We start from the raw sequence: 56,982 nt of genomic DNA, 5'->3' as shown, positions 1-56,982 counted from the left end.
GGGGCGGGGTCGACGCCGCCGAGCCGCTCGCGCAGCGACGGCAGCCCGTACCGCCGCAGCTCGGCGGAGAGCAGGGTCAGGTCGAAGGCGGCGTTGTACGCGACGACGGGGACGCCCGTCTTCCAGTACGAGACGAGCACGTCCGCCATCGCGGCGGCCACCTCGTCGGCGGGCCGGCCCTCGGCGGCCGCCCGCTCATTGGTGATCCCGTGCACCGCCACCGCGTCGACCGGGATCTCCACGCCCGGATCGGCCAGCCACTCGCGGCGGCCCAGCGGCTCTCCGCCCCTGACCTCGATCACCGCGCCCGTGACGATGCGCGCCTCGCGCGGATCGGTCCCGGTCGTCTCCAGGTCGAAGCCGATCAGCAGCTCCCGGTGCCAGCCCATGGGCGGCCCCCCTTCTTCGTGGTGCTTTCCCCCAGTGGTCTCCACGATCCCATGAGCCACTGACAATCCGAGGACGGCCTTCCGCTTACCCGGGCCGGCGGGCTCCACGCGTCCGGACACCCGCCCTCAGGACACAGGACGCGAATCCGCCCAAGCCACCTCGAACTCCTCGCGATAGGTCGGGAAGAGTCCTTCCTCGCCGGTGTCGCCCGGTTTGACCACCCGTCCCCCGCCACGCAGGACGAGGACCGGCGCCTCCATGCCCCGGGTGCGGCGCAGATACGACTGGACGACGGCGACGCCGTCCGAGCCGTCGCCGTCCACCAGATAGGCGGTGAAGCGGGGCGTCTCGTCGAAGACCTGGATCTCGAAGGCGCCCGGATCGCGCAGTTTGGAGCGCACCCGGCGCATGTGCAGGATGTTCATCTCCACGCTGCGGCTCAACTCGCCTCGCTTGATGCCCAGTTCGCGCTCGCGGCGCTTGACCGCGCTGGACGCGGGGTTGAGGAACAGCAGCCGCACCCGGCAGCCGGACTCGGCCAGCCGCACCAGGCGCCGGCCGGAGAAGTTCTGCACCAGCAGGTTGAGGCCGATGCCGATGGCGTCGAGACGCCGGGCGCCGCCGAAGAGGTCCTCGGCGGGAAACTGGCGCAGCAGCCGCACCCGGTCCGGGTGCACCCCGACCACGTCCGCGTACCGGTCGCCGACCAGGTCCTCCACGGCGTCGACGGGGAGCCGGCGCGCGGAGGGCACGTCACTGCCGGCGCCGAGTATCTCCAGAAGCCTGGCCGCGGCCCGCTCGGCCTGGTTGAGGACCGCCTCCGACAGGGCGCGGTTGCGGGAGACGACGTTGCGGGTCACTTCCAGCTCGTCCAGGGCGAGTTCGACGTCCCGGCGCTCGTCGAAGTAGGGCTCGAAGCACGGCCAGTGCTGCACCATCAGCTCGCGCAGTTGCGGCAGCGTCAGGAAACTGAGCACATTGTCGTCGGCCGGGTCGAGCAAGTACCCCTTGCGGCGGCTGACTTCGCGTACGGCGACCGCGCGCTGCACCCACTCCTGCCCCGCGGGACCGGCGGCGGCGACGACCCAGTCGTCCCCGTGGACCGGTTCGTAGATGGGACGCAGAACAGCGGCCACGACCGCACGCAGCCGCTGTTCCACGAGGTTCAGCCAGATGTAGGCGCGTCCGGCCCGCTGGGCACGCGTCCGCACCTCGCGCCAGGCGTCGGCCCCCCAGTCCAGTTCCGGACCGATGGATCCCATCTCCATCGGCCGTGCCAGGGACACCGCGCCGGGTGGGACATCTGTGGAGTTTCCCTCGTGACCCTCGTCACCAGGAGGCAACTCCAGCCCTCCCGAGCCCACCCGCGCACCGCCTTCCGCTCCCCCGAGCTCTCCCCTAGTCAACGATCAAGGAAGGGTACTCCGGGAGCGGTGGGCGGTGCAGCCCGATGCGCAGGTCGTTTCTCAACGACCTTGTTCCACATGGCCGTTCTGGTCCGCGAGCTCCGGCGGAGTGAGCGGATTCATAGCGGTGACGTCGCGCGGCGCTATGGAGAAGCCCTGCCAGTGGACCGGCATGGGCTGCTGGTCCTCGTCGCGCGCGATGTGGTGGAATCCCACGTTGACCCAGACGACGGGGTGGGTGAGGGTCTGCCCGTCCACCCACTTGTCGACGGACTTGCCGTGCCCGGCACCGCAGTTGCGCAGGTTGTCGCTGGCGAACTGCTCGCACTTGTTGTACTCGGTGAAGTAGACGTCGTGCTTGGTGAAGTTACGCCCGAGGTACTTGGTGGTCGGGCCCGGCACGAGCTCGTACGAACGCGCGTGGTTGTCCTTGTTCTTGCCGCTGTTGCTGACGATGCGCCACCAGCGCGAGTTCTTCGCGTCGCCCGCGAGTTCCTTGGTGACCTTCGTGAGCGTGGTCTTCTTGCTCGGGGCCTCGGCGCCCTGCGCGGGCGGGCTGACCGCGGAGTCGTACTGCTCGACCTTGGTCTTGGAGGAGCCGTCGAGGCCGAAGTTCAGCCGCCAGAAGACGTTGTGGCTGTGACTGGTGGCGTAGTCCTTGGCGTTCTTGCCCAGCGGCCAGCCACGGCCGTCGCCCGCGTCGTAGTCACCGGGCGAGAGGCTGCCGGTGGCGCCGACGTTCATGTTGAGGGTGCCGTCGTCCTGGAAGCGCCACTCGGTGATGTACTCGTACCAGCCGACCTTGTTGACCGTGTAGACCAGCAGATCCTTGCCCTGCTTCTGGAAGACCTTGTTCCCCGTGTCGGCCTGCATGCGGTAGGCGTGGCCGCGCGAGCGGGTCGTGGTGCACAGGCCCTTGACGTCGGCGTGCTGCGGGTCCCAGGCATCGGGGACCTTGACCGTCTTGATGGTGCCGCCGGGGCACTCCGCGGGCGCCATGTCGACCAGGCCCTGCCCGAACCCGGCACCGGTGAGGTCGCTGTACTCGACCGAGCCGTCGTCGTAGGGGACGTCGATCTGGGCGAGCTTCGCCGTGCTGAGGACCTTGATCGGCTGGGCCTCGCCGGGCGGCTGGTACGAGATGTTCTCCAGGACGAGCCCGGCCTCGCTCTCGTAGTGCCAGCACATCCGCCATGTGGTGCCGGTGGAGAGCTTCTGTTCGATCCGGTAGGCCGCGCTGCAGTCGGCGGCCGCCGCGGCGGCCCTCCCGGGCTGGGCCACGGCCGGACCCGCCGCCGTCGTCGCGCCGGCGGCCAGGGCCAGTGCCGTCAGGCCCACCGCCGTCCGGCTGCGAGCACGGCTGTTTCTGTTGACGCGCATGAAGAAGTGACTCCTTGCGGAAAGCAGTAAGTGTGGGAAGTCGGAGAAGGCCGCGGTCAGCCGAGCTTGCCGACCTTGCGGGCGCTCAGGTCGATCACCAGGTCACGGCTGTCGATCCAGGGCCCGTTCTTGACCTTCGGGAAGAGCCGCACGCACCGGTGCTCGCCGCAGGCGCCCAGGGCGGCCGGCTGGGCGCCGGGCGTCGCGCGGTAGACCATGCTGTTCAGCACCAGCTGGCCGGGCGAGGTCAGTTCCTTGCCGGTGGCGTCCTTGAAGTCGGCCTTCAGACCCGCGCCGAGCGGGTCGGCGATCAGCAGTTCGGCGGCCTCGGTCATCTCGTCGCGGCTGATCGGCGGCTGGACGTCGTGCTGGGAGCCCGTCTTCTCGACCTTCCCCGTGTCGAGGTTGACGGTCCGGGTGACGAGCGTGTCGTTCTTGTAGTCGTAGAACGAGACGTCGGCGCGCCGGGGCGCGTTCGGGTCGTCCAGTTCGTCCGCCTCGGGCTCGGCGAGGTTCACGCTGAGCCGCTGCGGGCCGCGCTTGCCCTCGACGTTCTCCCCGGCGGTGAGCATCTGGCGGCTGAGCGCGATCCGCGTCACCCGCTCGGTCTCGTCGTCGGTCAGCGGGTCGCGGCCCTTGCCCTTCTCGCCCTCGTCCGGGGCCTGCTCGACCACGCCCGGCTGCACCGCTCCCTGTCCCTGCTGAGCCGCCTGCCGCGAGGTCCCGCCGCTTCCCTTGGCGCCTCCCGATTCCTCGGCCCCTGCCGAGCCCGGAAGGGTGATTCCGACCATCACGGCCGTCCCCGCCACCGCGATGGCCGCACCCGCCACCACCTTGCCCAGATGGCGGTGCACTATCTTGCGCACATTTCCCCCTACTCCCCCCATGTCATCAGGAGTCGTTCGAGCCCCACTGGTTCGGCATACGCCGTATGCCTGGTCAGTGGGTAAGAGGGACGTAAGTCACAGGAGGTTCCATCACTTTCAGGGAGACTCGGCCCGGACTCGCCCCCAGGGGCTCGGCACTACTGGAAGAGTCATATCCATGCAGGTCTGGCCTGGAGAGGCATATCCACTCGGCGCCACGTACGACGGCGCCGGCACCAACTTCGCGGTCTTCTCGGAGGCCGCCGACCGGATCGAGCTGTGTCTGCTGCACGACGACGGCTCGGAGACAGCGGTGGAGCTGCGCGAGACCGACGCCTTCGTCCGGCACGCGTACCTGCCGGGAATCATGCCCGGCCAGCGGTACGGCTTCCGGGTGCACGGGCGGTACGCGCCCGAGCGGGGTCGGCGGACCAACTCGGCGAAGCTGCTCCTCGATCCGTACGCGCGCGCCATCAGCGGTTCGATCAAGTGGGGCGAGGAGGTGTACGGCTACCCCTTCGGCTCGCCCGACAAGCGCAACGACCTGGACTCCGCGCCCCACACGATGTCCTCGGTCGTGGTCAATCCCTACTTCGACTGGGGCGACGACCGGCGGCCACGCACCGAGTACCACCACACGGTGATCTACGAGGCCCATGTGAAGGGTCTGACCATGCAGCACCCGGAGCTGCCCGACGAACTGCGCGGGACCTATGCGGCGCTGGCCCACCCCGCCATCATCGAACACCTGACCGAACTCGGCGTCACGGCACTGGAACTGATGCCCGTTCACCAGTTCGTGAACGACCACCGGCTGGTGGAGATGGGCCTCAACAACTACTGGGGCTACAACACGATCGGCTTCTTCGCCCCGCACAACGCGTACGCCTCCTGGGGCGACCGGGGCCAGCAGGTCCTGGAGTTCAAGTCGGCGGTCCGGGCCCTGCACGAGGCCGGGATCGAGGTCATCCTCGACGTGGTCTACAACCACACGGCCGAGGGCAACCACCTGGGCCCGACGCTGTCCTTCCGGGGCCTGGACAACGCGTCCTACTACCGCCTGACGGACGACCCCCGCTACTACATGGACACCACGGGGACCGGCAACTCGCTCCTCATGCGCTCCCCGCACGTGCTCCAGCTGATCATGGACTCGCTGCGCTACTGGGTCACGGACATGCACGTCGACGGGTTCCGCTTCGACCTGGCGGCCACGCTGGCCCGCCAGTTCCACGAGGTGGACCGGCTGTCGTCGTTCTTCGACCTGGTCCAGCAGGACCCCGTGGTCTCCCAGGTGAAGCTGATCGCCGAGCCGTGGGACGTCGGCGAGGGCGGCTATCAGGTGGGCAACTTCCCGCCCCTGTGGACCGAGTGGAACGGCAAGTACCGCGACACCGTACGGGACCTGTGGCGCGGGGAGCCACGCACCCTGGCGGAGTTCGCGTCCCGCCTGACGGGCTCCTCGGACCTCTACCAGGACGACGGACGCCGTCCGCTCGCCTCCATCAACTTCGTGACCTGCCACGACGGCTTCACGATGCACGACCTGGTCTCGTACGACAACAAGCGCAACCAGGCCAACGGGGAGGACAACCGCGACGGCGAGAGCCACAACCGGTCCTGGAACTGCGGAGCCGAGGGCGACACCGACGACGAGGACGTGCTGGCCCTCCGAGGACGTCAGATCCGCAACTTCATCGCCACGCTCATGCTCTCCCAGGGCGTGCCCATGCTCAGTCACGGCGACGAGTTCGCCCGCACCCAGGACGGCAACAACAACGCCTACTGCCAGGACAACGAACTGTCCTGGGTGCAGTGGCCGGAGGACGGCAGCGAGCTGCTGGACTTCACCCGGGCGATGGTGTGGCTGCGGCGGGACCACCCCGTCTTCCGGCGGCGCCGGTTCTTCCACGGCCGGCCCGTCCAGGGCACGCACGACGAGCTCTCCGACATCGCCTGGTTCACTCCGGAGGGCAAGGAGATGACACAGCGCGACTGGGACTCCGCCCAGGCCCAGGCCCTGTCGGTGTTCCTCAACGGCAACGCGATCTCCGAGCCCGGCCCGCGCGGGGAGCGCATCTCCGACGACTCCTTCCTGCTGATGTTCAACGCCTCGCCGCGACCGCTGGAGTTCGTGGTGCCGCTCGACCACGGACGGCAGTGGCAGGTGGTCGTCGACACCGCCGTGCCCGAGGGGGTGGCTCCCGGCACGGGCACCAAGGTGGCGGCCGGTGACCGGCTGTCGCTGGTCGACCGGAGCATGACGGTGCTCCAGCGGCCCGCCTAGGGGGCTTCGTTCGGATCGGCCCGGGCCCGCGACGCCCGGCACGCGCGCGTGCGCACCGTTCCCGGAGCGCACGCGCGTGAAGGGCCCGGGTGCGGGCGCCCGGCGTCCGGATGCGCGCGCCGATGACACGAAAGGCGACAAGAAGGGTACGTAGGTTCGCATGACACCTGAGCGCCCCGACCCGGAGATTTCGGACCCGACGGCTCCCGGCCCGGTGATCCCGGCCGTGCCGACGGCCACGTACCGGCTCCAGCTGCAGCCGGAGTTCCCGTTCGCCGGCGCCGAGGCGGCCGTGCCCTATCTGGCCTCGCTCGGCGTCTCGCATCTGCACCTGTCGCCCGTCCTGGAGGCCGTTCCCGGCTCGACGCACGGGTACGACGTGGTGGACCACTCACGCGTGCGGGCCGAACTGGGCGGCGAGGAGGGGCTGCGCGCGCTCTCCAGCACCGCGCGGGAGCACGGCCTGGGCCTCGTCGTGGACATCGTGCCGAACCACATGGCCATGGCCCCGCGCCACAACCGCGCCCTGTGGGACGTGCTGCGCGCGGGCCCCGAGTCGCCGTACGCGCGCTGGTTCGACATCGACTGGGAGGCGGGCGGCCGGTTGCTGCTGCCGGTGCTGGCCCGCAGGCTCGGCGCCGAGATCGACCACCTGAAGGTCGACGGCGACGTCCTGCGCTACTACGACCACGCCTTTCCGCTGCGCGCCGGCACCGAAGAACTGCCCCTGCTCCAGCTCCTCGACGCCCAGTGGTACCGCCCCGCCTGGTGGCGGCAGGCTCGCACCGAGCTCAACTACCGCCGTTTCTTCAGCATTTCGGAACTCATCGGCGTACGCGTGGAGGATCCGGAGGTCTTCGACGCCACCCACGCGAAGATCCTGGAGCTGCTCCACGAGGGCGTCGTCCACGGCCTGCGGGTCGACCACCCGGACGGCCTGGCCGACCCGGACGCCTATCTGCGCCGGCTGCACGAGGCGTCCGGGGGCCGCTGGACGGTGGTCGAGAAGATCCTCGCGGACGGCGAGCCGCTCCCGGCCGCGTGGCCCGTGGCGGGCACCACCGGCTACGACGCGCTGCGCCACGTGGACGGCCTCTTCACCGACCCGGCCGGCGCGGGCGAACTCCTCGGCCAGTACCGCAGGTTCACGGCACCGCAGCCCGACCGCGGCGGCCACTGGGAGGCGACGGTGCGCCGGGCCGCGTACAAGGTGGTCACGCACGAACTGGCCACCGAGGTCGACCGCCTCACCCGGGTGGTGAGCGGTCTGTGCGCCGCGTCCCCCGATCCGGCGCTGCGCGACCACGCGCCCTGGGCCCTGGGAACCGCGCTGCGCGAGCTCCTCGTACGCCTCGACGTGTACCGTCCCTACTCGTCCACGGACGCCTCCCTGGTGGTGACCGAGGAGGCCGCCGACGAGGCGCGGGCCGCGTTCACGGTGCCCGACGAGGCACACGCCGTCGACGTCGTGCGCGACCTGGTGCTCGGGCGGGCCGGGGACGGGCCCGTGCACCGGGAGTTCCGCGTCCGCTTCGCGCAGACCGCGTCGGCGCTGCGCGCCAAGTCCGTCGAGGACACCGCGTTCTACCGCTACGTGCCCCTCCTGTCGGCCAACGAGGTGGGCGGCAGTCCGGGCAGCCCGGCCCTGTCACCGGACACCTTCCACGCCTACTGCGCGCGCGTGCAGCGCGACTGGCCCGCGACCGGCACGGTCCTGTCGACGCATGACACCAAGCGCAGCGCCGACGTGCGCGCGGCCCTCGCCGTGCTCAGCGAGTGCCCGGACCGGTGGGCCGGGCTGCTCGCGGAGGTGACCCGTGACGGCACGGGCGTACCCGACCCGCAGCTGGCGTGGGCCGCGTGGCAGACCGTGCTCGGGCTGGGCCCCGACGCCGAGGCACGGCTGCGCGACGCGCTGCTCAAGCACGTCCGCGAGGCCGGGCTGCACACCGCCTGGACCGAGCGGAACCCCGCCTACGAGGACAGGGTCGCGGCGTTCGTCGCGGAGGGGCCGTGCGGAGCCCCGGGGCGGCGCGTGGCCGCCTTCCGTGCGTCCCTGGCCCCCCATGTGCGGGCCAACGTCCTGGGCGCCGCTCTGGTCCATCTGACGATGCCGGGGGTGCCCGATCTCTACCAGGGCACCGAGGACGAGTACCTGGCTCTGGTGGACCCCGACAACCGGCAGCCGTTCGCGCCGCCGAAGAGCCCGTCCGAGAAGACGGAACTGACCCGGGCCGCGCTGGGGCTGCGCGCACGGCGACCCACCGCCTTCGGCGAGTCGGCGACGTACGAGCGGCTGCCGGCGGAGGGTTCCGGGGCCGCGCACTGCGTGGCGTTCGTGCGCTCCGGCGAAGTGGTCACGGCCGTCACCCGGCTCTCGCTGAGGCTGGCCGACTCCGGGGGCTGGGGCGACACCCTGCTGGCTCTCCCGGAGGGGCGGTGGGCCGACGTGCTGTCCCCGGGGCGGGAGTTCACCGGCCACGCGCGCGTGGCGGACCTGTTCGAGCACTCGCCCGCCGCCCTCCTCGAACGGCTCGGCGCACCTCAGTGAAGCAGCACCCGCAGGGCCCGGGGCGAGGGGCTGACGGGCCCCTCCGGGACGGGACGGAAACCGGCCACCCAGCGCAGGCCCGGAGCCACGCTCAGCAGGGCGTGCAGACCGTGTTCCGCCGTGAGCGCGGCCAGCAGGGGGCCAGGACAGAAGTGCCTTCCGGAGCCGTACGCGAGGTCCCCCGGATCGGCGCGGAAGGCGTCGTAGCGGTCCGGGTCGGCGAACCGAGCCGGGTCGCGGCCCGCGGAGCCCAGCAGGCAGGCCACGGTGGCGCCCTCGGGGATCACGCCGACCGGTACGACGGCCCGCCGCTCGACGATGTGCAGCGGCGGGTCCCGGCGCAGCGACTCGGCCCAGGCGCCCTGGGTCAGCGTCGGGCGGGTCCGGATCACGGCCAGCTGGCCCGGGTGGTCGAGGAGGTTGGCGAGGAACGAGCCGAGTGCCCGCGCGGTGGTCTCGCCGCCCGCGCCGAGCAGGGTGCCGGCCAGGCCCGCCACGGCCTCGTCCGACAGCCGGCGCCCGTCGGTCCTGACCGTGCACAGGGCGGACAGCAGATCGGCGCCGGGGTGGGCACGGCGGCGCGCGATGTACGGGCGCAGGAACGCTTCGAGTTCGGGGTGGTGACCGCCGAGGTGGTCCAGGCCCGAACGGCACCAGGCGTGCACGCGCGCGGTGTCCTCGTACGGCAGCCCGAGCGCGCCGACGACGGCCGCGGTGGGCAGCCAGTGGCAGAACTCGGCGACGAGGTCGGCCTCCTCGCGGGCGGCGAGGCGCCGGGCCAGGAGGTAGGCCGTGCGTTCGACGCCGGCCGTCAGCGCGGCCAGCGCGGCACCGCGGAAGACCGGTGAGACGAGGGCGCGGTGCGCGCTGTGCGTGCCGCCCTCCCGATGGACCAGGGTGCGTCCGGACGGCGGCACGGCCAGTCGCGGGTCCGCGAGCGCGGCGCGCACGTCGGCGTACCTGCTGATCAGCCACGCGCCGGACGGCTCGTCGTGCACGAGCGGGAAGCGGGTCCGCAGGGTGCGGTAGAACGCGTGGGGATCGTGCTCGGTCCCGAGGTCGAGCAGACTCGGCGCTCGGCCCGGTCCCCCGCCGCCCCGCCCGGGCGCGACGGGGTCCCTCGCCGGCTGTCCGGAGGGCACCACCGGGGCGGTCGACGCGACCACCGGACCGGAGGACGCGGCCGGGGCGGAAGGCGTCACCGGACCTGGCGACGCCACCGGGCCGGAAGACGCCGACGGGGCGGGAGACGCCGACGGGGCGGGCGTCACCACCGGACCGGAGGACACCGCCGGGGTGGAAGGCGTCACCGGACCTGGCGACGCCACCGGGCCGGGAGACGCCGACGGGCCGGGAGACGCCGACGGGGCGGGCGTCACCACCGGACCGGAGGACACCGCCGGGGTGGAAGGCGTCACCGGACCTGGCGACGCCACCGGGCCGGAAGGCGTCCCCGACCCCTGCGACACCACCGGACCGGAGGAAGCCGACGGGACGCCAGGCGCCGGTGGACCGGCCGGTGGACCGGAGGGAGCCGAAGGGGCGGGCCGTACCACCGGGTCGGAATGCGTGGACGAGCCGGGCGACGCCGACGTGCCCCCGGGGACCGGTGGACCGGCCGAACGGCCGGAGGATGCCGACGGTCCGGTCGGCACCGACGGGCCGGAAACTCCCGCCGGCCCGGGCGACACGGACGGGCCGAACGGTGCTGGCAGGGTGGCAGCGGATCGGCCGGGCGACACCGCGGAGCCAGGAGGCGCCGCGGAGCCGGGCGACGACGACGCGGTCGCGCCCGTCAGGGCCGCCGGGTCGGGTGATCCGCCGTGCCCGGGCCGTTCCCCGTCCTCCGGCAGGCCCTCGTCGGACGGGCGTTCGCCGGGCGGGACCGGTGCCGTGGCCGCGCTGTCGCGGCACGCGGCCGGCCGTACGGACCGTGGTCCCGCGTGCAGGGGCACGGGCGCGCCTTCGCCGGGAAGGCCGTGAGAACACAGCACCGGGGCCTCCCGCCTCGGGTCTGCGCGCCGGACCCGCGCGCGGTTGGTATCAGCCGACCACCGCCGCCTCCGGACCGCAGTCCCCGTGCGCCCGGACGGGTGAATCGGCCGTCTCGCGGCGGGGCTCCGGAGCCTGCGGCCAGGACGCGCGCAGGAGGTTCACGAAGGCCTCCGCGGCGCCCGTCGGCGCCGCGCGCGTGAAGACGGTCAGGGGACGCTTCCACGGCGGGTCGGCGGAGAGCACCACGCAGTCCTCGCCGACGGCGCCGCGCACGATGTGCGAGGGCGCGACGGCGACGCCGACCCCCGCCGCGGCCATCCGTACCGCCGTCGACGTGTGCTCGGTGAACACGGCCGTACGCGGCCGGAATCCCGCCTGCCCGCACACCCGGTCGAGGAAGCGCTCCCCGTCGACCACGGGCTCCATCGCGCAGCGGATCCAGGGACGGTCGGACAGCTCCGCCGGTGTCACCGTCGTGCGGCCCGCCAGCCGGTCGTCGAAGGGCACCACGAGGACGGCCTCCTCCTCGCCGACCGGCAGGACGCTGCCGGGCCAGTCGACGGGCGCGGGCCCGACGGCGAGGTCGGCGACGCCCCGCTCGACCTGCTCCTGAAGCGCCTGCGAGGTGGCGTACTCGTGAAGGTGCAGCAGGACGCCGGGGTGGGCCGCCCGCCAGCGCGCGAAGACGTCGGGCAGGACGCCCACGGCCACCGAGTGCACGGCGGCGATGTGCAGTTCGCCGCCCTCCGCGCCGGCGGCGGCGCGAGCGGCCCTGCGGGCCTGGGCCGCGCTGCGGACGGCGAGTTCGGCGTGCGGCCGGAAGGCCCGGCCCATGGGCGTCAGCCGCACACCGCGCGGCATGCGCTCCAGGAGGGGCCCGCCGACGGTCTTCTCCAGGGCCTTGATCTGGTGGGACAGCGCGGGCTGGGTGACGTGGAGGGTCTCGGCGGCGCGGGTGAACGACGCCTCTTCGACGACGGTCAGGAAGTACTCCATCTGACGCAGGCTCATCCCGGGCACCTCCGTCCGGCGGAGGACCCATAAGTGTTCTGCATGAGTTCCACACAAACATTGCCTTGGACTCATGACAAGGAGCGGACGGAGGCTGAGGACATGGACACCTCCAGCGCATCCGGCATCTCCGGCGCATCCGTCGCCTCCAGGACTTCCGGCACCTCCAGCGCGTCCGGCACCTCCAGCGCGTCCGGCGCCTCCCACGGCGCAGCCGACGTCGTCGTCATCGGCGGCGGCACCGGCGGGTACAGCACCGCGCTGCGCGCCGCCGCCCTCGGCCTCGACGTCGTGCTCGCCGAGCGCGACAAGGTCGGCGGCACCTGCCTGCACCGCGGCTGCATCCCCAGCAAGGCGATGCTGCACGCCGCCGAACTCGTCGACGGCATCGCCGAGGCGCGCGAGCGCTGGGGCGTGAAGGCCACGCTGGACGAGGTCGACTGGGCCGCGCTGGTCGCCACCCGCGACGACATCGTGCAGCGCAACCACCGTGGCGTGGAGGGCCACCTCGCCCACGCGGGCGTGCGGGTGGTGCGGGGCAGCGCCCGGCTGACCGGCGTCCGTGCCGTACAGGTCGAGGGCGTGGGCACCTTCACCGCGCGCCGTGGCATCGTCCTCGCGACCGGATCACGCCCGCGCATGCTCCCCGGGCTCGTGGCGGACGGGCGGCGCGTGGTGACGAGCGACGACGCCCTGTTCGCCCCCGGCCTCCCCCGGTCCGTCCTGGTCCTCGGAGGCGGTGCCATCGGTGTCGAGTACGCCTCGTTCCACCGTTCCATGGGCGCCGAGGTGACGGTCGTCGAGGCCGCCGAACGACTCGTCCCGCTGGAGGACGCCGACGTGAGCCGGCACTTGACGCGCGGCCTGAAGAAGCGCGGCATCGATGTGCTGACGGGGGCGCGGCTGCTCGACGCGGAGGTCGTGGACGACGGCGTACGGGCCCGGGTGCGCACCGAGCGGGGCGGGACCCGCACGGTCGCGGCCGAACGGCTCCTGGTGGCCGTGGGACGGGTTCCGGTGACCGAGGGACTGGACCTGGCCGCGGCAGGCCTCACGGCGGACGGGCGGGGTTTCCTCGAACCCGCCGACTGGGACCGGCTGGAGACCGCTGTGCCGGGCATCCACGTGGTCGGGGATCTGCTGCCGCCGCCGTCGCCCGGACTCGCGCACGCCTCGTTCGCGGAGGGGCTGCTGGTGGCCGAGACGCTGGCCGGCGTGGAGTCCGCGCCGGTCGACTACGCGGCCGTGCCGCGGGTCACCTACTCGTCGCCGCAGACGGCGGCGGTGGGGCTGAGCGAGGCGGAGGCACGCGCGCGTGGGCACCGGGTCGACGTCGGCACGATGCCGCTCACCGCCGTCGCGAAGGGCATGGTGCACGGCCGGGGCGGCATGGTGAAGGTGGTGGCCGAGGCGGGCGGCGGACGGGTGCTCGGCGTCCATCTGGTGGGCCCGAACGTGTCCGAGATGATCGCGGAGAGCCAGCTGATCGTGGGCTGGGACGCCGAACCCTCGGACGTGGCGCGGCACATCCACGCACACCCGACGCTCTCCGAGGCGGTCGGGGAGACGTTCCTGACGCTCGCGGGGCGCGGTCTGCACCAGCGGTGACCGGCCTGGCGCTCCCCCTGCCGTCGGTACGTGCCACCTGGCGCCCCCTGGAGCCGCCCGGTCCGATCCTTGACAGTTCATCCAGACCGTGGACTACTGCCAAAAGCGACGCAGGGCGGACAAGTCGGGGGTGAGTCTCCTGCCGGAGTTGCGCTACCCCAGTGTGACCGAAATCGTTTCCTCCGCACGGGCATTGGCCGCTCATCGCCCCGGCCTGTGCACCCTCAGGCAAGTGGGTTCCTCACGCGCGGGAAGACCGCTGCACCTGCTCTCCGTGGGGCACGCCCGGCGCGCGGTCCTCGTCGTGGCGGGGGCCCACGCGAACGAGCCGACGGGTGGTTCGACCCTGCTGGCCCTGGCCGAACGAGCCCTCCAGGAGCGGGAGCTGCGGGCGGGCACCTCCTGGCACTTCCTGCTGTGCGCGGACCCGGACGGCGCGAACCTCCATGTCACGCCCGCGCCGCGCACCCTGTTCGACTACCACCGGGGCTTCTTCCGCCCGGCGGGTCCCGAGCAGCCGGAGTGGTCTCCGTCCGTGCTGCCTCCCGACCGGCTGCCGCCGGAGACCCGCGCGCTGACCCGGGTCATCGACGAGCTGCGGCCCTACCTCCAGGTGACGTTGCACGGGACCGATCTGGGCGGCAGCTGGGTACAGCTGACGAAGGACATCCCCGGACTCGCCGAACCGTTCGCCAAGTCGGCGGCGGAGCTGCGCATCCCGGTGGAGACGGCCGCGTCGGACGCCGCGGGCTGGCCCGCCTCGGGGCCCGGGGTGCATGTGATGCCGGCGCCGGGCTCGGACACGGCGTATCCGAGCATGCCGGACGACGCGCGGCACAGCACCTGGTACCACGCCCACCGGTACGGCGGGCTCACCGCCGTCGTGGAGGTGCCGATGTGGGCCAGTGACCTGGTGGACGATCCGGCCCCGCACCCGGCGCCGGTGGCGGTGATGCGCCGGCTGGCGCGCCGTCTGCTGCGCGACGCGCTCCAGGTGGAGGTGGTGCTCGCGGAGGCGCTGCCGCGGTTGCCGGGGCCCGACGGGCCGCTCCTGCGCGCCGCGAAGTGGGCGCTGGGGCTGGTGCCGGGCCTTGCCGACGACTGGGCCCGCACACCGCCCCCGGACACGACGATGGCGTACGTCGGCAGTGTCGACGCGTTCGGCCGCCGGCTCCCGCTGCGGGCCGCCTCGATGCTGCTGCGGGTGCTCCATGAGGCCGACGACCGTGCGGCGCCGCACCTCGAACGTCTGGTCGCCTCCTGGAGCGACGCCTTCGCCGACCGCTTCCGTGCCCGCTGGGTTCCGCTGGAGAACCAGGTCGAGCACCAGGCCCGCACGGTGGTCGCGGCGGCCCGGCACGCGCGCGACGGGGCGGCCTGACACCGGCCGCGGCGTCCGCGCGCGTCACCGCCCGTCGGATTCCCGGCCGACCGGGGCGGGCGACGGCGGGCGCCCGCGCGGGGTCGTCCGTCCGGCCCGGCGCGTCGGTGCCGAGGCGTACGCGCGGTGCTGTCGTCCGGCTCAGTCCGTCAGGGCGAACACCGCTCCGGTCTCGGCCTCCATCACACAGGTGTTGGAGAAGGTGTGCGTGTAGTCGATCCGGCGGCCGTCCCACACGCCTTGCGCCGAGGCGGTCACCGGGGCGTAGATCAGCGAGCACACGGCGCCGGAGGCGGGCGGGATGCGGGAGACGTCGCCGTGGGCGGCGTCGAGTTCCTGGCAGGCCCGGACCGCGTGCGGGCGTCCTCCCGGCGGGTCGCAGAGCAGCAGGGCGCCGCGGGTGCCGCCGGTGGCCACGTCCCCGTGGGTGACGGTGAGGTGGAGCCAGTCGCCGGCCCGGGACGTCCGGGGCGCCGCGTCGGCCGGGACGGTGCCCATGGCCAGGAACGCGGCCCCGGCCAGCGTCAGGGCCCGGACCGCTCGCATGCTTGTCGTCATTCCAGGTGCATCGGCACGGCGGTGGGCGAACCCCACCCGGAGTCACTCGAACGGGAGGGCGCGGGGGCCCGCCGTGTGGCGAGGTGGAACGCGGAGAGCACGACACGCGCCTGGTACTCGACCTGGCGGGCGACCGGGATCCAGCGCGCTCCGCAGCCGTCGCGGTAGTCGGCGCACCACGCGTCGATGAGCCGGTCGAGTTCCGGCAGCGCCCCGGCGGGGTCGTGGCCGGACGCGGTCACGAGCTGGTGCAGCAGCCCCGCCGTCCGCAGCGCGACACGCCGGCCCGCGAGGCGCAGGGCCGTCAGGCGTGCGGTGTCGAGCGGTGGCAGCGGGCGCGCGGCGGGCTGGTCCAGGTCGGGATCCCAGGAGTCGGCGAGTCCGGGTCCGACCAGTAAATAGTCGTCGACGGGCGCGAGCAGGCAGGCCGTGTCCGGGGAGGTGCCGAGGCCCGGTCTGACGCGCGCGAGGATGCCTTCCAGGAGCCGCGTGTCGTCACGCAGTTTGCGGCTGACGGAGCGCAGCGCCGCCTCGGCGTCGGCGGGCCGGCCGGCGTCCTCCACGGCGGCGACGCCCCACATGGGGGCCTCGACGACGGCGGTCACCGTGCCGTACGGGTGCGGGTGGAACCAGGTCGACTCGACCGCGGCCTCCGTGATGGCGGCGGCCAGGTCGCCCCGGCGCGGCGGTGGGATGCGGTAGACGGCGGGCCCGAGGGCGGGCCAGTACAGGGTGTCGTACGGGCCGAGTTCCCGCGGGATGCCGAGGCGCGCGGCGGTGTGCGCGACGCGCTGGGCGATGCCGGGCAGATCGTGGGTGAGCTCGACGAAGGCGCCGCCCACGTCGACGCCGTGCAGGGAGCACTGGAGGAAGGGCCGCAGTTCGTCCTGGAGGTCGAGGAGGGTCCGGGTCTCCGGCAGTACGGCGCTGTCCGCGCCGTCCGGCAGCCATTCGGGCTGTTCCAGGAAGCCGGGTCGGAAGAAGTGCCGGAAGTAGCGGCCGAGGGTGTACGGGCCGGACAGCCAGGCCTCGTTGCGGCGGGATCCGTCGGGGTCGAGGCACAGCAGCAGGTTCCAGGTGGCGTCCGCCCCCTCGCACAACCGGGGGTCGGCGAGGACTCGTTCGGCGAGGCGCAGGACGGTCGCGCCGCCGACGGGTTCGTTGGCGTGCGGTCCGGCGACGACGAGGGCCTGGCGGCTGCCGTGTCCGACGGACAGGAGCCAGAGCGGCGCGCCGGCCCGCGAGGTGCCCACGCGGCGCAGCCGGGCGTCCCGGGGGCGGCGGGCGGCGAGCGCGGCCGCCCGGGTGCCGAGCTCGTCCACGGTCGGGTAGCGAAGGAGTGGCGGCAGGACACACCTCCACTCATGTGGTGCCGTCGGTTCACCTGATGTGCATGGTGTACGCACAGTCAGTCACGGCGGTAAGGGTTCGTCAACACCGCAGAACACCGGGGATGTTGGGGAAATCGGTTACTTCCGAAGCGGACCCGGTCAGTCCGAGGCGAGCCGGAACGCCATCCGCCCGAAGGCGACCTGATCGCCGTCCTTGACGACGGTGGAGCCGACGACGCGTCGGCCGTTGACGGTCGTCCCGTTGGTCGAGCCGAGGTCGCGCAGCACCCACAGCCCGCCCTGCCGGCTCAGTTCGGCGTGCACCCGGGACACGGTCTCGTGGTTGAGCCGCAACCCGCTGGCGGGGTCACGGCCGATGCGCAGCGGGTACGGGTTCCCGGGGTGCGGCAGCTGGAGCTTGGGGAGCCGCTCGGCCTGCCAGGCCCTGCGCACCCGTACGGTGAAGCCGGAGACCGCTTCCACGGTGCCGAACACGAGCTTCGCCCAGCGCCCCTCGGTGGGCAGGTCGGCGGTGAGCACGGCGAGTTCGTCGGGCCTGCGGGCGGCGAGCGCCAGCTCCATGCGGCGGATGAAGGTGTCGTGGGAGAGGCGACCGAGGGCGACGCCGTCGCGGAGCGCCTTCAGCGCCCGGTCGCGCTCCGCGTCGGACAGCCGCGCGGGGTACGTGTGGAACTCGAAAGACGACGTCACGCTGGTGATTGTCGGACAGGGCGGGCGGGGTGTCCAGAAAACGGGGAAAGGGGCACCTCGGCCGACCGGAACGATTCGGCGGCCCGGGCGTGACACAGGCGCGGCGGACACGCGGCAAAAGGGTGGATTCGAAAGCGAATTGATCTCAGGTGAAGCACCATGGACGGATTACGTCACGGTGAGCTGACAAGGGGGAACCGTCTGTGCGGTTCGAGGTGTGGGCACCGCAGGCCGACCGGGTGACGCTGCATTGCGCGGACGCCCCGCGCGCGATGGAGCGCGATCCGGAACGGGCCGGCTGGTGGACGGGCGAGGCGGACGCGCAGCACGGGACGCGTTACGGCTTCGCGGTGGACGACGGCCCCGTGCTGCCCGATCCCCGCTCGCGGCGCCAGCCCGACGGCCCGGACGGACTGAGCGCGGTGGTCGAGCACGACCGGTACGCATGGCGTGCGCCGTGGGCGGGGCGCCCGCTGCCCGGTGCGGTGCTGTACGAGCTCCACGTGGGGACGTACACGCCGCGGGGCACATTGGACGCGGCCGCCGAGCGGCTGGACCATCTGGTGGAACTGGGCGTGACACACGTCGAGTTGATGCCCCTGTGCCCGTTCCCCGGCCGCAACGGCTGGGGGTACGAGGGGGTCTCGCTGTGGGCCGTGCACGAGCCGTACGGCGGCCCGGAGGCACTCAAGCGCTTTGTCGACACGGCGCACGGGCTGGGACTGGGCGTGGTCCTCGACGTCGTGCACAACCATCTCGGGCCGTCCGGCAACTACCTGCCCGCGTTCGGGCCGTACTTCACGGACACCCATCACACACCCTGGGGCTCGGCGGTGAACCTGGACGCGCCCGGCTCGGACGAGGTGCGCGCGTTCCTCGTCGGCAGCGCTCTCGCCTGGCTGCGCGACTACCGGTTCGACGGGCTGCGGCTGGACGCGGTGCACGCGCTGCGGGACACGCGCGCGCTGCACTTCCTGGAGGAGCTGTCGACGGCGGTGGACACGCTCTCCGGCGACCTCGGCCGGCCGCTCTTCCTGATCGGGGAATCGGACCTCAACGATCCGCGGCTCGTCTCCTCCCGCGAGGAGGGCGGTCTCGGACTGCACGCCCAGTGGAACGACGACTTCCACCACGCGCTGCACACCGCGCTGACCGGTGAGGCGCAGGGCTATTACGCGGACTTCGCACGGGACCCGTTCGCGGCGCTCGCGAAGACGCTGACCTCCGGCTTCTTCCACGACGGCACGTACTCCAGCTTCCGCGAACGGCACCACGGCCGCCCGCTGGACCGCACCCGCGTCTCGGCGCACCGCCTGCTCGGCTACTCCCAGACCCACGACCAGATCGGCAACCGCGCCCAGGGGGACCGGCTGTCGGCGTCCCTCTCCCCCGGGCTGCTGGCCTGCGCGGCCGCGCTGACGCTCACCGCGCCCTTCACCCCGATGCTCTTCATGGGCGAGGAGTGGGCCGCGGGCACGCCCTGGCAGTTCTTCACCGACCACACCGACCCGGAGCTGGCGGAGGCCGTGCGCAGGGGCAGGCGCCGCGAGTTCGCCGCGCACGGCTGGGCCGAGGAGGAGGTGCCGGATCCGCAGGACCCGGCGACGCGGGACCGCTCCTGCCTCGACTGGTCGGAGCCCGAGAAGGCCGTCCACGCGCGCGTGCTGGCCTGGTACCGGGAGTTGATCGCGCTGCGCCGCCGTCAGCACGACCTCTCGGACCCCGACCTCGCCGCGGTCAGGGTCGCCCAGGACCCCCGGGCCCGCTGGCTCGCCCTCAGGCGCGGGGACGTCCGGGTGGCGGTGAATCTCGGCAAGGAGCCCGCGGCGATCCCGCTGGGCCTGCGCCACGCGCGCGTGCTGGCGGCGTGGGAACCGGTGGAAGCGCCGGACACGGACGGGGTGTTGACCGTGCCCGGCGAATCGTGCGTGGTGCTGACCCAGGCGTGACCCTAGGGCGACTCGTCGGGGTCGTCCCGCAGATCGGTGACCCGTTCCAGCATGATCGCCTCCCAGGCGCGGCCCAGTCGGGTCCGCAGGAGCGGGACGGGGCTGCCGTCGCCGCCCCGCAGACGGTCGGCGAGACGGATCACCGTGTCGCAGCGCGACAGCCACAGGCCGCGCAGACAGGGGCGGGCGCCGTACCCGGCCAGGGTGGCGGCGCGGACGGCCGCCCCCGCGCCGACGGCGATCGCCAGCCCGCCGATGTCCTCGGCCGGGTCGCCGATCACCGCGTCGGTCCAGTCGAGGACGCCGCGCACCCGCCCGTCGGCGCTGACCACGAGGTGTTCGCCCTTGAGGGCGTGGTGCACGAGGAACGCGGCTCCGGGCTGTGCGGCGAGTTGGGCGGCGCCCGGGGCGGTGAGCTGGGCGAGCCGGGCCGGGTCGAACTCCTCGGCGGCGGCGAGCTGCTCGGCGGCACCGGCGGCGGCCTGGCGCAGCGCCTCCAGGGAGCGCGGCGCGACGCGGGGCACGCCGAGCGTCTCGGCCTGCCGTACGGGCACTTCGCGCAGACCCGTGAGCAGGCCCGCCAGGTCGGCCTCGCCGACGGCCGAGACGTCCTGGACCTCGCCCGAACCGCCGGCGAGCCGGGTGTCCAGGGTGCAGCCGAGTCCGCTCGCCCATTCGCCGTGGGCGACGCTCACCGGGACCGGGACGCCGAGGTGCGGCCGGATCAGGTCGCGCAGCCGCAGTTCGCGGCGCTGGCGCGCGGCGGCGTCACGGTCCCGGGCGAGCCGCAGCACATGGCGCCGGCCCACCCACCAGCTGGAGTGTTCACCGCCCTCGGCGACCGGACACACGTCGGGACCGGCTCCCTGCGCCGTGCCGTCGGCGAGCAGCGCACGGACCAGTTTGCGGACGGTGTCCTCGGTCGGTGTCGGTGCCTGGGTCATGGTCGCGCCCTTGTCGTTCGGGGGCGTGGGCGGGGCTTCTGCCGCACGGTCGGTGGGTGCAGGTCAGTCGACGATCACCATCTCGCGGGAGGTGGTGTTCAGGCGCCGCCCGCCGTCCTCCGTGACCGTGACGATGTCCTCGATGCGGACTCCGAAACGGCCCGGCAGGTAGACACCGGGCTCCACGGAGAAGCACATGCCGGGGACGAGGGGCTGCTCCTCGCCCTCGATCATGTACGGCGGTTCGTGGGTGGTGACGCCGATGCCGTGTCCGGTGCGGTGGATGAACCGGTCGCCGTATCCGGCCTCGGTGATGACCGCCCGGGCCGCGCGGTCGACGTCCTGGCAGGCGGCCCCCGGCCGCACCGCGCGGAAGCCCTCCTCCTGGGCCGCTCGCACGACGTCGTGCACGGTGCGCTCCTCGGCGTCGGGCTCGCCGACGTGGACGGTTCGGGAGGTGTCGGAGCCGTAGCCGTGCTTGAGGCCGCCGAAGTCGAGGACGACCATGTCGCCCTGCTCGATGACGCGGTCGTCGGCCTCGTGATGCGGGTTCGCTCCGTTCGGACCGGAGGCGACGATGGTGAAGTCGACCTGGGAGTGCCCGAACCGGCGCAGCAGATCGGCGAGGTCGGCGGCCACGTCGGTCTCCCGGCGGCCGGAGAAGCGGACCTTGCGGATCTCCTCGAAGGCCTCGTCCGCCGCGGCGCCCGCCGCGGCCAGCCGCTCCAGTTCGGCGGCGTCCTTGACGGCGCGCAGCATCGGCAGGGCCTTGGTGAGGGCCTGGTAGCGGGTGCCGGGCAGACGCTGCTGGAGTCCGAGCAGGTGCAGGGCCCAGCCGTTGTCGCTGACTCCGAAGCGGCCCTCGTGGCCGAGGAGCGGCGCGGTCGCCTCGTAGGGGTCCTTGCCGTCGGTCCAGTCGCGGAGCGTCAGGGCGGGCGCGCCGGGCGCCTTGGCGGCGTCGGGCGCCTCCAGGGTGGGCACGACCAGGACCGGGTCCTGTCCGGGCCGCAGCACGAGGAGGGTGAGCCGCTCGGTCTCCACCGGCCGGTACCCGGTCAGCCACACCAGGTCGGGACCCGGCGCGACCAGCACGCCGTCGAGCCCGGCGTCCGCGGCGGCCTCGGCCGCACGCCGCATCCGGGCCTGGTAGTCACCGGCCGCGAAGGGCGCGGGTGTGGCGGTCATGCCTGCCTCCAACCGTCCGGAGTCCCCCAGGGGGCTACGGGCAGCATCCTGCCCCTCCGGTGGAGCGCGCGCGAGCCGATTGCGGCGCCTCTGTGTCAGCTCTCCAGGGCGAGGCGCGCACCCAGGAGGAGCAGGACACCGCCCGAGACCTGTTCCAGACGCCGCCGCACGCCGGTCCTGGACAGCACGGCCTTCATCCGGCCGACGAACCACACGTACAGGCCGTAGTAGCCGACCTCGTAGACCGCCCAGAGCGCGGCGAGGCCGACCATGGCGGGCAGGTGCGGGGCTCCTTCGGGCACGAACTGCGGCAGGAAGGACATCGCGAAGACGGCCGCCTTGGGGTTGGCGAGGTTGAGCAGCAGTCCGCCCCGGTAGGAGGCCCAGCCGCTCTGCTCCGTGCCCTCCCAGCCGGCGCCGTCCGGGGCGTCCTCGGATCGGCGCGCCTGTCGCAGCGTCTGGATGCCGAAGCCGACGAGGACGACGGCGCCGACGACGCGCATGACGTCGTACGCCACCTCGGAGGCGGCGAGGAGCGCGGAGAGGCCGAAGGCGGCGACGACGCCCCAGACGAACACCCCGGTCTCGTTGCCGAGGACGGTCAGGAAACCGGAACGCCGGCTGCGCAACGACTGCTTGATGATCAGCACGGTGCTGGGTCCGGGGGACGCCGTGATCAGCGTGCAGGCGCCGAGGAAGGCGAGAAGGGTGCTCAGCATGCGGCCATGGTGACGCAGCGCCCGCGGGGCGGCCAGCGCTTTTCCGCACGGACCTCGCCCGGCCTGCTTCTAACGGCCGGGCATTGCCTTGCCATTAGTGGTAATGCTTAGATGCAGTTGTTCCATTAAATGACTCGCGGCTTCGAGGCCTAGACGACGACGGGGGACGGCATGCTCGTGCTGGCGCACATCAGCGACCTTCACTTGGACGGGACCGAGCGGGCGACGGAGCGGGCCGAGCGGGTGCGTGACCGGCTCTGGGGGCTCGCGGGGCGGGTGGACGCACTCCTGGTGACGGGAGACATCGCGGACCACGGCGCGGAGGCGGAGTACGAGGAGGCGGCCCGTCTGCTGGGACTGCGCGACCCGGACGCGGCCCCGTTCCCGGTCCTCACCTGCCCGGGCAACCACGACAGCCGCGCGCCCTACCGCAAGGCCCTGCTCGGCGGGCCCGCCGCCGACGACCCGGTCAACAGCCTCCACGTCTTCGACGACGCGGCCGTGCTCATGTGCGACTCCAGCATCCCGGGGCGGGACGAGGGCGAGTTCGACGAGGAGACGTACGCCTGGATCGAGGCGACGCTCGACGACCTGGACGGCGGCCTGCCCGCGCTCCTCGCCTTCCACCACCCGCCGGTCGCCCTGCACCATCCGCTGCCGGACGCCTACCAGTTGGGCGAGCCGCGCGCCCTGGCCGGGCTGCTGGAGCGCAGGCCCGAGATCGTCGGGCTGATCACCGGGCACGCGCACACGCCGGCGGCCACCGCCTTCGCCGGACGGCCGCTCGTCGTCGGCCCCGGCGTGACCTGGACACTGCGGCTGCCCTGGGAGGGCGAAGGGGTCGCGGACCGGGACGCCCCGCCCGGGTTCGCGTTCCATGTGCTCGACGACGAAGGGCGGTTGACGAGCCACTTCAGGGTCGCGTGAACCGGGGCCGGAATCAGGTCACGACGCCCGGGACCGTGGACAGTTGACGTCGGGACCCGTTCGCGTGACGGACGGAGAGGGTGACGGACGCGCCCGGGCGCGCGGCGGCGACCGCGTGCGCGAGGTCCGCCGCCGAACCGATCCGGCTCTCCCCGAGGGCGAGCAGGACGTCACCGCGCACCAGGCCCGCGGTGTACCCCGGCCCGGGGACGTGGACGGCGACGACGAGCGCACCCCCGCCCTGGGGTGCGTCGACGGCCTCGACCCCCAGCGTGGCCCGCGCGGACTCCGTCACCGGAGCCGTCCCGCCGCCCACCGACGCCGACTTGGAACCGCCGGGGGCGGCCGGACCGGAGACGCGCCCGGAGGCGCCCGGCGGCACGGACGGCACGGGTCCCGCCGCCCCGCCCGCCTTCTGCTGGAGGGCCGCCAGTCTGCTCATGCCGATCACCGTGGCACCCACCGTGCCGAGCCCGACCCCCGACAGGACCAGCACCACGCCGACGAACAGGCTGAACAGCAGCGTCATCAGACGCCTGCCGCGGCGCCGAGCGGCATGAGGTCGCCGGCCGCCGTCGGACGGGCGGCCTCCGCCCGGCTCCTGACCGGGCATCGGCTTGGGACGCAACGCGGTCTGTTCCATGGATCGCCTCCGGCAGCTGCTCTACGGACCGCCTCCGGCTCTTGCTCTACCCTGCGCGCCGACGCGCGACGATTCACCAACGAGTGAGACTTTCAGAACCGTTCGAGAAGTTTGTCCACCATCGCGGCCGCCGCGCCCCGCGGCGATCCGGCGTGCACCAACTCCGTACGGTGCACGAGCCGGGGAGCCACCAGCGGCACGGCCGCCGTGCCGGGCACGCCGACGGCCGCCGTGCGCGGCAGCAGGAGCAGGCCGTGCCCCGCGGCGGCCAGAGCGGTGAGGGCACGCAGGTCGGTGCCCTCGTAGCGCAGGGCCGGGCGGAAGCCCGCACCGCCGTGCGCGGCCCTCAGGTGGGCGAGCGGCAGACCCGCGCCGGGGGCGTCCAGCCAGCGGGCGTCGACCAGGTCGCCCAGCCGCAGCCCCGTACGCCGGGCCAGGGGATGCGACGCGGGCAGCAGGACGCAGACCGGCTCCTCGCCCGCCCCGTGGGTCGTCAGCGGCGCCACGTCCGGCAGCCGCAGGGGGTCGCTGGGCGCGGCGAGTCCGTCGACGAGCCCCAGGTCCGCGCCGCCGGTGGCGACGGCCGCGGGGACCTCATCGCGGGCCAGCACCCTGAGGGTCACACCCGCGGCAGGCAGCGCCGCCACGACACGGGGCCCGAGTGCGGTCGGCGCCACGGCGAGCGTCAGACCGTGCTCGGGTGCGGCCGCCATCCGTGCGACGTCGGCCCGCGCGGCGTCCAGGCGCAGCAGCAGCGGGCCCGCGTGTTCGAGGAGCCGCTCGCCCGCCGCGGTCGGTGCGACGGGCCGCCGGGTGAGCAGCGGCGCACCCAGGTCCTGCTCCAGCGCCGCGATGTGCTGGGACACCGCGGACTGGGTGTAGCCGAGCTCGCGCGCGGCCTCCGAGAAGGACGCGAGCCGCGCCACGGCGACGTACGTACGCAGGAGATGCGGATCCATGCCGCCAAGGATGGCGCACCGTATCAGCGTTGCTTATCGAGGGTGCAGAAATCATCGTTGGACCTGAGCTCGACGGCGCGCCGAGGATGATCCGCATGACCACGAACACCAGCACGGCCCCGCACGGCCCGGCGAGCGACATCACCACGAACGGTCCGGCCACGAGCGGCTCGGTCACCGCGCGCACGGCTGAGAACGGGCCGGTCACGAACGGCGGCGGCCCGGCGGGCATGCCACGCGGCGCCCGGATCGCCCTCGTCGGGGACCGCTCCCCCACCGTCGTCTCGCACACCCGCGTCCCGCTCCTGCTCGACGCGCTCGCGGACCGCGACCGCATCGTGCTCGACGCCTACTGGATCCCCTCCGAGGACGCCGAGGACGCGACGGCGGTACACGGCTTCGACGCCGTGTGGGTGCTTCCCGGGAGCCCCTACCGCAGCGAGGCGGGCGTGCTCACGGCGATCCGGACGGCACGCGAGGAGGGCATCCCGTTCCTCGGCACGTGCGGCGGCTTCCAGCACGCCCTCCTGGAGTACGCACGCGACGTCTGCGGCCTCACCCGGGTCGCGCACGCCGAGAACGACCCCGACGCGAACGACTTCCTGATCGAGCCGCTCGCGTGCTCACTCGTGGGGCACGAGGCCGCCGTCACCGTCGAGCCGGGCTCGCTCGCGCAGTCGCTGATCGGGGCGGAGCGGACGGTCGAACGGTACTTCTGCTCGTACGGCCCCTCGCGCCATCTCGACACCCTGCGCGCGCGGGGGCTGCGCTTCAGCGGGCACGACCAGGAGGGCCAGGTCCGGATCGCGGAACTGCCGGGCCATCCCTTCTTCCTGGCCACCTTGTTCCAGCCGGAGCTGTCCGGGGACGGTTCCCGCCCGCACCCGCTGATCAGGGCGCTCGCACGGGCCGCGGTGGAGCACGCCGCGCGGGTACGCGCCGAGTGACGGTGCCCGGCAGGCACGCGGCGGTGCGCGCCGATGCCGCAACCGGTCGAGTCCCCCTTGCCGCACACCGGTCAAGTCCCCTTGTCAGTGGCGGCTGTTACTTTCTGTGACATGACCGACGACGCCCTGCGCCTGCTCCGGCAGGACCCGCACCTGGCCGGCCTGGCCGCGTTCCCCTTCGGCTTCGACCTGAGCCGCGCGGCCCACGGCCATGTCGAGCCGGTCCGCCTCGCCTCGGGCGGACCTCTGGAGGTGGTGGCCGGGGACGACACCGGTGGCACCTACTTCCTGTGCGCGGACGGCTCGATGCTGTACGCGGACTCGGAAGGCGGCTCGGGCATCGTGGGGTCGAGCGCCGACGAGGCACTGGAGATATTCGTCGGCCTGCCCGGCTGGCACGACTACCTCGGGCTGTCGCCGCGGGACGGCGCGGAGAAGATCCTGGCCGCGGTCGCGGAGACCGAGGACGAGCTCCGCGAGTGCTACGGCTTCGACGACGAGCGGACCGAACTGCGCGCCGCCCTGGGCTTCCCCGAGCGTTCCCCGGTCGAGCTCGTCGGCATGCTGTACGCGGCACTGCGGCGCACCGAGCCCGACTTCCTGCTGATCAACGGAGAGGAACTCCTCGCCTACCGCCTCCTGGACGAGGTGCCCGGCCCACCCCTGTGGGAGGCCGTTCTGGCCCGCGGACACGCCGACCTGGCCGGGCTGCGAGCGGGCGAGCAGACGGTCGAGGACGCGCTGGCCGAGCATCCGGTACGGCGTCGGGTCGCGCTGCGCGCCGCGCAGTTCGACCGTGCGGACGGTGACACCGGCCTGCTCCGCCGACTGCTCCGGCACGAGGCGCGGTCCTCGATGACGGACGAACTGCGGCTGGCCGCCGTGCTGGTGGGCCTGCGCGGGGACCCCGCGGACCTGTCCCTGCTCCACGAGGTCCGCGACACCGACTTCGACACCTGGTGCGGGCTCGGCGGAATTCCCGAACCGGACGCGGACGGCGCCGAACTGCGCTCCTGGGCGCGGGGCCTCGACGACTCCCTGTTCGGCACGGCCCCCGCCGACGAGCCGCTGTTCACATGGACCGAACTGGCCCTGGACCAGGGCCTGACGGAGCTCGCCCGGGTGGCGCTGATCCGGCGGCTGGACGAGATCGAACTGAACCAGAGCATGCTGCGGCGGCCGGACGCCCCGACGCGCCTCGACCCGTCCCCGCTCGGCTCGCTCGCCCGGGAGTTCGAGCGGCTCGGCGACCTCCCCCAGGCGCTGCGCGCCCAGCGCCTGTACGCGCAGCTCCAGGAGCGGGCGTGGGACCAGGTATCGGCCCGGCTGACCCAGGCCCGGTTGGAGCGGGAGGCGGCGCGTCTCGACGGAGCCGCGAGCACCCTGGGGATGCTCCGGAGGGTCCTGGCGGCTCCGGGCGACGACTCGCTGCGGCACTGGCAGGGCGTCGATCTCGGCCGGTTCATCGCCGAGGAGCACTATGCCCTCGCCCATGCCCTGGCCGACGCGGATCTTCCGGAGGAGGCCCGCGCGGTTCTCGCGGCCGGCGACGCGATACGCGACGAGCTGTCACCCGCCGGCGACGCGGCCGTGCGGCAGCCCGCCGAGGAGGCAGCACGCAGGACGACCGGCCGGCCCTGAGCCGGCCCGCACGCGTGAACGCGCCCCGGGCCCGCCGCCCCAGGGGCGCGGGGAATCGCGCGCCCGGCGACACCGGGCCTGTGCGGGCACACGGGACCCCAGCCCACCCGACCAGGGGCGCGAGGAACCGCGCACCCGGCCACACCCGGCCCGCACAGGTGAGCAGGGCCCGAACCCACCACCCCAGGGGCGCGAGGAACCGCGCACCCAGCCACACCCGGCCCGCACGGGCGAGCGCAGGTCACGACCGCCCGACCGGGGGGACAGCGGATGCGGGGCGACCGTGGGCCGGTGGGGGCCGGTCGCGCAGTTCCCCGCGCCCCTGGGTCGGGCCGTCCCGGCCGGTGCTCGCCCGTGCGGGGCGGCTACCGCCGGACGCGCAGTCCCCGCGCCCCGGCCGGTGCCCGCCCCGTGCGGGCACTCCGGCAGCGATCCGGGTCGCCACCCGAGCTCCCGCCGAAGCGGTCCGGCATGGGCGATCTCAGCCGACGGGCAGCGCCGGAGCGGGCGGCCGGTCCGGGAGGAAGCCGTGGGCACGGCGCGCCAGGTACTCGGCCTTGTAGCGGTCGACTTTCCGGTGCCAGTTCAGGATGCCCGCCATCCAGTTCTGCAGGTCGGCGACATAGCCCGCCATGATCTCGCGCGCTTCCTCCGACAGGCCGAAGTCCTCGTACAGGAGGGGCAGTTCGTGCGCGGCGACATGCTCGAACTGCCGCATGCGCTGGTTCGTCAGATCGCCCACCACGCCGAGCGCGGCCGGGTAGTCGCAGCCGAAGAAGTTCTGCACGACGAGGACGGCGTTGTGGATCTCGCCCTCGTACTCGATCTCCTTCTGGTACGAGAAGACGTCGTTCACCAGGCAGGCGTAGTCGACGGCCGAGTTCTCCAGTGAGCGGACCGGTCCGCTGCGGTACACCTCCGGCGGGACGGCGGGACCGTGACCCATCCGGCACAGGCTCAGGGTGAGGTCGGAGCCGAAGGTGGCGCGCCGCATCTCCAGGTAGTCGATCGGGTCCGGGACGCGGCGCTGGATCTGGTTGGACAGCTCCCACAGCCAGCTCGCCGTCATGACGTCGACCGCGTCCTTCAGGGTCCGCCGCGCTTCGGGGGTCATCGCGTCCGTGGTGCGTGCCCACAGGTCGATGAGGCCGTGCTCCATGCCGTTGACCGGGACGGGCACCTCCTCGTCGGCCAGGGGCATGCAGGCGGACAGGCGCTCGGTGGTCAGGCGCGCGGCTGCCGGGTCGCGGCGGTGCCCGAAGACGAGCGGGTAGTAGTCGTCGGCGTACGTGCCCCAGGCGAGCCACTGGGAGCTGAGGTCGAGGGCCTCGGCGGTCGCGTCCGGGTCCAGCCCCGCCGCGCACAGCGGAAGGTCGGCGGCCGCGAGCCGGTCCTCGTCCCAGACGCCCTCGTCGAGCATGCCCATGCGGTGCATCCACGAGGTCAGCCGGCCGCGGGCCGCGTCGAGGTGCGGGCTGAGCTCGACCTCGAACGGCATGGCGAAGTCGGGCAGCATCGACGGGCCCACCCGCTGGTGCGGCAGGTGGGAGTAGGCACGCAGGCGTTCCGCGGCGACGGCGGCCAGCAGCGCGCCGACGTCGGCGGCGGAGGTGCCGGGGCCGGTCGGTGCCTGCCACGGCGCTGCGGACGTGGCGCCCTCGTTCATGTAGCGGCTGGAGCGCATGTGCCATTCGTGGCCGCCGGACTGCCAGTCCTGCAGGCCCTTGGCGTACGCGGTCACCGCCGCGACCTCGCCCGGGGTGAGCCCCTTCTCCAGTGCGAGCGCGGGCACTTCGGTGAGGGCGGTGTGCTCGAACTGGTGGAGCCGGGAGGTCAGGATGTCGTTGACCGTCTCGGCGGCCTCCTGGGTGGTGCAGCCGAAGAACGTCTCCAGGACGAGCACGCCGTTGCTGAGTTCGCCTTCTTCCTCGACCTCCCGCTGGTAGGAGAACAGGTCGTTGCGCAGGTGCACGGCGTCGGAGAACGTCTCCATCAGCACCCGGAGCGGCCGCGTCCGTGCGACCGACGCCGGGACCTCGGCGGTGGCGTACTCCACGAGCCCCGCCGACCAGGGCGCGCCACCCACCTTGCGGCGCATCTCGATGTATTCGACAGGGTTGGAGACCCGTCCTTCGTTGATATTGGACAGCTCCCACATCGACTCGTTCAGCAGGTGCTCGGTGGCGACGGCGAAGCGTCGGCGCCAGTCGGCCGACATCGACGGCACCGTGCGCGCCCACAGGTCGGCGAGCCCGGCCTCGACCGGGTTCCGCGGTTCCGGCACGGGCGTCGACAGGTCCCGGGGCATGAACAGCGGCAGACGGTCCAGGTGGGCCTTGCCCGCCGCGCGGTCCTGGGTGCGCTTGAACATGTCCAGGAAGTGGTCGTCGAAGAAGAACACCCACACGTACCAGTCGGTGATCAGGGACAGCGCGGGCCCGTCGCAGTCGGGGTGCGTGTACGCGCACAGCAGCCCGTAGTCGTGGGCGTCGAGGTCGGACTGCTCCCAGATGCCGGAGCCCTCCAGCATGCCCATGTCCCGTGCCCACCCGACCGAGTGGGCACGTGCCTCGTCGAGGTGCGGGTTGAGCCGCGCGGGATACGGCATGTAGAAGTGCGGGAGTCGGAACGGCTGCGTCATGGCCGGGCCCTACCCACGGCCTCCGAACGACACCCGCGGGCCTGGACATGATCACACCATCGCGTGAATCCCCTGGGTGGCGGCCCCTCCGCCTCCGGGATCTGTACGGCGGCATGTCCAGCGATCCCCTTGCCGCCGCCGGACCGGGCCGGTCACCGTGGTCGTATGACGTCCACACCACGGGCCCCGCGGGACACGACGGAGGCATCGGATGCGCCGGTGACGCCCCGCCTGCCCGACCCGCCCGATGTCTTCGACCCCCGGCAGTACGCCGACGGGGTCCCCCACGCCGCGTACCGTGCGCTGCGCGATCACGTCCCGGTCGCCTGGCAGGAGGAGCGCGAGGTGCTCGGCTGGCCGGCGGGACCCGGGTTCTGGGCGGTCACCCGGCACGCGGACGTGGTGCGGGTGCTCAAGGACTCGGCGACGTACTCCTCGTGTCTCGGGGCGACCCAGATCCGCGATCCGGCCCCCGGCGACCTGCCGTTCATCCGGCGCATGATGCTCAATCAGGACCCTCCGGACCACGGCCGGCTGAGGCGGCTGGTGAGCCGGGCGTTCACCCCGCGTCGCGTCGGGCAGTTCGAGGCGGTGGCCCGCGAGCGGGCCCGGGCGCTGCTCGGGCGGGCGGTCGAGGAGGCCCGCGCGGGCGACGGCACGTGCGATCTCGTCGGCGCGGTCACCGACGACTACGCCCTGCTGAATCTGGCGGACCTGCTCGGCGTGCCGGAGCGGGACCGCGGGCTGCTGCTGGACTGGACGCGGCGGGTGATCGGCTACCAGGACCCGGACGAGGCGGGCCCGACGACGGTCGGCGCGGACGGGAAGCCGGTCGATCCGCGTTCCCCGGCGATGCTGCGGCACATGTTCGAGTACGCCCACCAGCTGGCCGTGCTCAAGAAGAACCACCCGGCCGACGATGTGATGACCACGCTCGCGGCCGACCCCGAACTCGCCCCCGAGGAGCTGGAGATGTTCTTCTTCCTGCTCACCGTCGCGGGCAACGACACCGTGCGGAGCGCGGCGCCGGGGGGCCTGCTGGCCCTGGCGGAACACCCGGACGCGTACGCGGCACTGCGCGCGGGGCGGGTCGGACTGGACACGGCCGTCGACGAGTTGCTGCGCTGGCATCCGCCGGTACTCACCTTCCGCCGCACGGCCGCCGTGGACACCGAGCTGGCCGGGCGGCGCCTGCGGGCCGGCGACAAGGTCGTCGTCTTCCACGCCTCGGCCAACCGTGACGAGCGCGTCTTCGCCGACCCGCACCGGCTGGACCTGACCCGGTCACCGAACCCGCACGTCTCCTTCGGCGACGGCCCGCACGTCTGTCTGGGCGCCCACTTCGCCCGGCTGCAACTACGGGTGCTGTACGAGGAGACGCTCCGCGCGGCGCCCGCGCTGGGCACCGCGGGACCTCCCCGGCGTCTCGTCTCGAACTTCATCAACGGGCTCAAGTCGCTTCCCCTGCACCTGATCTGATCCTGCGTCCGGTGAGCACCCCGGGGTGTCCGCGCTCAGGGCCGGACCTGGATCAGCGCATGCGTGCCGCCGGTGCGCCAGCGCCGCTCCTCGGCGGCGACGAGCGCGGCCTCGGTGCCGGCGTCGAGCCCGACGACCACGTCGGACTTGAGGGTGCGCAGTGCGGCCACCGCGCCGGGGAAATGAGCCGTCGCCACCGCGAAGGGGGTGGTCGCGGGGTAGAGCCGGTCACCGATGAGACGCCGGTAGTTGAGGTCGCCCTTCAGGACGGTCAGGTCGGCCGCGGCGAACTCCCGGCGGAGGTCGTCGGGCAGGTCGGCGTAGGGCAGCGGGGCGCAGAAGAAGGGGTGGGCCCGGACCGTGAGGCGGCCGTCGGCCGCCGCCGCCCAGAGCCGTCGGCCGGCCTCGCCTGCCGCTCCCTTCGCGTCGACGAGGCGGCGCAGCGCGTCGACGGTGTCCGCGGTCGTGGCGTCGGAGATGTAGTAGGGGTACGGCTTGACGTGCAGGACGGCCCGGGTGATGCGGCCGTGGTGCAGGAGGTGGTCGACGAGGAGCAGGTCGGGGATGAGCTCGCGGCCCGCGTTGTCCGCGACCAGGCAGAGAGTGCCGCCGTCGAGCAGGGAGCGCAGCGCGTCGCCGTCGTCCGCGACGAGCCGGGACTCCGTCGGGGTCTCTCCCGACGCGGCGCCCAGGCGGAAGCCGAGGTCGGCCCGGTTGCCCCACAGCGAGCCGTGCAGCAGAGCCACCTCCTGATCCTCGGCCGGCCGCGGGGCGAGTTCGTCGAGCGCGGCGAGTTCCTCGTCGGCCTCCGCGGTGTCGAGCTCCGCGAGCTTGAAGGGCCGGAACGGGTCGATGCCCTGCCAGGGACCCGGCGCGAAGTACCCGACGGCTTCCAGGAGCCGGCGGTAGAAGTAGCTCTCGGACCACAGGAACGGGAGGTCGAACCAGGACCGGCCGATCCGGTCCCGGCCCCATTCCAGCCACTGGTCCCGGTCCGCGGCCTGCGGGCCGAGGGGTTCGACGACCCCTTCGGTGCACTCGGCGAGCAGGGCGTCGAGGGCACGGTGCTGTTCGGGACCGTACGGGAAGGCGCCCCGTACCTGGCGGATCAGTGCGGGGTGCCGCTCGGCCAGCACGCTCCAGGGGAACGAACCCACGACGTTGCTGACGACCACGGGCGGGAGGGACTCGGCGGGCTGGCCGGAGGGTGCGGGCTCGGCGGGTGCGGGCATGCCGCTCACCGTACCGGCCGGACCGAAGGGGCCGGCCGACACGCGAGCGCGTCGGCCGGCCCCTCCCCCCGTGGAGATCAGCAGCGTGACCCGGGTCAGAAGGTCAGCTTCCAGCTGTTGATCGTGCCGGTGTCCTGGGCGGCCACGTCCTGGACGCGGAGTTTCCAGGTGCCGTCTGCGGCCTCGCCGGAGGCGTCGACGGTGTACGTCGCGCTGACGTCGTCCGCGGAGTCCGAGCTGCTGGAGGACTTCAGCCGGTACGTCGAGCCGTCCGGGGCGACGAGGTCGATCACCAGGTCGCCGCGGTAGGTGTGGGTGATGTCCACGCCCACCTTGAGGGCGGCGGGCGCGTTGCCGCCGCGCCCGCTGACGGTGATCGGCGACTCGACGGCGGGGCCCGCGTCCGGGATCGCCACGGAGCCTGCGCTCGTGAAGGTGGTGCCGCCGGTCGAGCCGGCGGCCACGGCCTGGACGGTCTTGGCCGCGTCCGCGAGACCGGCGCCGCAGCCGCCCGAGCAGGTGCCGGGCAGGGCACGCGCGTTGGCCTTGACGGCCGTCTCGATCTGCGCCGGGGTGAGGGCCGGGGCGGCCGACTTCATGAGCGCGACCAGGCCGACGATGTGCGGGGTGGCCATGCTGGTGCCCTGGTAGTACGCGTACGACTCCGTGGACGGCGTCTTCGTGCCGGAGTTGAGCGTCGACAGGATGCCGCTGGCGGTGCCGGTGCTCATCTCGCCGCCCGGGGCCGCGATGTCCACGACGGAGCCGTAGTTGGAGTACGAGGCGCGGGAGCCGGTGCGGCCGGTGGCGGCGACGGTGATGACGTTGCTGCAGCTCGCCGGGGAGTACTTGGAGGCGTTGTCGTTGTCGTTGCCCGCGGCCACGACGACGGTCGTCCCGCGGTTCACGGCGGCGTTGATGGCGCTCTGGGTGGCGGAGGTGCAGGCACCCGGACCGCCCAGGCTCATGTTGATGACCTTGGCGACGTTGCTGTTGGCCGGGACGCCGGACACCGTGCCGCCGGAGGCCCAGGTGATGGCGTCGATGATGTCGGAGTCGTAGCCGCCGCACTTGCCGAGCACGCGCAGCGGGGAGATCTTCGCGTGGTAGGCGATCCCCGCGATGCCCTTGCCGTTGCCGGTGACGGCGGCGATGGTGCCCGCGACGTGCGTGCCGTGCCAGGAGGAGCCGCTGGAGCCGGTGCCCGCACCGCATTCGTCCGTCGCGTACCAGTCGCCCGGGTCGGCCGGGTTGCTGTCGCGGCCGTCGCCGTCGACGGACACCGCCGGGTCGGAGATGAAGTCGTAGCCGCCGAGGATGTTCGCGGCGACGTCGGAGTGGGCGACGTAGCCGGTGTCGATGACGGCGACGGTCACACCGCTGCCGGTGGACGTGGTCCAGGCGCCGGGGACCCGCATGCCCGCGGTGGCCTCGAAGAGGTCCCACTGCTTGGCGTACTCGGTGTCGTTCGGGTCGGCCTGGGGCTTGTTGAGGCGGTCCGGCACGACGTACGCGACCTGCGGGTCGGCCCGGTACTGGGCGATGACGTCGGCGACGTCCGCCCTCGCCGGTTCGGCGCCGAGGTCCACGAGGGCCGCCCCGGTGCCCAGGCGGCGCCGGAAGTCGAGGTCCTCTCCCGCCCTCCTGCCCTTCGCCGCGGCGTCGGCGTCCGCGGCCTTGTCCGAAGTCGCCTCCGCGGCACCGGACTTGTACCCGACGATCAGGCGCTCGGCCGGAGCGGCGGGCGTGGCCTCGGCCGCGACGGTGGTGGACCGCGCGTCGGGGGTCTGGGCGGCGGCGACCGTGCTCGTCGTCACGGCCAGCAGCGCCGCGGATATCGCGGCGACGGACACCAGTTTCCGGCCGGTGCCGCGGGGCGCCTCGCGGGAGGCGTCAGGTGAGGGGGAGGGACGCAAGGGCTTGCCTTTCGGGGCCGGCTCCGGAGGGCGTGGGGTGCCGCGGAGCAGCGGTCGATTCGCTTCGTCGTCGAAGCGGCGGGGGGTGCGGATCCGGAAGAGCGGCGCGGTGGCCGGCCATGCGCGAGCGACCCGGCGAGGGGTTTCCTGTGGGGCGGCTGTGCCCGAACGATAGGCAAGCGGAAGGTGAGGGGGATACAGGGGAAACCCTCGATGTGACCGGTAATCGACCCTCGATCCCGGGCCGTTGGCCGGGAAGGGTACGTTTCGCGCCCCTCGCACCGCTGAACGCACGGCTCCGCGGTCCCGTACTTCACGGTGCCCCGGGTGAGGAGTGCCCTCCGCACGCCCCGCACGGTGGCCGGACCGCTTCGCCGACGTATCGAGGAGACCCCCGGATGACCCGCCCACCGCACCGCCGTCGCGGCCGCTGTCGCCGTGACGGCTCCGCTGCTCCTCGCCACCTGGGCCGCGGGGCCGGCCCAGGCGCACGGCGCGCCGACGTCCCCGGTCAGCCGGGTGGTCGCCTGCTCCCCCGAGGGCGGGAGCATGACGCGGACCGCGGCCTGCAGGGCGGCGATCGCCGCGAACGGGGCGCCCTTCACTGCCTGGGACAACCTCCGGGTGGCCGGTGTCGGCGGCCGGGACCGGCAGGTGATCCCCGACGGGAAGCTGTGCAGTGGCGGCCTGCCCGCCTACAAGGGGCTCGACCTCGCCCGCACGGACTGGCCGTCGACCCGTCTGACGCCCGGCGCGAGCCTCACCCTCAGCTACAGCTCGACGATCCCGCACACCGGGACGTTCAAGCTGTACCTCTCGAAGCCGGGCTACGACCCGTCCCGGCCGCTGAAGTGGTCCGACCTGCCCGAGAAGCCGTTCGCCACCGCCACCGACCCGGCTCTGGTGGACGGCGCGTACCGCATCAGGGCGAAGCTGCCGTCCGACCGGACCGGGCGGCACATGCTGTACACGATCTGGCAGAACTCCAGCACGACGGACACCTATTACTCGTGCTCGGACGTGGTGCTGTCCGGCGGCGGCGCGACACCGGCGCCCACGGAGAAGCCTGCCGGCGGCGCGAGCACGCACAAGAGCGGGCGGACCGGCGCGCCGGCGAAACAGTCGCCCGCTCCGTCGCGGACGGCCGCCTCGCCGGCACCGGCGTCCGGTTCGCCGACCCTGGTGACCACGTCACCGTCCGGCGCGGCCGGTCCGGATCACCTCCAGCCCGCCGCCGACAGCACGTCGGGCCACAGTGCCGCGCTCCCCCTGGCCGCCGGGGGAGCCGCGGCGCTGCTGCTCACCGCGGGCGTCGCCGTCACGCTGCGGCGCCGCCGCTGAGCGCTCGGCGGGCCGTCAGTTGACGTGGACCGTCGGACCGCCCTCCTGGCTGGTGTCCGACACGGGTGCGTACTTGGCGGTGAAGTACCCGCTGGCGAAGCACAGGGACGAGCCGGAGAACTTGGTGAACTGCTGGTTGGTGAAGGCGATGCTGTTGTCGGTGTTGCTCGCCGTACCGGACAGGCCCGCCGCCCGGTAGACGCAGGTGACGGTGCCGAGCAGGGTGCGCAGCTTGACCGTGGTCTGGATGCTGGAACCGGCGGCGGGCGCCACGGCGACGGTGCCGTCGGAGGAGACGGTGGTGCTGTAGGGCAGGTTGTCGACCGTGATGCCGGTGACGCCGAGCACCCCGACGACGTTGCTGGTGCAGCTCGCGCTGTCGAAGGTGTGCCCGGTGAGCGACTCGGTCGCGATGCCGGGGGCCGCCGGGTTGTCGGTGACGGCGGCGGTGAAGGCCGACGAGGAGCAGGAGACCCCGCTCGTGCCGGTGCTGCTGGAGTAGAGCGTGGCCGCGGTGCCGCTCGCCAGGGACGCGTTGAGGACGTCACCGGCGGCGACCGGGGTTCCGCCCGCGCTGCCGGTGGTGAGCACCGGGGTGTCGGCCGCGGACGACGGGACGGTCGCCGACACCGAGAGGGCGGCGACGACGCCGGCGACGGCGAGGAGGGATCGAGTGCGCATGGGGGGTGCCTCTTCTCCTGATGGGGGGTGTGGGTGCCTGACCGCGCACGGGGCGCGGGGGTACGGGGGTGCGGCGTCGCGCCCGCGGCGCGGCAGCACGGGGTGGCGCGAGCGTGCGGACGACGGGCGGGTGCGGGGGACACGGACGTGCGGGACGACGCGAGCGGGTGGGGCGGCTTGGGTGCGGACGAGGCGCGGGTGCGATGCGCGCGGGTGGGGCGACTCAGGGGTGCGGACGACGCGCAGGTACGCGGCGACGCGGAATTGCGGGACGACGCGAGCGGGTGGGGCGACTCGGGTGTGCTGGCGACGCGAACGTGCTGGTCGCCCGCGCGCGGGAATCCGCCGCCGGTCCGTGACGCCTTCTCCGTACGTCACGGACCGGCAGCGACAGCCGGGCGCCGGCACGGCTCAGGGGAAGGCGACCGTGCCGGTGCCAGGGGTGGGGGGTGCAGTGGACGAGGAGGCGCGGCGCGTCCGGAGGTGTCACCGCCGCCCGTGGAAGGACGGCGTCCGGGAGGCGACCCACGCGTCACGCGACGGACCCGGCGCCACGGGTCCGTGGGAATCAAGGCAGAGTTGTAGACCTGGTGAACGCTCAACGTCAAGGCACAGCACGGAAGTTGGGCGTGAACTCGACCTTTTGGCCGGTCTCCGTTCACAGCTGCGGCACAACCACCACGCTATTCCCACAAGCGCCTTGACCCATGAATGTAACCCCCGGTAACTTCCTCGGCGGCTACTGCTGCGCAACGAGAAAGCCCTTGCGCCCGCCGGGAGGCGGGAGGGCCGTGCGCCGCAGCCGCTGTCCGCGCCAGGACAACGTGCCACTGAACCCGTACCCGCATCGAACGTGCACAGGGAGCAGACATGGCCTCGTCCTCGGACGCCTCGGCGTCCCACGGTTCCACCCCCGAGAGCCCGGAAAGCGGTTCCGCGACCGAGGGCCCGGACAGACGCGGGCGGGTCCGCCTGCGCCGCGCCGCAGTGATGGCGGTGCCTGCCACCGCCATCGCGGCGGGACTGATGATCCTCACCGCGCAGGGCGCTCTCGGCGTCCAGTTCGCCATCTCCGGCATGCCGTTCACGGTCACCGCCACCGAGCTGAACGGCACCGGCTTCGAGCAGTTCGGCAACCTCGACAACATGGCGGAGGACAGCCCCAACGCCGGCGACACCGGCGGCCAGGTCCTCGTCGTGACCTCCGCCATCAAGAACGCGACGCTCACCAAGCTGTGCCAGAGCGTCGACCTGGGCGGCACGAACCTGCTCATCACCGCGGGCAGCGGTGCGGACAAGGTGCAGGCGACCAACCTCACCACCGACTCCACGGAGCTGTCGGGCGACGCGGCCTTCGACAACATCGAGATCGGCAACGACGCCAGCACCCTCAGCAAGGCCGGCGTCCAGGGCAACAAGGGCGTCTTCAGCCAGCAGGCCGACACCGTGCACATCGCGAACCTGCGACAGACCAACTACGCGACCACCGCCGCCGTGTTCAAGCTCCCCGGGCTCAAACTCCGCTTCAGCGAGCAGGGTTGCTGATGACGTCGTCCCGGAACCCGCGGTCGGCATTCCGCCGGTGGCGAGCGCACCGCCCCTTCTGGGGCGGTCTGCTGCTCACCCTGGCCGGAGCGGAGATCCTGCTCACCGAGAAGGCGTCCCTGAAGGTCGTCCTGCACATCGGCATGCAGGGGCTGGCGGGTTACCTGCTGCCCACCCTGATGGTGCTGTGCGGACTGCTGATCCTCTTCAACCCGGCCCAGCGCCTCTTCTACTCGCTGGTCGGCATCCTGCTGTCCCTCGGCACCTGGCTCACCTCCAACCTCGGCGGCTTCCTCGTCGGCCTCCTCCTCGGAGCGGTCGGCAGCTGTCTCGCCTTCGGCTGGCTCCCGGACCAGGAGCCCCGCCGTCGCCGCCTGCTGCGACGCGGACACGCGTGATCCCCGAGCCCGTGCGACCTACGGGCCCGCCGCGGTCCGGCACGGCCCGGGCAGCCCGACAGGCCGACCCGGCGCCGGGTCGACTTGTCGGTACGCGCACGGAAGTTGCCCGCGTACGCACCGGGCGACGGGCGCTCTCGCTGCGGAACCGTACTCCCGCGTAGCGTGACCTGCCGTCATGACGTGCGAATGCCAGGGAGGCTCCCCGTGGGAAATCCAAGCCCCTTAGTGATAGACGCGACCGGCCGCGACATTCACTCGGAAGCCGCCCGTGTCCGGGACGGCGGACCGGTGACCCTGGTGGAGCTCCCCGGTGGTGTCGAGGCCTGGGCGGTGAGCAGCCCCGATCTGCTCAAGCAGCTGCTCACCGACCCGCGGGTGTCCAAGGACGCCCGGCAGCACTGGCCCCGGTTCACCCGCGGGGAGATCACCCCGGACTGGCCTCTGTTCACCTGGGTCGCCGTGCAGAACATGTTCACCGCGTACGGCGGCGAGCACAAACGCCTGCGCATCCTCGTCTCGAAGGCGTTCACCGCGCGCCGTACGGCCGCGCTCCAGCCGCGGATCGAGGAGATCACCGCGCAGCTGCTGGACCGGATCGCGGAGGCCGGCCGCGACTCCCAGGTCGTCGACCTGCGCGAGGAGTTCTGTTATCCGCTTCCCATCCAGGTGATCAGCGAGCTGTTCGGACTGCCCGAGGAGCGGGGACCCGAGCTGCGGCGACTGGTGGACCGCATCTTCGACACCTCCGCCGACCCGGGCGAGATGACCGCCGCCTATGAGCGGTTGTACGTCGTCCTGGCCGAACTCGTCGCTTCCAAGCGGGAGTCACCGGGCGACGATCTGACCACCGGACTGATCGCGGCACGCGACGAGGACGACGGCACCCGGCTCAGCGAGCAGGAACTGCTGGACACCCTGGTGCTGATGATCAGTGCGGGCCACGAGACGACGGTGAACCTCATCGACAACGCCGTGCACGCCCTGCTCACCCACCCCGGTGAGCTCGCCGCCGTGCGTGAGGGGCGGGCCTCCTGGGACGACGTGGTCGAGGAGACGCTGCGTGTGGACGCGCCGGTCGCCAGTCTGCCGCTGCGCTACGCGGTGGACGACCTGCCGATGAGTGAGTTCGGCGGCCCGGACGGTCTGGTGATCGGCAAGGGCGAGGCCATTCTCGCCGCGTACGCCGCCGCCGGGCGCGACCCCGAGCGCCACGGGAAGGACGCCGACCGCTTCGACGTCACCCGCGCCGACAAGGAGCACCTCGCCTTCGGCTACGGGGTGCACCACTGCCTCGGTGCCCCGCTCGGCCGCATGGAGGCCCGGGTCGCGCTCCCGGCGCTCTTCGCCCGCTTCCCGGACCTGTGCCTCGCCGCTCCCGGGGAGGAACTGCGGCCGGTGGAGTCCTTCATCTCCAACGGCCACCGGTCCCTCCCCGTACGGATCTCCTGATCACTCCCCGCGCCACCAGGCCAGCAGACGTGCCCAGCCGCTCTTCGGCGGCTCGGGCACGACGGCGGGCGGCGGAGCCACCGGCAGCGGAAGGGCACCGGGGTGCGGCCGCGGCTCGGCGTCCGGCGCCGCGGCCGCCGCCGTGGGCGGGAAGCGGACGGGCAGTGCGGCGAGAGCGCGGTGGAAGGGGCCGGGCCGCCAGACCAACTCCTCTGCCGGCACCGTGAGTTCGACATCGGGAAGGCGGTCGAGGAGCTTCTCGACGCCGACCGCCGCGATCAACCGCGCCGGACTCTGTGCCGGGCAGTTGTGCGGGCCCGCGCTCCACGCCAGGTGGGCGCGGTTGCCCGCCCGCTGATCGCTCGTCAGCGCCGGGTCGGTGTTGGCCGCGGCGAGACTCACCACCAGCGGATCACCGGCTCGCAGCGACGCGCCCTCGTAGACGACGTCGTGCACGGGATAGTGGACGGCGTAGTTGGCCATCGGCGGGTCGGACCACAGCACCTCGTCGAGGGCGTCCTCCACCGGGAGGCTGCCGCCGGACAGGTCACCCGCGAACCGGTCGTCGGACAGCAGCAGGCGAAGGCTGTTCGCGATGAGGTTCTGCTGCGGCTCGGTGCCGGCGCCCATCAGGACGACGAGGGTGTGGATCATCTCCTCGTCGGTGAGCGCGGCCGGGTGAGCCATCAGCCAGGACGTCATGTCCTGCCCGGGCTTCGCGCGCTTCAGCGTGACGAGGTCGAGCAGGGTGGTGCTGAGCAGTTCGTTCGCCTTCTCGGCGTCCACCCCGTCGAAGATCCCGGACATGCCCTCGACCAGCCGGATCCCGTAGTCGGCGGGGCAGCCGAAGAGGTGGTTGAACACCAGCAGCGGCAGGACCTGGGCGTACTCGCCGAGCAGATCCGCCGTGCCGAGCGGGGCGAACCGGTCGATGAGCGTGTCGGCACTGCGCTCCACGTATCCGCGCAGCGTGTTCGGCTCCACCAGGGCCAGGCTGTCCGTGATCGCTCCACGCAGCCGGCGGTGCTCCTCACCGTCGGTGAACAGCGCGTTCGGCCGGTACATCATCATCGGCACGACGGGGCTGTCCATCGGGACGGTGCCGTCGGCCAGGTCGCGCCAGCGGCGGGGGTCCTTGGAGAAGGTCTCCGGGCTGCGCAGGACGTGCAGGGCGGCCTCGTACCCGGTGACGAGGGTGGCCCGGACACCGGGCGCCAGTTCGACGGGGGCGGTCGGCCCGTTCTCCCGGAGCCTGCGGTACACGGCGCCCGGATCGGCCGCGAACTCCGGTCCGTACATGGGTTCGTGGGCCGGGCAGCCGGGCGGCGGCACGGACTGCGACGGTGCGGGCCGCGACGCCGGGGCGTCCTGCGGCACGGTCTGCGGTGGTACGGACTCCGGTGGTACGGACTCCGGTGGTACGGGGGTCACGCGTGCTCCAGTTCGCCGGTGCGGGTGAGCAGGTATTCGACGAGGGCGATCAGCGCCTCGGTGGAGGAGACCCGGTCGCGGGCGTCGCAGCGCACGAGCGGGGTCGAGGGCAGCAGGTCGAGTGCCTCGCGCACCTCGTCCAGGCCGTGTTCGGGCGCGTCGTCGAACTCGTTCAGGGCCACCGCGTAAGGCAGTCCCAACTCCTCCAGCACGCCCATGACTTCGAAGGACTGGTCCAGGCGCCGGGTGTCGGCGAGGACGAGCGCGCCGAGCGCACCGCGCGTCATGTCCTGCCACAGCTCGGTGAAGCGCTGCTGCCCAGGCGTCCCGAACAGGTAGAGGACCAAGGCGTCGTTGAGGGTGAGGCGGCCGAAGTCGAGGGCGACCGTGGTGGTCGTCTTGTCGCGCGTCCCGGCCAGGTCGTCGACGAGCGCGCCGGCCTGGGTCATGACCTCCTCGGTGCGCAGCGGCCGTATCTCGGACAGGGCGCCGACGAAGGTGGTCTTGCCGACGGCGAAGTGACCCACGATCAGCAGCTTGACCGCGGTCTGCACGGTCGCCGGCAGATGCATGCCGCCCGACCGGGGGCGGACGTCGTCAGAGGCGGGCGCGGAGCCCATCGAGCACCTCCTGGAGGATGCGGGTGTCGGAGGGGCGGGCCGACGGGATCGGCGCGCGGGTGACGATGTGACCGCTGTCGATCAGGTCGGCGATCAGCACCTTGGTGACGCTGACCGGCAGCTCCAGATGCCCGGCCACCTCGGCGACCGACAGCGCTCCGGGCCGGCACAGCTCCATCAGCCGCCGCTTCTCGGGACTCAGGCCCGTCAGGGGTAGATCGTCGGCGGCGATCAGCAGCGTGACGAGGTCGAGGGTGTTGCGGGACGGGTGGGAGCGGCCGTCCGTGACGACGTAGGACCGCACGAGCCGCTCCCCGGGACGGCGGCGGGGTGTCATGCCCGACTGCCGGTGTCCTGCCGGGCGGGGCTGGTCAGCTCCTTGCCGAGCCGGTCGACCAGCTTGTGCATGCGGTAGGTGACCGCTTCCATGTCGACGTTCTCGGTGGTGGACACCGCGAGATAGGCTCCCTCCCCCGCGGCGACGAGGAAGACGTAGCCGTGGGCGAATTCGATCAGGGTCTGCCGCCACGGGGTGTGCGGGCTGCCGCAGAACTCGGCCGTGCTGCGGCTGATCGACTGCACCCCCGACAGGCCGGCGGCCAGCCGTTCGGCGTCGTCCCGGCCGATGTCCGCGGAGTGCGCCCGGAGCATGCCGTCGGCGGACAGCAGGATCGCGTGACGCGCCTCCGGCACCTTGAGGACCTCGTCGAGCATCCACCCCAGCTCGTTGGTCATGGGGGCGATCATCCCTGTGTGTTCCCTTCGTTCTCGTGGGGGGCTTGGTGGGAGGCCTCGGCGGCGGACGCGTCGTGGGCGGACCGGCCGAAGCGGGTGCCGCGGGCGAAGGCGCCCATGCGCCGCGCGTTCTCCTCGGCGGTCCGGCCGCCGACCTCCTCGGCCGGGGCCGCGGACGGCTCCCCGGCGGTCGCGGTCACCGGCGCCTGAGGGGTGCGGCGGCGCCGCTTGGGCAGTCCTCCGGCCGTGGTGGCCTCCGCGGTCTCGGCCGTACGGGCTGTCGTACGGGCAGGGGTGGCGGCGGACGCCGCCTCGGTCGGGGTGACGGGTGCCGCCTGTGCGGGGGCCGTGGCGGCCGGTGAGGGATCCGGCGCCGCGACGGTTCCGGCGGCGGGCCGGGACGACCGGCGGGTCGGGGCGGCCGGCGGTGCCGCCACCGTCGTGGGGTCCATGTGGGTCAGCAGCGCCGCGGGCACGAACAGCACGGCGCGGACACCGCCGTACGGCGACCGGGTGTCCACCGAGACGCTGAATCCGTACCGGTCGGCGAGCACCCCGATGACGGCGAAGCCGAACTGGGGCGGGTCGTCGAGGCGGGTGACGTCCACGGCGTGCCGGCCGGTCAGCAGCGCGGCGGCGTGCTCGGTGGCCTGCCCGTCCATGCCGACGCCGGCGTCGTCGATGACCACGCAGGCACCGTTGTGCACCGTCTGGACGTCGACCTCGACCGTCGTGTTGGGCTGTGAGTGACGTGCCGCGTTGTCGAGCAGTTCGGCGACCGCGAGGACGACGGGCTCCACCGCGCGGCTCTCGACGGCGATGTCCGCCTGCCCGTTGATCCGCACGCGCCGGTAGTCGCGGATGCGGGAGGTCGCCCCGCGGACGACCTCGATCAGCGGGGATGTGGAGCGCTGCCGCCCGGGCCAGGAACCGCACAGGACGGCGATGGCCTGCGCGCGGCGGCCGAACTGGGCGTTGGTGTGGTCGATCTCGAGCAGGTCGCGCAGCACGTCGGGGTGGTCGTGCCGGTCCTGCATCTCCGAGATGGACACCTGCTGCTCGTTGGCGAGGGCCTGGATCGAGCGCATCGATGCCTTGAGGGCGGCCTTGGCGGACTGGTCGGCGCGGGACTGCGCGTGCTCCACGGCGCCGGAGAACCGCTCGACGACGCTGTCGAGGCTCTTGGCGAAGTCCGTGTCGGCCAGCCGGGCGTCCAGCAGTCCGGCGGCGGGGCCCGCCTGGTGCGGGGCGTCCTCCAGGGCCGGGAGGCGGACCGCGGCCAGATGACGCAGCTCCTCTTCCCGGGCCCGCAGTCCGTCCGCGAGTTCGGTGGTCCGCCTGCGCTGCCGGGCGGTGATGCCGCGCTGGCGGAGCAGCAGGACGGTGACGGCGAGCAGGCCGACGGCCAGGCACCAGAACGCTGCTTCCGGTAGGCGTTCGGTCATGGATCCTCAAGTCTCCGCATGCATAGCTGAGTTGATCGGGTGGCAGTCATAGGAGTTGCAAGGGTGATGGGAGGGGCGCGAGTTGACGCGGCGCACGACGGTAGCCGCGTGACGGCGCCCGCGCTTGCCCCGGCGCGCAAGGAAGTTGCTGTCATGCGCACGGGGCGTGTGCAGTAGGCTGACGCCGCGTAACTACCGCCAAAAGCACGGGAGTTGAGGTGCCGCTGCCAGCGGGGAGCTACCTCGTGGACTCGCAGTCGACCCATGAGGTGACACCGCGTGAGCGGGCCGACTTCTGGAGCGAACACATCGGGTCCTACCAGTCCCGGATGGGCTTCGCGTACGCACGCCCGGACGACTTCGGCGGCGAGACCGTCCGGCAGCGGACCGAGAAGTACCAGCTCGTCAGGTTCCGGTCCGACGAGATCGAGTACAGCAGGACCGCGCGTCAGGTCCGCGAGGACCCCGACGGGGACTACCGGTTACTCCTCCCGCTCACCGGCGGGATCGTCCTGCGGCAGGACGGCCAGGAGGCACGGCTCACCCCGGGGACCGGCACACTCGTCTCCTTCGACTCCCCCTTCGACTGCCTCCAGGACGCGACCACCCAGGCGTACATCCTCACCATCCCCGCCCGCGAGGTGGACGGCCCCCTCAACCGCAAGTCACCGCTGGCCACCGGCCTCGACCTGACCAGGGGGCTCGGCCGGGTCGTCGGCTCCATGCTGAACGACCTGCACGCCGAGCGCGACGCCCTCACCGACGCCCAGTTCGACGCCGTCTCCGACCGCATCGTCGAGCTGCTGTGCATGCTCGCCACGGGCGACGACCGGCCCGACGGAACCGGGCAGCTGTCCGACGTGGAGACCATGGTCCGCCGCTATGTCCGCGACCACGCGGCCGACCCGGCTCTCACGGGTACGTCCATGGCCCGCGCGCTCGGCTGGTCGCTGCGCCAGATCCAGCTGGCCCTGCAGCGGGCGGGCACCACTCCGCGCGACCTGATCCGCGAGGAGCGGCTCCGGCTCGTCCGCGAGCGCCTCCAGTGCGGCGACTGCGAACACCTGACGATCACCGACCTCGCGTACGCCTCGGGCTTCTCCTCCGCGAGCGCCCTGAGCACCGCGTTCCGGCAGCGCTACGGGCTGAGCCCCCGGGAGATGCGCAACGGCGGCCGGCGGTCCTGAGCCCGGCCGGACCTGCCCGGACGGTGATCCGCCGAGCGCGCCACCGGACCGGCGACCCGCCTGCGGACGGCCGGTGGTCGGCCGGTGGTCGGCCGGTGGTCGGCCGGCAGGTGATCACGGCCTGCGACAATCGATGCACAAGCCCATCTCCGAGGGAGATGGGGTGCGGCTTCGGGACCGGGAGCGGAGCGTACATGGACCTGCGGCAGATGGAGGTCGCCGTCGCGGTGGCCGAGGAGGGCGGCTTCACCGCGGCGGCGCAGCGCCTGCACGTGGTGCAGTCCGCCGTGTCCGGCACGGTGCGGGCGCTGGAGCGTGAACTCGGCACCCTGCTGTTCGACCGGACCACGCACCGGGTGTCGCTGACCGCGGCGGGCGAGGCCTTCGTCCCCGCGGCACGCGCCGCGCTGCGGGCCGCCGAGCAGGCACGGGCGGCGGTCGACGCGGTCCAGGGACAGCTGCGGGGCAGGATCACCGTCGGCACCATGCAGGGCGTATGGGCCGAACTGCACCGCCCGCTGGCCGCACTGCGCGCGGAACATCCGGGCGTGGTGGTCCGGCTGCGGCAGGCCGCCGTCACCGACATCCGGCAGGCACTGCGCCAGGGCACGGTGGATCTGGCCGTCGTCGCGCTCGACCGGCAGCAGCAGCGCGGTCTGGTGACACGGCTCCTCTCGCGCGAGGAGATGGTCCTGGTGTCGGCACCCGGGCGGGCGCTCGCCGCGGAGGGCCCGGACGGCACGGTGGCGCTCGCCGAGGCCGCCCGGCTGCCGCTCGTGGACTTCACGCCCGGCTGGGCGATCCGGCTCTGCGTGGACCGGGCGTTCCGTGCCGCCGGTGTCGAGCGCGACACGACCTTCGAGGTCAACGACATCGTCGCCGCGTCCGAACTCGTCCGCAACGACCTGGGTGTCTGCATCATGCCGGCGTCGATCGCGGCACGGTTCCCGGACCTCGCGACACGCCGCTTCGACCGGCACGCGCCCAGCTGGAAGGTCATGGTGGTGCGCCCGCGCGGGGAGACACCCCCGGCCGTCGCCGCGTTGCTGCACCACATGTCCTGATGGCCGTCCCGCCGAGTGTCCCGATGGCGGTCCCGCCGGGCGACCCTGCGCGGCGGGCCCGGAGCACGACGTCCTGAGGACAGGCGCCGGCCGGGAGCGACAAGCCCTGGGGACGGTCACCCGCTGAGCGAGACGCCCTGAGTCCGGTCGGCCCGCGGGAGGGCCGCCCGCCCGGACGCCCTCCGAGGACGACGCCCCGGACCTCCGAACCCCGACTCATCTCTGCCGGAGATAACCGATATCTCTGATCATCGCGGCGCGGGGGGAAGGGACACGTCCCGTCCGGTGCTGAGGAGACCGTACGGGCGGCAAGGAGGCCGCCCGTCCAGCAGACAGCGTTCCCGCCGAACCGTCCCCGCCGGTTCTCTTCCCGAGAAGGTGCCGTGTCCGCATCCTCCGAATCCTCCGGGCTCCGGTCCCAGAGCCCGTCCGCCGCCGCGTCCCCGCACGGCGTACCGGGGCGGCTGGTCGTCCTCCTCGCCGTCGCCTCCGGCATGACGGTCGCCAACCTCTACTACGCGCAGCCGCTGCTGTCGTCCCTGCGTGACGTCTTCCACGTCAGCACCACGGCGGCCGGCGGCCTGATCACCCTCACCCAGGTCGGCTACGTCCTCGGCATGCTCTTCCTGGTCCCGCTCGGCGACCGGCTGGAGAAGCGCGGACTGATCACCGTGCTGCTGGGCGTCACCGCGCTGGCCCTGGTCGCGGCGGGCCTCGCGACGAGCTTCCCCTTGCTGCTGGCCGCGTCGCTCGTCGCCGGGGCCACCTCGGTCGTCGCCCAGATCGTGGTCCCGTTCGCCGCGAGCCTCGCGCCCGATCACGCACGCGGCCGCATCGTCGGCCGGGTGATGAGCGGCCTGCTCACCGGCATCCTGCTCTCCCGCACGCTCAGCAGCCTGGTCTCCGACGCGGCCGGCTGGCGTGTGGTCTACCTCGGATCCGCCGTCCTGATGGCCGTGCTGGCCGTGGCGCTGCGCGCCGCCCTGCCCGCGCACGCACCGACCACGACGATCCCGTACGCCCACGTCCTGCGCTCCACGCTGCGCCTGGTGCGCACCCACCCCGCGCTGGTGCGGCGCGGGCTCTACCAAGCGGCGATGTTCGGCGCGTTCAGCGCCTTCTGGACGACCGTCTCGTACGTCCTCACCGGCCCGCCCTTCCACTACTCCCCCGTCGGCGTCGGCCTCTTCGCGCTGGTCGGGGCGGCCGGTGCGGTGGTGGCGCCGGTCGCGGGACGCTGGGCCGACCGGGGGCTGACCCGGCCGATGACCGGTGTCGCCTTCGCCGTCGCCGCCGTCGCGTTCGCCGTCGCGGGGCTGGGCGGGCACCACATCGTCCTGCTCGCCCTGGCCGCCGTGCTGCTCGACATGGCCGTCCAGAGCACCCTGATCCTCGGCCAGCACACCATCTACCAGCTCGACGCCGACGCCCGGGCGCGCCTCAACAGCGCGTTCATCGCCATCTTCTTCGTCGGCGGCGCGCTCGGCTCCCAACTCGCCTCCGTCGCCTACCACGCGGCGGGCTGGCCCGCGGTGGCCGCCTTCGGCACGGCCCTGCCCGTACTGGCGCTGCTGTACTGGACGACGGAACGCGCGGCGGGCCGACGGGCCGCCGACGTCGCCTGACCTGACGTCAGGCGAGACGGGGGATCATGCGCTGCAGCCCCTTGCGGTCGTAGTAGCGGGTCATCGCGAAGCCGAACACCAGGGCCAGGGCGGAACCGACGGCGATCATGGTGCAGGCGCGGGCGAGACCGGCGTCGGCACGCGCGTCGAAGAAGAGGATGGCGCGCACCCCGTCGCTGAGCTGGCGCATGGGCTCGAAGACCGACAGGAAGCGGTAGAAGCCGGGAACGGCCTGGAGCGGGACGGTGGCCCCCGACGAGGGCAGGCCCAGCACGATGAACACGAACATGGAGACGAGCTGCCCGATCCCGCCGAAGGCCGCGTTGATGGCCTGGACACCGAGGCCGACCGCGAGGCTCGCGCAGTACGAGTAGATCCACAGCAACGGCAGACGGGTGGCGTCCATGCCGAGGATCGCGACGGTGGCCACCATGACGAGGGAGACCGAGAGCACGCAGATCCCGGCGGTCATGGCCATCTTCAGCAGCAGGGTCCTGGTGCGGTCGATCGGCACGGTCGGCCGGCGGGTGTGCCAGGGGCCGATCTCACCGTCGGCGTAGCCGAGCGCGGTGTCCACACCGGTGTTGATGATGTTGGCGCCGAGGAATCCGGCGAGCACGAGCAGCAGGGTGTAGTAGAACGCGGTCAGGCCGAGGCCGCTGTGCGTGCCGATGGGGTGTCCCACCTGGGTGACGACCTTGACCGGATCCGCCAGCAGGAGCCGCTCGGTGGCGTCGGCCCGCGCGGTGGCGGAGGCCGCCGTCAGCTCCTTGCCGATCGCCGCGGAGGCCTGCTGGGCGGCGGTCGTGCCGATCCGGGAGGCCAGCGAGGAGCCCAGGCTGCCCATGCCCGGGTTGGTGAGCACGGTCATCGTCGGCCGGACCGTCGCGTTCGCCGTGGTGAGCGCGGCCACGGAGTCGGTGAAGTCCGCCGGGACGACCAGGGCGCCGTAGATCTTCCCGGAGGCCATCTGCTCCTGGGCCTGCGCACGGGTGAGCCGACGCCAGCCGGCCTGGCCGGAGACGTCGCCGGACAGGATCTTGTCGGTGACCTGCGTGCCGAGGTTCTGCCGCTGCCCCGGCAGCGGACGGCCCCGGTCCTCGTCGACCATGCCGATGGGCAGGTGGTGCAGATGCCCGCTCGGGTTCACGATGCCGCCCATGTAGAGCAGGGACAGCAGCAGTGCGAGGAGCCCGGTCGTGGCGGTCGGGAACAGCCACAGCCGGGGACGCCGCAGCAGCGCGGAGACACGGGCCTCGGCGGGAGCGCGGGGGCTGGTCCGGCCCGGCTCGCCGTCGCATGTCCCGTCGGGAACGCCCGTCCCGCCCCCGCTGCCGGCGGTCGCTTCGCCCGCGGCGCCGACCGCTCCCCCGCCCGGGGTGCGCGGCCGGGTCTCGGGGCGGGACGGCTCGCGGTCTTCGTTGTCGGCGTCCATGGTGCTCCCTGAGGTCCGGGCCTGCCTTCGGGGTCGGCTTCCGGGAGGCTCGGCACCGCCGCGCGAGAGGCGGCCGACCTGCACCCGTGGAGCCGCCCACCGAGGTCAGCATGGTGCGTCCGGTGGTGCCGCGTCCGACGGCGCGCCGACCTCGCGGCCACCGGGCGCGGGCCCGCGCGTGCGGCGATGGCGGCGGGGTTTCGCCGTCAGCGGCGGGCGGGCTGACGGTGCCGAACCGCGGACGGCTGCGTGGGCCCGCCCGCCGGATCACCAAGAAGCCGCGCCGGTAAGCGCGTTGGGCCTCGTCCGCCTCGTCTCCCCCGCCTTCCGGACCCGTTGTACGGACGGGCGGGCCCAGGACCTGACCGGCCCGGTTGAGGGGACTGCCCGATCGGATCATGCTGGTACACATGGTGACATTGCCGAGGTCCGCGGGGTCTGCGGCCACGGCCGGTGACGCCATGGCGGTGGTGGATGCCCACGGAGTCGTCACGGGCTGGAGCGACGGTGCCCGGATGCTGACGGGCCACAGAGCCCAGGAGGTCCACGGGCGGCCGTTGGCGGAGCTGATCGACGGTGACGCCGACGCGGCCTGGCACGAGCTGCGGACGAGCGGCGGAAGCCTGGTGGCCGTGCGGTGCCGGGACGGGCGGCGCACGGACCTGGCGCTGCGGGCGTGGGCGCTGCTCGGCGAGCGGGGCGACGCCTCGGGATACGTGATCACCGCGGCACCGGACGACCGGGGCCGGACCCTGGGCGACCTGGCGTTCCGGCAGTCGTCGGTGTCGATGTCGGTCTTCGACACCGAGCAGCGGTACCTGCTGATGAACGACACGGCGTCCCGGCTGATGGGCCGGGCGGAGGCCGAGTTCGTCGGCCGGTTCTTCCCGGACACCGTGGAGAACGAGGAGCACAGCCGCGGCTTCGTGCGTCATCTTCAGGAGGTCGTGGAGACCGATCGGCCGGTGCACTACGAGAGCTGGACGCGGGCGCCCTCCGGGACGCGCACGCACGCCTGGAACACCGAGATGTGGCCGCTGCGCGGCCCCGCGGGGGATCTGCTCGGGGTGGCGGCGGCCGCGTTCGACAGCAGCGAGCAGTACTGGGCCAGACAGCGCCTCGCGCTGCTGAACAAGGCGGCCACCAGCATCGGCACGAAGCTCGACGTGATCCACACCGCGCAGGAGCTGTCCGAACTGGCGGTCCCGAGGATGGCGGACTTCGCCAGCGTCGACCTGCTGGACTCCGTGCTGCGGGGGGAGGAACCCTCCGTCGGCGCGGTGGGCGCCGACGTGGAGCTGCGCCGCGTCGCCCACCACTCGCGTACCGCCGGGGTGCCGGAGGCGGCGATCGCTCTGGGCTCCGCGGACGTGTATCCGCCGGCCTCACCGCCCGCCCGCGCGTTGGCGACCGGCGAGGTGGTGGTCACCAGGAGCGGCGAGCCGGGCCTCGACATCTGGCTGGCCCGCCACGACAGCCGGGCCACCCGGCTGCGGGAGACGGGGGACTGTGACGTCTCGCTGATGGCCGTACCCCTGGTGGCGCGCGGCACGACGCTCGGGGTGGCCGTACTCGTCCGGCTGCTCACGACGGGCAGCCCCGACCCCTTCGACGAGGACGACGTGTCATTGGTGCAGGAGCTGGCCAGCAGAGCCGCCGTCTGCGTCGACAACGCGCGCCGGTACACCCGGGAACACACCACCGCGCTGGCGCTGCAACGCAGTCTGCTGCCGCAGGCCATGGTGGGTCAGGCGGCGGTGGAGTTCGCCTCCCGCTACCTTCCGGCGCTGTCCCGGGCGGGTGTCGGCGGCGACTGGTTCGACATCATCCCGTTGTCCGGGACCCGGGTGGCGCTGGTCGTCGGGGACGTGGTGGGGCACGGCATCCACGCCTCCGTCACGATGGGCCGACTACGCACCGCGGTCTGGACGCTCGCCGACGTCGACCTGCCCCCGGACGAGCTGCTCACCCACCTCGACGACCTGGTCGGCCATCTCACGGCCGACGACAGCCAGACGGGCGGCCAGATCGGCGCGACCTGCCTGTACGCGGTCTACGACCCGGTGGCGCGGCACTGCACGATCGCCTCCGCCGGGCACCCGCCACCCGCCGTGCTCTATCCGGAGGGAGGGGTCGAGGTCGTCGAGCTGAGCGCCGGTCCGGTGCTCGGCATCGGCGGGCTGCCCTTCGAGTCCACGGAGCTGGACCTCCCCGAAGGGTCCGTGCTGGCCCTGTACACGGACGGACTCGTGGAGGCCCGCCACCTGGAGGTGGACGCGGGCACGGCCACCCTGTGCAGCGCGCTCGCGGCCCCCGCCGGGACTCTGGACGACGCCTGCGACAACGTGCTCAAGGCGCTGCTCCCCGAGCGCCCCGCCGACGACGTGGCTCTGCTGCTGGCGCGCACCCGCGCCCTGGACGCCGACCAGGTGGCGGTGTGGGACCTGCCGTCCGATCCGGCGGTGGTGGCCACGGCCCGGCAGCGCGTCGGGGAACGGCTCGCCGAGTGGGGGCTCGACGAGGCCGTGTTCGTCACCGAGCTCGTGGTCAGCGAACTGGTCACCAACGCCATCCGCTACGGCGGGTCCCCGATCCAGCTGCGGCTCATCCGCGACCGGGCGCTGATCTGCGAGGTGTCCGACGCCAGCAGCACCTCGCCGCATCTGCGCCGGGCCCGTACCTTCGACGAGGGCGGGCGCGGCCTCCTGCTGGTCGCCCAGCTCACCGACCGCTGGGGCACGCGTCAGGCAGGTTCGGGCAAGACCATCTGGGCCGAACAGACGCTCCCCGCCGACTAGTCCGCCGTACGGGAACGGACCCGCCCGGCCGGTGCCGGGCGGGTCCGTTCCCGGCCCTGCCGGCCGGTGCCGTGCTCAGCTCTCGTCCGGCGCCAGCCGCAGCGAGATGCTGTTGATGCAGTACCGCTGGTCGGTCGGGGTGGGGTAGCCCTCCCCCTCGAAGACGTGTCCGAGGTGGGAACCGCAGCGGGCGCAGCGCACCTCGGTCCGCACCATCCCGTGCGAGCGGTCCTCGATCAGCTCGACCGCGTCGCTGTTCTTCGGGTCGTAGAAGGAGGGCCAGCCGCAGTGCGACTCGAACTTCTCCGTCGAGGTGAAGAGCTCGGCCCCGCACGCGCGACAGGAATACACGCCCTCGGTCTTGGTGTCGGTGTACTCGCCGGTGAAGGCGGGCTCCGTGCCCGCCTTGCGCAGTACGGCGTACTCGGCCGGGGTCAGCTCCGCACGCCACTGCTCGTCCGGCTTTTCGACGTCGTACGACATGAAGCTCAACCCCTCACGAACGCTGTGGCTACTTCGACAGGCGGGCCAGGATCTCCGGACCGAGGTCCGTGACGTCGCCCGCGCCCATGGTGAGAACGAGATCACCGGGCTTCGCCATTCCCGCGACCGTCTCGGGCACGTCGCTCTTGTCGTGGACCGCCGTGACGTCCGCCCCCGCGGCCCGTGCCGCCTGGATGATCAGGTCGCTCGTGACGCCCGGGATCGGGTCCTCGCGGGCCGGGTAGATGTCCAGGACGACCGAGGCGTCCGCGAGGGCCAGGGCCTCGCCCATCTCCTTGCCCAGCTCCTGGGTGCGGGAGAACAGGTGCGGCTGGAAGACCACCAGGATGCGGCCGGAGGCGCCGGCGCGCATGGCCTCCAGGTCGGCCGTCATCTCCGTCGGGTGGTGCGCGTAGGAGTCGACGACCTGGACGCCGGCCTCCTCGCCCTTGAGCTGGAGGCGGCGCTTGACACCCGTGTACGACGCCAGGGCCGGGGCCAGCTCGGACGCGGGGACGCCCAGTGCCGCGCCGGCGGCCAGGGCCGCGACCGCGTTGTGCGCGTAGTGGCGGCCGGGCACGGAGACGGTGAAGGTGAGCTCGACTCCGTCCAGGAGGACGGTCACCTCGCTCTTGAGGCCTTGCGGGACCACGGAGAGCACCCGGACGTCGGCGTCGGCGGAGTCGCCGTACGTGACGACCCGGACGTCGCGGGCCCTGACCCGGCGCGTGAGTTCCCGCGCCCCTTCGTGGTCCGCCGAGATCACCAGCGTGCCACCCTCGGCGATCCGGTCCACGAAGGTCTCGAAGGACTCGTAGATCTCGTCCATGGAGGCGTAGTTGGCGTGGTGGTCGAGCTCGACGTTGAGGACGATCGCGACCTCGGGCGCGTACTTGTGGAAGCTGCGGTCCGACTCGTCGGCCTCGGCGACGAAGATCTCGCCGTCGCCGTGCAGGGCGTTCGAGCCGGGCGCGTCGAGGTCGCCGCCGATCGCGTACGACGGGGACAGGCCGAGCGAGGACAGCGACACGGCGAGCATCGACGTCGTGGTGGTCTTGCCGTGCGTGCCCGCGACGGCGATCGGGCGCAGGCCGTCCATCAGGCGGGCCAGGGCGTCCGAGCGGTGCACGACGGGGATGCCGAGCTCGGCCGCGCGGGTCAGCTCCGGGTTGTCGGCGCGGATCGCGGAGGAGACGACGACGCAGGTGGCGTCGGTGGCGAGGTGGTCGGCCGCGTGGCCGATGTGCACCGTCGCGCCCAGCGCGCGCAGGGCCTCGGCGGTCGCGGAGTCCTTGGCGTCGCTGCCGGCGACCGCGGCGCCGCGCTGCGCGAGGATCTTCGCGATGCCCGACATCCCGGCTCCGCCGATGCCGATGAAGTGCGGTCGGTCCATGGCGGTAGGAAGGCCGGGTGCCATGCGTGTTTCTCCCCAGGAAGCGTCGAGCGGGTCGAGAGGTGTTGCGGATCGGGTGGCGCCGGAGCGCGCGGGGGCAAGCCTATGCCTTGCTGTGCGAGAAGAGTTTCAGCACCGGCACGCCCACCTTGTGGCGGGCCCGCGAGGCCCAGTCCCGGTGGAAGAACTCTTCCACGTAGTGCGGGTCGGTCAGCACGATCACCTCGTCGGCGTCGATCTCGTCGACCAGGGCCTTCAGGGCGTCCAGCGGGTGGTCCTCCACGAGCCGGCCCTCGGCCGCGCTGCCGGTGGCACGCAGCGCCACCAGCGACACGTCCAGGGCCTGCTGCCCCTGGTCGGCGGCGGCCTCACCCTCGGGCGTCTCGCCCTCGCGGGCGGCCTCGTCCAGTTCGCCGAGCGCGACGTCGTCGATGGCCCGCAGCAGCCGGTCCGCCTGGTCCCCCCGGGGCTGGAGCAGCACATGGAAGGCGACCGACTCGTCACCGTGCAAGGTGGTGACGAACTCCACGTCGGCGGACGTCAGGGCCTTCTCGATCATCAATACGCTTGTGAACACGACAGGCGCCCTTCTCCTCCGTGGGCCGTCCCGGCCCCCTGCTGAAACCATCCTGCCCCGTGATCTCGCGGGGGCTGCGAGTTTTAGTGTGCCCAGCGGAAGATAAACGGAACGACGCATTCCGCCGACTCGTCAGGACCGACGGTATCGGCTGTACAGGAACCCGGCCTCCTCCAGCAGGGACACGAGTTCGAACCGCTCCGGGACCGCCACCGAGGGCCCTTCGGCGATCCGCTGGGCACCCCCCGCCGTGAGCATGGGCGACACCGTCAGACAGAGCTCGTCGAGCACTCCGGCCGCGATCAGCTGCCCCAGCAGGCGGGGGCCGCCCTCCGTCAGGAGCCGGGTGAGTCCGAGGTCGCCCAGGGCCCGCACGGCGCGAGCGGGGTCCACCCCCGCCCCGTCCCCGGCGATCACCACCCGGGCACCCGCAGCGCGCGCCGCCTCGATCCTGTCGGGGTCCGCCGCGGCGCCGGTCAGCACCAGTGTGGGCACCAGGGGCGAGGTGAACAGCGGAAGCGAGAAGTCCAGGTCGAGGCCGGCCGAGACGACCGCGACCGCGGGCGCGGGCCCCTGTCCGGCGGCCTCCCGCAGGGCCGCGAAGGCCTCACGCGCGCGTGCCGGCCGATAACCCTCCTGGCGTACTGTCTCCGCACCGACCACGACAGCGTCCGCGAGGCCCCTCAGCACCCCGAAGACCCGCATGTCGGTGGCGCTGGAGATGGGCTGCGAACGCCCGTCGTGCTGGGCGGCGCCGTCGAGCGTGGACACCATGTTGGCGCGCAGCCAGGGGCCTCGGACGTCCGGGTAGGCATAGGCCTCGGCCAGCTCCGCGAGCCCCCATTCCCGGTCCGTAGCATCCGCCACAGGGGCCTCACCCGGGGCCTGGGCTGCTGTTTCATAGGTCACAGGGAACAGGCGTCGCATGACGTGCAGTGTGGCACGGCGCTTAGAGTGGTTGACCGTGTCGTCCACCACCACCGCCTCCGGGATCGGCCCGATACCCGACGCGGCTCCGCTGTCACTGTGCGCCCGCGAGCCCCACGTCCCCGCCGACCGGCTCGTCGCAGAGATGGTGCCGCCGCCGCGCTTCGACTCGGTCCGCTTCGCCACCTACATCCCGGACCCGAACCAGCCCAGCCAGACCGAGGCCGTAGGCGTCCTCGAGGGATTCGCCGGCGGACTCGGCGGCGCGCACGCCGTAGGCGCACCCAAGCGCAAGCTGTTCGGCTTCGGCAAGGCCGCGAAGAAGTCGCCCGCCGGCCCCCGCGGCGTCTACCTCGACGGCGGATACGGCGTCGGCAAGACCCACCTCCTGGCCTCTCTGTGGCACGCGACCCCCGCGGAGCCCTCGCTCAAGGCCTTCGGAACCTTCGTGGAGCTGACCAACCTGGTCGGCGCGCTCGGCTTCCAGAAGACCGTGCAGACCCTCTCCGGGCACCGCCTCCTGTGCATCGACGAGTTCGAGCTCGACGACCCGGGCGACACCGTCCTGGTCTCCACGCTGCTCGGCAAGCTCGTCGACGCGGGCGTGGCCCTCGCGGCCACCTCGAACACACTGCCGGGCAAGCTCGGCGAGGGCCGGTTCGCCGCCGCCGACTTCCTGCGCGAGATCCAGGGCCTGTCGGCGCACTTCCGGCCGCTGCGCATCGACGGCGAGGACTACCGCCACCGCGGTCTGCCCGAGGCCCCGGCGCCGTTCTCCGACGAGCAGGTCACCAAGACCGCGTACGCCACCGACGGCGCCTCCCTGGACGACTTCCCGCACCTGCTGGACCACCTCGCACGCGTCCACCCCAGCCGGTACGGCGCCCTGACGGACGGCGTCCGCGCCGTCTGCCTCACCGACGTGCAGCCGGTCCCGGACCAGTCCACGGCCCTGCGGCTGGTCGTGCTCGCCGACCGCCTGTACGACCGGGAGGTGCCGGTCCTCGCCTCCGGGAAGCCCTTCGACCAGCTGTTCAGCGAGGAGATGCTGAACGGCGGCTACCGCAAGAAGTACTTCCGCGCGATCTCCCGGCTCACCGCGCTGGCCCGGGACGCCAAGGACATCGTCCACCACTAGAGGTCTCTCCGGGGGCGTCCCTGCGGCGCCCCCCGAGCACGGGCCCCGGC

46 protein-coding genes (1 of these 46 only partly in view) are annotated in these 56,982 nt (G+C 73.0%); 18 read left to right on the top strand and 28 right to left on the bottom strand.

The window, feature by feature from the left end:
* The 4 genes from ACZ4IF_RS13240 to ACZ4IF_RS13225 all read right to left on the bottom strand — a co-directional run.
* On the bottom strand, nucleotides 1-389 hold the 5' portion of the coding sequence (locus ACZ4IF_RS13240; protein WP_359495988.1) for a 3'-5' exonuclease. Its footprint begins 334 nt before the window's first position; 389 of the gene's 723 nt are visible here — the first part of the coding sequence; it begins with the start codon at nucleotides 387-389; its stop codon lies beyond the left edge, outside the window.
* A gap of 126 nt (nucleotides 390-515) precedes the next feature.
* Nucleotides 516-1,754 carry an SAV2148 family HEPN domain-containing protein gene (locus ACZ4IF_RS13235; protein WP_345648748.1) on the bottom strand — a complete coding sequence of 413 codons (1,239 nt, stop codon included), beginning with the start codon at nucleotides 1,752-1,754 and terminating at the stop codon, nucleotides 516-518.
* A gap of 102 nt (nucleotides 1,755-1,856) precedes the next feature.
* A complete protein-coding gene (locus ACZ4IF_RS13230; RefSeq protein ID WP_467562225.1) occupies nucleotides 1,857-3,176 on the bottom strand; it encodes a copper amine oxidase in 1,320 nt (439 codons plus the stop codon).
* A gap of 56 nt (nucleotides 3,177-3,232) precedes the next feature.
* The gene (locus tag ACZ4IF_RS13225) at nucleotides 3,233-4,042 is read right to left on the bottom strand and encodes a Tat pathway signal sequence domain protein (protein ID WP_467562223.1); all 810 of its coding nucleotides are present in this window, start codon (nucleotides 4,040-4,042) and stop codon (nucleotides 3,233-3,235) included.
* Nucleotides 4,043-4,220: 178 nt separating this feature from the next.
* Between ACZ4IF_RS13225 and glgX the strand changes: the two genes are divergently transcribed.
* Nucleotides 4,221-6,329, top strand: a complete 2,109-nt coding sequence (gene glgX / locus ACZ4IF_RS13220) for a glycogen debranching protein GlgX (RefSeq protein ID WP_467562221.1) — start codon at nucleotides 4,221-4,223, stop codon at nucleotides 6,327-6,329.
* Nucleotides 6,330-6,489: 160 nt separating this feature from the next.
* Nucleotides 6,490-8,880, top strand: a complete 2,391-nt coding sequence (gene treY, locus ACZ4IF_RS13215) for a malto-oligosyltrehalose synthase (RefSeq protein WP_467562219.1) — start codon at nucleotides 6,490-6,492, stop codon at nucleotides 8,878-8,880.
* Here the strand turns inward: treY and ACZ4IF_RS13210 are convergent.
* Both ACZ4IF_RS13210 and ACZ4IF_RS13205 read right to left on the bottom strand, forming a co-directional pair.
* Entirely contained in the window at nucleotides 8,874-10,082 is a 1,209-nt protein-coding gene (locus tag ACZ4IF_RS13210) for a cytochrome P450 (protein WP_467562217.1), read from the bottom strand. The genes treY and ACZ4IF_RS13210 overlap by 7 nt on opposite strands.
* Nucleotides 10,083-10,923: 841 nt before the next feature.
* The gene (locus ACZ4IF_RS13205; protein WP_467562215.1) at nucleotides 10,924-11,886 is read right to left on the bottom strand and encodes a LysR family transcriptional regulator; all 963 of its coding nucleotides are present in this window, start codon (nucleotides 11,884-11,886) and stop codon (nucleotides 10,924-10,926) included.
* Between the two features lie 102 nt (nucleotides 11,887-11,988).
* On the opposite strand from ACZ4IF_RS13205, the gene lpdA reads away from it, so the two are divergent.
* Nucleotides 11,989-13,494, top strand: coding sequence for a dihydrolipoyl dehydrogenase (gene lpdA, locus ACZ4IF_RS13200; RefSeq protein WP_467562213.1), 1,506 nt, complete (start codon nucleotides 11,989-11,991; stop codon nucleotides 13,492-13,494).
* A 130-nt stretch (nucleotides 13,495-13,624) separates the two neighbouring features.
* Nucleotides 13,625-14,875, top strand: a complete 1,251-nt coding sequence (locus ACZ4IF_RS13195; RefSeq protein WP_467562350.1) for a M14 family zinc carboxypeptidase — start codon at nucleotides 13,625-13,627, stop codon at nucleotides 14,873-14,875.
* A gap of 141 nt (nucleotides 14,876-15,016) precedes the next feature.
* On the opposite strand, the gene ACZ4IF_RS13190 is transcribed toward ACZ4IF_RS13195, so the two are convergent.
* From ACZ4IF_RS13190 to ACZ4IF_RS13180, 3 genes are all read right to left on the bottom strand, one after another.
* A complete protein-coding gene (locus ACZ4IF_RS13190; RefSeq protein WP_467562211.1) occupies nucleotides 15,017-15,433 on the bottom strand; it encodes an SSI family serine proteinase inhibitor in 417 nt (138 codons plus the stop codon).
* Nucleotides 15,430-16,755 (bottom strand): M14 family zinc carboxypeptidase, encoded by a 1,326-nt coding sequence (locus ACZ4IF_RS13185; protein WP_467562209.1) that lies wholly within the window; start codon nucleotides 16,753-16,755, stop codon nucleotides 15,430-15,432. The genes ACZ4IF_RS13190 and ACZ4IF_RS13185 overlap by 4 nt, the downstream gene beginning before the upstream one ends.
* A 168-nt stretch (nucleotides 16,756-16,923) precedes the next feature.
* Nucleotides 16,924-17,475 (bottom strand): DUF1707 and FHA domain-containing protein, encoded by a 552-nt coding sequence (locus ACZ4IF_RS13180; protein ID WP_359495965.1) that lies wholly within the window; start codon nucleotides 17,473-17,475, stop codon nucleotides 16,924-16,926.
* A gap of 203 nt (nucleotides 17,476-17,678) precedes the next feature.
* Here ACZ4IF_RS13180 and treZ point away from each other — a divergent pair, with 203 nt between their 5' ends.
* Nucleotides 17,679-19,424, top strand: a complete 1,746-nt coding sequence (gene treZ, locus ACZ4IF_RS13175; RefSeq protein WP_467562206.1) for a malto-oligosyltrehalose trehalohydrolase — start codon at nucleotides 17,679-17,681, stop codon at nucleotides 19,422-19,424.
* A 2-nt stretch (nucleotides 19,425-19,426) separates the two neighbouring features.
* On the opposite strand, the gene ACZ4IF_RS13170 is transcribed toward treZ, so the two are convergent.
* The 3 genes from ACZ4IF_RS13170 to ACZ4IF_RS13160 all read right to left on the bottom strand — a co-directional run bounded on the left by ACZ4IF_RS13170 (nucleotide 19,427) and on the right by ACZ4IF_RS13160 (nucleotide 22,272).
* Nucleotides 19,427-20,368, bottom strand: a complete 942-nt coding sequence (locus tag ACZ4IF_RS13170; RefSeq protein WP_467562204.1) for an aminoglycoside phosphotransferase family protein — start codon at nucleotides 20,366-20,368, stop codon at nucleotides 19,427-19,429.
* Between the two features lie 63 nt (nucleotides 20,369-20,431).
* Entirely contained in the window at nucleotides 20,432-21,553 is a 1,122-nt protein-coding gene (locus ACZ4IF_RS13165) for an aminopeptidase P family protein (RefSeq protein WP_467562202.1), read from the bottom strand.
* A 95-nt stretch (nucleotides 21,554-21,648) separates the two neighbouring features.
* Nucleotides 21,649-22,272, bottom strand: coding sequence for a LysE family translocator (locus tag ACZ4IF_RS13160; RefSeq protein ID WP_467562200.1), 624 nt, complete (start codon nucleotides 22,270-22,272; stop codon nucleotides 21,649-21,651).
* Nucleotides 22,273-22,443: 171 nt separating this feature from the next.
* Between ACZ4IF_RS13160 and ACZ4IF_RS13155 the strand changes: the two genes are divergently transcribed.
* Nucleotides 22,444-23,199 (top strand): metallophosphoesterase, encoded by a 756-nt coding sequence (locus tag ACZ4IF_RS13155; RefSeq protein ID WP_467562198.1) that lies wholly within the window; start codon nucleotides 22,444-22,446, stop codon nucleotides 23,197-23,199.
* Between the two features lie 13 nt (nucleotides 23,200-23,212).
* On the opposite strand, the gene ACZ4IF_RS13150 is transcribed toward ACZ4IF_RS13155, so the two are convergent.
* Nucleotides 23,213-23,842 (bottom strand): PDZ domain-containing protein, encoded by a 630-nt coding sequence (locus ACZ4IF_RS13150; RefSeq protein WP_467562196.1) that lies wholly within the window; start codon nucleotides 23,840-23,842, stop codon nucleotides 23,213-23,215.
* A 92-nt stretch (nucleotides 23,843-23,934) separates the two neighbouring features.
* Nucleotides 23,935-24,801 (bottom strand): LysR family transcriptional regulator, encoded by an 867-nt coding sequence (locus ACZ4IF_RS13145; RefSeq protein WP_467562194.1) that lies wholly within the window; start codon nucleotides 24,799-24,801, stop codon nucleotides 23,935-23,937.
* Nucleotides 24,802-25,031: 230 nt separating this feature from the next.
* Here ACZ4IF_RS13145 and ACZ4IF_RS13140 point away from each other — a divergent pair, with 230 nt between their 5' ends.
* Nucleotides 25,032-25,748, top strand: a complete 717-nt coding sequence (locus tag ACZ4IF_RS13140) for a CTP synthase C-terminal region-related (seleno)protein (protein ID WP_467562348.1) — start codon at nucleotides 25,032-25,034, stop codon at nucleotides 25,746-25,748.
* Nucleotides 25,749-25,859: 111 nt separating this feature from the next.
* A complete protein-coding gene (locus tag ACZ4IF_RS13135) occupies nucleotides 25,860-27,389 on the top strand; it encodes a hypothetical protein (RefSeq protein ID WP_467562192.1) in 1,530 nt (509 codons plus the stop codon).
* Nucleotides 27,390-27,870: 481 nt separating this feature from the next.
* Here the strand turns inward: ACZ4IF_RS13135 and cyc2 are convergent, their stop codons facing one another.
* Nucleotides 27,871-30,030 (bottom strand): germacradienol/geosmin synthase Cyc2, encoded by a 2,160-nt coding sequence (gene cyc2 / locus ACZ4IF_RS13130; RefSeq protein ID WP_467562190.1) that lies wholly within the window; start codon nucleotides 30,028-30,030, stop codon nucleotides 27,871-27,873.
* Between the two features lie 165 nt (nucleotides 30,031-30,195).
* Here cyc2 and ACZ4IF_RS13125 point away from each other — a divergent pair, with 165 nt between their 5' ends.
* Nucleotides 30,196-31,509, top strand: a complete 1,314-nt coding sequence (locus tag ACZ4IF_RS13125; protein WP_467562188.1) for a cytochrome P450 — start codon at nucleotides 30,196-30,198, stop codon at nucleotides 31,507-31,509.
* A 35-nt stretch (nucleotides 31,510-31,544) separates the two neighbouring features.
* Here ACZ4IF_RS13125 and ACZ4IF_RS13120 read toward each other — a convergent pair whose 3' ends face one another.
* Both ACZ4IF_RS13120 and ACZ4IF_RS13115 read right to left on the bottom strand, forming a co-directional pair.
* Complete coding sequence (locus ACZ4IF_RS13120; RefSeq protein ID WP_467562186.1) at nucleotides 31,545-32,741, bottom strand: damage-control phosphatase ARMT1 family protein; 1,197 nt, start codon at nucleotides 32,739-32,741, stop codon at nucleotides 31,545-31,547.
* A gap of 95 nt (nucleotides 32,742-32,836) precedes the next feature.
* Nucleotides 32,837-34,657: a S8 family peptidase gene (locus tag ACZ4IF_RS13115; protein WP_467562184.1), complete on the bottom strand. Its 1,821-nt coding sequence runs from the start codon at nucleotides 34,655-34,657 to the stop codon at nucleotides 32,837-32,839.
* 438 nt (nucleotides 34,658-35,095) lie between these two features.
* Here ACZ4IF_RS13115 and ACZ4IF_RS13110 point away from each other — a divergent pair, with 438 nt between their 5' ends.
* Nucleotides 35,096-35,998, top strand: coding sequence for a lytic polysaccharide monooxygenase auxiliary activity family 9 protein (locus ACZ4IF_RS13110; RefSeq protein ID WP_467562182.1), 903 nt, complete (start codon nucleotides 35,096-35,098; stop codon nucleotides 35,996-35,998).
* Between the two features lie 15 nt (nucleotides 35,999-36,013).
* Here ACZ4IF_RS13110 and ACZ4IF_RS13105 read toward each other — a convergent pair whose 3' ends face one another.
* On the bottom strand, nucleotides 36,014-36,679 hold the full coding sequence (locus tag ACZ4IF_RS13105) for a Tat pathway signal sequence domain protein (RefSeq protein WP_467562180.1): 666 nt from the start codon (nucleotides 36,677-36,679) through the stop codon (nucleotides 36,014-36,016).
* Between the two features lie 870 nt (nucleotides 36,680-37,549).
* Between ACZ4IF_RS13105 and ACZ4IF_RS13100 the strand changes: the two genes are divergently transcribed.
* The 3 genes from ACZ4IF_RS13100 (at nucleotide 37,550) to ACZ4IF_RS13090 (ending at nucleotide 40,074) form a co-directional block, all read left to right on the top strand.
* Complete coding sequence (locus ACZ4IF_RS13100) at nucleotides 37,550-38,224, top strand: DUF6230 family protein (RefSeq protein WP_467562178.1); 675 nt, start codon at nucleotides 37,550-37,552, stop codon at nucleotides 38,222-38,224.
* Complete coding sequence (locus ACZ4IF_RS13095) at nucleotides 38,224-38,622, top strand: DUF6114 domain-containing protein (RefSeq protein WP_467562176.1); 399 nt, start codon at nucleotides 38,224-38,226, stop codon at nucleotides 38,620-38,622. The genes ACZ4IF_RS13100 and ACZ4IF_RS13095 overlap by 1 nt, the downstream gene beginning before the upstream one ends.
* Nucleotides 38,623-38,829: 207 nt before the next feature.
* Entirely contained in the window at nucleotides 38,830-40,074 is a 1,245-nt protein-coding gene (locus tag ACZ4IF_RS13090; protein WP_467562174.1) for a cytochrome P450 family protein, read from the top strand.
* Here the strand turns inward: ACZ4IF_RS13090 and ACZ4IF_RS13085 are convergent, their stop codons facing one another.
* From ACZ4IF_RS13085 to ACZ4IF_RS13065, 5 genes are all read right to left on the bottom strand, one after another.
* A complete protein-coding gene (locus ACZ4IF_RS13085; protein ID WP_467562346.1) occupies nucleotides 40,075-41,373 on the bottom strand; it encodes a cytochrome P450 in 1,299 nt (432 codons plus the stop codon).
* 128 nt (nucleotides 41,374-41,501) lie between these two features.
* A complete protein-coding gene (locus ACZ4IF_RS13080) occupies nucleotides 41,502-42,125 on the bottom strand; it encodes a GTP-binding protein (protein WP_345648585.1) in 624 nt (207 codons plus the stop codon).
* Complete coding sequence (locus tag ACZ4IF_RS13075; protein ID WP_345648583.1) at nucleotides 42,103-42,462, bottom strand: DUF742 domain-containing protein; 360 nt, start codon at nucleotides 42,460-42,462, stop codon at nucleotides 42,103-42,105. Before ACZ4IF_RS13075 ends, ACZ4IF_RS13080 begins: the two co-directional genes overlap by 23 nt.
* Nucleotides 42,459-42,872 carry a roadblock/LC7 domain-containing protein gene (locus tag ACZ4IF_RS13070; protein WP_467562171.1) on the bottom strand — a complete coding sequence of 138 codons (414 nt, stop codon included), beginning with the start codon at nucleotides 42,870-42,872 and terminating at the stop codon, nucleotides 42,459-42,461. Before ACZ4IF_RS13070 ends, ACZ4IF_RS13075 begins: the two co-directional genes overlap by 4 nt.
* On the bottom strand, nucleotides 42,869-44,305 hold the full coding sequence (locus ACZ4IF_RS13065; RefSeq protein ID WP_467562169.1) for an ATP-binding protein: 1,437 nt from the start codon (nucleotides 44,303-44,305) through the stop codon (nucleotides 42,869-42,871). The genes ACZ4IF_RS13070 and ACZ4IF_RS13065 overlap by 4 nt, the downstream gene beginning before the upstream one ends.
* A gap of 245 nt (nucleotides 44,306-44,550) precedes the next feature.
* Here ACZ4IF_RS13065 and ACZ4IF_RS13060 point away from each other — a divergent pair, with 245 nt between their 5' ends.
* The 3 genes from ACZ4IF_RS13060 to ACZ4IF_RS13050 all read left to right on the top strand — a co-directional run bounded on the left by ACZ4IF_RS13060 (nucleotide 44,551) and on the right by ACZ4IF_RS13050 (nucleotide 48,181).
* Nucleotides 44,551-45,492, top strand: a complete 942-nt coding sequence (locus ACZ4IF_RS13060) for an AraC family transcriptional regulator (protein ID WP_467562167.1) — start codon at nucleotides 44,551-44,553, stop codon at nucleotides 45,490-45,492.
* Between the two features lie 194 nt (nucleotides 45,493-45,686).
* Complete coding sequence (locus ACZ4IF_RS13055; RefSeq protein ID WP_467562165.1) at nucleotides 45,687-46,556, top strand: LysR family transcriptional regulator; 870 nt, start codon at nucleotides 45,687-45,689, stop codon at nucleotides 46,554-46,556.
* Nucleotides 46,557-47,050: 494 nt separating this feature from the next.
* On the top strand, nucleotides 47,051-48,181 hold the full coding sequence (locus tag ACZ4IF_RS13050) for an MFS transporter (RefSeq protein ID WP_467562344.1): 1,131 nt from the start codon (nucleotides 47,051-47,053) through the stop codon (nucleotides 48,179-48,181).
* A gap of 7 nt (nucleotides 48,182-48,188) precedes the next feature.
* Here ACZ4IF_RS13050 and ACZ4IF_RS13045 read toward each other — a convergent pair whose 3' ends face one another.
* Nucleotides 48,189-49,616: a YhgE/Pip domain-containing protein gene (locus tag ACZ4IF_RS13045; protein ID WP_467562163.1), complete on the bottom strand. Its 1,428-nt coding sequence runs from the start codon at nucleotides 49,614-49,616 to the stop codon at nucleotides 48,189-48,191.
* A gap of 410 nt (nucleotides 49,617-50,026) precedes the next feature.
* On the opposite strand from ACZ4IF_RS13045, the gene ACZ4IF_RS13040 reads away from it, so the two are divergent.
* Nucleotides 50,027-52,414 carry a SpoIIE family protein phosphatase gene (locus ACZ4IF_RS13040; protein WP_467562161.1) on the top strand — a complete coding sequence of 796 codons (2,388 nt, stop codon included), beginning with the start codon at nucleotides 50,027-50,029 and terminating at the stop codon, nucleotides 52,412-52,414.
* Between the two features lie 75 nt (nucleotides 52,415-52,489).
* Here the strand turns inward: ACZ4IF_RS13040 and msrB are convergent, their stop codons facing one another.
* The 4 genes from msrB to ACZ4IF_RS13020 form a co-directional block, all read right to left on the bottom strand.
* Nucleotides 52,490-52,897, bottom strand: coding sequence for a peptide-methionine (R)-S-oxide reductase MsrB (msrB, locus tag ACZ4IF_RS13035; protein ID WP_467562159.1), 408 nt, complete (start codon nucleotides 52,895-52,897; stop codon nucleotides 52,490-52,492).
* A gap of 28 nt (nucleotides 52,898-52,925) precedes the next feature.
* Complete coding sequence (gene murC, locus ACZ4IF_RS13030; RefSeq protein WP_467562157.1) at nucleotides 52,926-54,314, bottom strand: UDP-N-acetylmuramate--L-alanine ligase; 1,389 nt, start codon at nucleotides 54,312-54,314, stop codon at nucleotides 52,926-52,928.
* 79 nt (nucleotides 54,315-54,393) lie between these two features.
* A complete protein-coding gene (locus ACZ4IF_RS13025) occupies nucleotides 54,394-54,867 on the bottom strand; it encodes a hypothetical protein (protein ID WP_028800753.1) in 474 nt (157 codons plus the stop codon).
* A 132-nt stretch (nucleotides 54,868-54,999) separates the two neighbouring features.
* Nucleotides 55,000-55,794: a pyrimidine reductase family protein gene (locus ACZ4IF_RS13020; RefSeq protein ID WP_467562154.1), complete on the bottom strand. Its 795-nt coding sequence runs from the start codon at nucleotides 55,792-55,794 to the stop codon at nucleotides 55,000-55,002.
* Here ACZ4IF_RS13020 and zapE point away from each other — a divergent pair.
* A complete protein-coding gene (gene zapE, locus ACZ4IF_RS13015; protein WP_467562152.1) occupies nucleotides 55,793-56,932 on the top strand; it encodes a cell division protein ZapE in 1,140 nt (379 codons plus the stop codon). The genes ACZ4IF_RS13020 and zapE overlap by 2 nt on opposite strands.
* Nucleotides 56,933-56,982: the final 50 nt, after the last annotated feature.

The sequence above is a fragment of the Streptomyces sp. NPDC025784 genome (assembly GCF_055558435.1).
The sequence above is the reverse complement of the archived record's forward strand: the minus strand, read 5'-3'. Positions and strand labels throughout refer to the sequence as shown.

Excerpts from the sequence above, each read along its gene's own strand:
- ACZ4IF_RS13230 (WP_467562225.1), bottom strand. The coding sequence starts at position 3,176 with ATGCGCGTCAACAGAAACAGCCGTGCTCGCAGCCGGACGGCGGTGGGC.
- glgX (WP_467562221.1), top strand. The coding sequence starts at position 4,221 with ATGCAGGTCTGGCCTGGAGAGGCATATCCACTCGGCGCCACGTACGAC.
- treY (WP_467562219.1), top strand. The coding sequence starts at position 6,490 with ATGACACCTGAGCGCCCCGACCCGGAGATTTCGGACCCGACGGCTCCC.
- ACZ4IF_RS13205 (WP_467562215.1), bottom strand. The coding sequence starts at position 11,886 with ATGAGCCTGCGTCAGATGGAGTACTTCCTGACCGTCGTCGAAGAGGCG.
- lpdA (WP_467562213.1), top strand. The coding sequence starts at position 11,989 with ATGGACACCTCCAGCGCATCCGGCATCTCCGGCGCATCCGTCGCCTCC.
- ACZ4IF_RS13190 (WP_467562211.1), bottom strand. The coding sequence starts at position 15,433 with ATGACGACAAGCATGCGAGCGGTCCGGGCCCTGACGCTGGCCGGGGCC.
- ACZ4IF_RS13170 (WP_467562204.1), bottom strand. The coding sequence starts at position 20,368 with ATGACCCAGGCACCGACACCGACCGAGGACACCGTCCGCAAACTGGTC.
- ACZ4IF_RS13165 (WP_467562202.1), bottom strand. The coding sequence starts at position 21,553 with ATGACCGCCACACCCGCGCCCTTCGCGGCCGGTGACTACCAGGCCCGG.
- ACZ4IF_RS13160 (WP_467562200.1), bottom strand. The coding sequence starts at position 22,272 with ATGCTGAGCACCCTTCTCGCCTTCCTCGGCGCCTGCACGCTGATCACG.
- ACZ4IF_RS13155 (WP_467562198.1), top strand. The coding sequence starts at position 22,444 with ATGCTCGTGCTGGCGCACATCAGCGACCTTCACTTGGACGGGACCGAG.
- ACZ4IF_RS13150 (WP_467562196.1), bottom strand. The coding sequence starts at position 23,842 with ATGGAACAGACCGCGTTGCGTCCCAAGCCGATGCCCGGTCAGGAGCCG.
- ACZ4IF_RS13145 (WP_467562194.1), bottom strand. The coding sequence starts at position 24,801 with ATGGATCCGCATCTCCTGCGTACGTACGTCGCCGTGGCGCGGCTCGCG.
- ACZ4IF_RS13140 (WP_467562348.1), top strand. The coding sequence starts at position 25,032 with ATGCCACGCGGCGCCCGGATCGCCCTCGTCGGGGACCGCTCCCCCACC.
- ACZ4IF_RS13135 (WP_467562192.1), top strand. The coding sequence starts at position 25,860 with ATGACCGACGACGCCCTGCGCCTGCTCCGGCAGGACCCGCACCTGGCC.
- cyc2 (WP_467562190.1), bottom strand. The coding sequence starts at position 30,030 with ATGACGCAGCCGTTCCGACTCCCGCACTTCTACATGCCGTATCCCGCG.
- ACZ4IF_RS13125 (WP_467562188.1), top strand. The coding sequence starts at position 30,196 with ATGACGTCCACACCACGGGCCCCGCGGGACACGACGGAGGCATCGGAT.
- ACZ4IF_RS13120 (WP_467562186.1), bottom strand. The coding sequence starts at position 32,741 with ATGCCCGCACCCGCCGAGCCCGCACCCTCCGGCCAGCCCGCCGAGTCC.
- ACZ4IF_RS13105 (WP_467562180.1), bottom strand. The coding sequence starts at position 36,679 with ATGCGCACTCGATCCCTCCTCGCCGTCGCCGGCGTCGTCGCCGCCCTC.
- ACZ4IF_RS13100 (WP_467562178.1), top strand. The coding sequence starts at position 37,550 with ATGGCCTCGTCCTCGGACGCCTCGGCGTCCCACGGTTCCACCCCCGAG.
- ACZ4IF_RS13095 (WP_467562176.1), top strand. The coding sequence starts at position 38,224 with ATGACGTCGTCCCGGAACCCGCGGTCGGCATTCCGCCGGTGGCGAGCG.
- ACZ4IF_RS13085 (WP_467562346.1), bottom strand. The coding sequence starts at position 41,373 with ATGTACGGACCGGAGTTCGCGGCCGATCCGGGCGCCGTGTACCGCAGG.
- ACZ4IF_RS13080 (WP_345648585.1), bottom strand. The coding sequence starts at position 42,125 with ATGGGCTCCGCGCCCGCCTCTGACGACGTCCGCCCCCGGTCGGGCGGC.
- ACZ4IF_RS13075 (WP_345648583.1), bottom strand. The coding sequence starts at position 42,462 with ATGACACCCCGCCGCCGTCCCGGGGAGCGGCTCGTGCGGTCCTACGTC.
- ACZ4IF_RS13070 (WP_467562171.1), bottom strand. The coding sequence starts at position 42,872 with ATGATCGCCCCCATGACCAACGAGCTGGGGTGGATGCTCGACGAGGTC.
- ACZ4IF_RS13065 (WP_467562169.1), bottom strand. The coding sequence starts at position 44,305 with ATGACCGAACGCCTACCGGAAGCAGCGTTCTGGTGCCTGGCCGTCGGC.
- ACZ4IF_RS13055 (WP_467562165.1), top strand. The coding sequence starts at position 45,687 with ATGGACCTGCGGCAGATGGAGGTCGCCGTCGCGGTGGCCGAGGAGGGC.
- ACZ4IF_RS13050 (WP_467562344.1), top strand. The coding sequence starts at position 47,051 with ATGACGGTCGCCAACCTCTACTACGCGCAGCCGCTGCTGTCGTCCCTG.
- ACZ4IF_RS13045 (WP_467562163.1), bottom strand. The coding sequence starts at position 49,616 with ATGGACGCCGACAACGAAGACCGCGAGCCGTCCCGCCCCGAGACCCGG.
- ACZ4IF_RS13040 (WP_467562161.1), top strand. The coding sequence starts at position 50,027 with ATGGTGACATTGCCGAGGTCCGCGGGGTCTGCGGCCACGGCCGGTGAC.
- msrB (WP_467562159.1), bottom strand. The coding sequence starts at position 52,897 with ATGTCGTACGACGTCGAAAAGCCGGACGAGCAGTGGCGTGCGGAGCTG.
- murC (WP_467562157.1), bottom strand. The coding sequence starts at position 54,314 with ATGGCACCCGGCCTTCCTACCGCCATGGACCGACCGCACTTCATCGGC.
- zapE (WP_467562152.1), top strand. The coding sequence starts at position 55,793 with ATGACGTGCAGTGTGGCACGGCGCTTAGAGTGGTTGACCGTGTCGTCC.
- ACZ4IF_RS13020 (WP_467562154.1), bottom strand. The coding sequence starts at position 55,794 with ATGCGACGCCTGTTCCCTGTGACCTATGAAACAGCAGCCCAGGCCCCG.